Here is a 55376-nt window from a genome sequence, read left to right on the forward strand (position 1 = left end):
GGATTATCTGGAGTACTCGGCGAGGTACTACGTGCGGACGGCGCCCGGTGACGTGGTGGATCCGGCGAAGCTGACGAATTCGGAGGGTGTGCCGGACTACAACTACGACGCGGTGTACGGGTTGTCGTACGACATCGACATCGCGCAGCCGGCGGGTTCGCGGATCACGGGGCTGTCGTTCCAGGGGAAGCCGGTGGATCCGGCGGGGCAGTTCGTGCTCGCGGTGAACAACTACCGGGCGTCGGGCGGCGGGGCGTTCCCGCACGTGCCGCAGGCGAAGCAGTTGTGGGCGAACTCGGACGAGATCCGTAACACGATCATCCAGTGGGTGAAGGCGAAGGGGACGGTGGATCCGTCGCAGTTCGCTTCGGTGGACTGGCGTCTGACGCGGGCGGGTGTGCCGGTGTTCTAGTCCGTTCGCGGTGGTGTGCGGCCGGGGCCTGCCGTGGCGGGTCCCGGCCGCCTGCGCGTGGGGGTGTCGTGGGTGGCGTCGCCGGTCAGGCGGTCGCACTGCCAGAGGAGTGCCGCGCGGCCGCAGGGGTGCGGGTGTGTGCGTAGGCGGGGCGGGGGGTGTCTCGTCGTCCTGGAGCCCTTGGGGTGTGCCGCCGGCCCGGGGCCGTGGCGGCGGCCGGTGCCGTGAGGGCGGGTGCGGCGGCGCGGACGGCTCCGGGTCCGGGCAGGTCCTCGTCCGTCCTCAGGGGTGGTCGACGAGCGGGAGGAGTTCGACGGCCGGGCGGGGGCGGGTGTGTTCCCGCTGTTCGAGGCCGAAGGTGGTGAAGGCGGTCCGTTCGGGCTGGGGGTAGGGGTTCTTGCCGGTGAGGGTGTTCAGGATGGTGGCGCTGCGCCAGGCGGCGAGGCCGAGGTCGGGGGCTCCGACTCCGTGGCTGTGGCGTTCGGCGTTCTGGACGAAGATGCTGCCGGTGACGGCGGGGTCGGTGATCATCCGGTAGTGGTCGTCGATGCGGGGGCGGCCGGCCGAGTCCTTGCGCAGGTAGGGGTCGAGTCCTGCGAGGAGGCGTCCGAGGGGGCGTTCGCGGTAGCCGGTGGCGAGGACGACGGCGTCGGTGGTGATGCGGGAGCGGGCGCCCTGCTCGATGTGTTCGAGGTGGAGTTCGACTTTGGTGGTGGCGACGCGGCCGGCGGTGCGGACGCTGACTCCGGGGGTGAGGACGGTGTCGGGCCAGCCGCCGTGGAGGGTGCGGCGGTAGAGCTCTTCGTGGATGGCGGCGATGGTGTCGGCGTCGATGCCTTTGTGGAGTTGCCATTGGGCGGGGACGAGCTTGTCGCGGGCGGGTTCGGGGAGGGCGTGGAAGTAGCGGGTGTAGTCGGGGGTGAAGTGTTCGAGGCCGAGTTTGGAGTACTCCATGGGGGCGAAGGAGGGGGTGCGGGCGAGCCAGGTGAGGCGTTCGCGGCCGGCGGGGCGGGCGCGCAGCAGGTCGAGGAAGACTTCGGCTCCGGACTGGCCTGATCCGATGACGGTGACGTGGTCGGCGCCGAGGATGCGCTGCCGGTTGTCGAGGTAGTCGGCGGAGTGGATGACGGGGACGGTGGGGGCTTCGGCGAGGGTGCGCAGGGGTTCGGGGACGTAGGGGGCGGTGCCGATGCCGAGGGCGAGGTTGCGGGTGTGGGTGCGGCCGAGGGCTTCGGCTTCGCCGTCGGCGTCGAGCTGGGTGAAGTCGACTTCGAAGAGGTCGTGTTCGTGGTTCCAGCGGACGGCGTCGACCTGGTGGCCGAAGTGGAGTCCGGGGATGCGGCCGGCGACCCAGCGGCAGTAGGCGTCGTATTCGGCGCGCTGGATGTGGAACTGCTCGGCGAAGTAGAAGGGGAAGAGCCGTTCCCTGTGTTTGAGGTAGTTGAGGAAGCTCCAGGGGCTGGCCGGGTCGGCGAGGGTGACCAGATCGGCGAGGAAGGGGACTTGGAGGGTGGCTCCGTCGATGAGGAGTCCGGGGTGCCAGCGGAAGTCGTGGCGCTGGTCGTAGAAGGCGGTGGCGAGTTCGCCGGCTCCTTGGTGCGCCAGGCCGTGGGCGAGGGCCGCGAGGGACAGGTTGAAGGGGCCGATGCCGATTCCGACGAGGTCGTGGGGTGCATCGAGGTGGGCGGTCATCGGTGGGTGCTGCCTTCCAGAAGGGCGATGAGGGTGTCCAGGTCCCCCGCCGTGGTGTGGGGGTTGAGCAGGGTGGCTTTGAGCCACAGGCGGCCGTCTGCGTGGGTGCGGCCGAGGACGGCGCGGCCTTGGTGCAGGAGGGTGCGGCGCAGGGTGGCGACCTGGGTGTCATCGGCGTGGGTGGGCCGGAAGAGCACGGTGGTGAGGGTGGGGGCCGCGTGGAGTTCGAAGTCGGGGTGGGCGTCGAGGAGTGCGGCGAGGTGGTGGGCGAGTTCGCAGGTGTGGTCGATGAGGCGGGCGAGGCCGTCGCGGCCGAGTGCGCGCAGGGTGGTGGCGATCTTGATGGCGTCGGGGCGGCGGGTGGTGCGCAGGGAGCGGCCGAGGAGGTCGGGCAGGCCGGCTTCGGTGTCGTCGGTGGCGTTGAGGTAGTCGGCCTGGTGGGCGAGGGGGGCGAGCAGGGCGGTGTCGGGGACGGCGAGGATTCCGGCGGCTACGGGCTGCCAGCCGAGTTTGTGCAGGTCGACGGTGATCGAGTGGGCGCGGTCGAGTCCGGCGAGTTTGTGGCGGTGGCGGGGGCTGAGTGCCAGTGGTCCCCCGTATGCGGCGTCGATGTGGAGGTCGGCGCCGTAGCGGTCGCAGAGGTCGGCGATGTGGTGGAGGGGATCGATGAGTCCGGCGTCGGTGGTGCCGGCGGTGGCGGTGACGAGGGCGGGGCCGGGGGTGGCGGCGAGGGTTTCGGCGAGGCGGGCGGGGTCGAGGGTGCCGGTGGGGGTGGGGACGGCGACGGCGGGGGGCAGGCCGAGGAGCCAGGCGGCGCGGGGGACCGAGTGGTGGGCGTTGGCGCCGTGCAGGACGGTGAGGGCGGGTCCGTGGCGTTCGCGGGCGAGGAGGAGCGCCAGTTGGTTGGCTTCGGTGCCGCCGGTGGTGACGATGGCGTCGGCGTGGGGGGTGTCGTAGAACTCGGCGGCGAGGGCGCGGGTGAGGAGGGTTTCGATCGCGGAGGCGGCGGGGGCCTGGTCCCAGGAGTCGAGGGAGGGGTTGAGGGTGCTGGCGGCGAGGTCGGCGGCGGCCGCGACGGCGAGGGGCGGACAGTGCAGGTGGGCTGCGCAGAGGGGGTCGGCGGGGTCGGCGGCGCCGGCCGCGAGGGTGTGCACGAGGGTCCGCAGTGCCTCGTGGTCCCCGGTGCCCTGTTCGGGGAGTACGTCGCCCAGTGCGGCCTGGACGCGGGCCGCGAGCCCGTCCGGTCCGCCGGCCGGGAGCGGCCCGCCGCGCTCCCGGGCTCCGCTGTGCAGTGCTTCGAGGACCGTGTCGAGGAGGGGGCGTAGCGACTTTGCGCCGGTGGCTCCGCCGGCGAGCGGTGGTGTTCCGGGTCGGGGCGGCGCGGTCATGTCGGTGTCCTCACGGGAACGGGGGCGGCGAGGGCCGGCCCTTCGTGGGGGCGCGTGGCGGCGGGTGGTGCTCTGGTGGCAGCCGGTGCCCGACGAGTACAACGATGAGACCCGAATGGGGTAACCGCCGGGGTTTGTCGGGGTCGGATCCGGGCGGGGGTGTGGCCGGGATGGGCTGTGGCCTCGGCTGCGGATCGGGATGGGGAAGTCTTGGGATTCCCGGCTCTGGGATGCAGGTCGTGGCGGGTCTACAGTGCCGACGGCACGGGCCGCGAGTGCGCTGCTGGAGGGGGACCGATGGCTGGATCCGGGGTGTTCGCGAAGGCGGCCGGCGCGGTCGGCGGGAAGACGGTGGCGGTGGTGGGGGCCGGGGCGCTGGCCGTTACGGCGGCGGCCGGCGCGGGGGTGTGGTGGGTGTCGCGGGGGCCGGATCCGGTGGTGGTCGTCCAGCGCAGCACGTCGGTGTCGGTTCCGGCGGGCGGGCAGCAGCTGACCGTCACGGGGTGTCTGCCGCACGAGACGGCGCTGGGCGGCGGGTATGCGATCGCCGGTACGGGTTTCGCCACGAACAGCCATTTCATCGGTGGTGCCTGGCTGGCGTCGGCGTACAACCCGGGGGATGCGCCGGCCACGTTGACCTCGTACGCGCTGTGCGTGAACGCCAGGCCACAGATGCAGCCGGGGCTCGACTTCACCTGGCGGGCGCACGCCTTCCGGGACCGGAGCAACAAGATGAGGGCGGGGGACGACGGCGAGTTCCGCGATCTGACGTCCGACGGCCCTTATGCGGGGCTGAAGAACGATCCGCTGGCCACGCCCGTGTGCGGTGGGGGTTACACGATGGTGGGGACGGAGTTCCGGTCCGGCCGGATCGTGCAGGGGCGGGCGGTGGCGCCGGTGCCGTTGGACCGGATGACGCCGAAGGGGGCGGCGGCGGACTATGCGGCGGCGCACGGCGACTGGGTGGTGTCGGTGAATCCGGGCACGCAGTTGAGCACCCGTTCGTTCACACTGCGGGATTCCACTGATGCGGCGCGGCTGACGCGCATCGAGGATCCGCAGCCGCCGCAGGCGAACTTCGCGGTCGGGGTGCGGCCGGTGTGTGTGAAGGTGACGAAGGTTTCGGTGGCCACCGCGCAGGTGTCGGTGGCTGCGGGCGGCAGCGCCGACGCCACGGTGCACTGTCCGAAGGGGCGGCTGGTGCTGGGCGGCGGCTTCGTGTTCCCGGCGGCCAATGAGTCGGTGACGCGGGAGGCGATGGAGGCCCCGCAGCGTTATTTCGGGGACGGCTGGCTGTTCGCTTCGGCGGACGCGCCGGCGGCTGCGGGCGAACCGTCGGGCCGCCCGGTGCGGGAGTGGCACGTCCACGGTGTCAACCAGCAGCAGGCGGGCGGGCTTTACCACAATTCGGTCTGGATCGAGCACAGCGATGCGGAGACGTCGACGGGGAACGGCTACTTCGACTCGCACGCCCACGGCGGGGACGACCAGCAGCTGCGGCCCGCGGCGATACCGGACGGGCAGCAGATGGTCGCGGCCGTGATGTGCGGGAGCATCGACGCGGAGGCGACCTCTCCGTCGAAGGGCCCCTCGCCGACGGCGGTCGGGCGTCCGGACCTGCCGCAGCTGCCGGAGGTGCCGGGTGCGACGGCGCCCGCCGCTTCCGGTTCCCCCTCCCCCACGGGCTCCCCGTCGGACTCCCCCTCGGCCTCGCCGTCGCACGCCCCGAGCGCCTCGCCGTCCTCCCGGACCCCGAACTCGCCCGGTCCGTCGGGCACCTCCGGCCGGCCCGGCACCAGCGGCAGCCCCGTCCCGTCGACGAGTGCGCCGCAGCAGCCGCAGCCGCCGGCGGTGTCGATCCGGCAGCCGGCCGCGGGCGGCCAGCTGCGGCGCGGGTGCGAGGAGAGCTTCGCCGGTACGGCCCGGACGCGGCCGGGTGACCGGGCCCTCACCGATCCGCAGTACACCACCTGGCAGCTGAAGGGTCCGAACGGGCCGGTGGCGCTGGGGTCGGGCCCGTCGGGCACCTTCCTGGTGCCGCTGCTGCCCGACGGGACCTACTCACTGGTGTTCACCGCCACCGACCCGGGCAACGGCCTCACCGCCGCCGCCCAGGTTTCGGTCCGGATCGTCGGCTGCCTGCGCTAGGACTACCCCTGGCGGACGCGGAGGGCGCGGGCGAGGTCGTCGAGTTGGTCGACCAGCTTGCGGCGCAGGAGCGGGAGGATGTCCGGGCCCGCGAGGCAGGCGTGGCCGGCCTGGAGGTTGGCCTCGTCCACGGCGTACGCGGGGAAGGCCCAGCGCCCGATCGCCTCGCCGATGGCGGGCCCGCGGCGGGCGGCGAGGGCGACGGCCTCCGGGTAGAACCGCTCCACGTACTCCTGTACGAGATCGGCCTGTTCGGGCTGCCAGAACCCCTGGGCGGTGGCGCTGACGAGGTAGTTGGACAGGCTGTCGTCGTGGAAGAGGCGGTCCCACGCCGCGGCCTTGGCGTGCTCCGTGGGGAGCGCGGCGCGGCAGCGGGCCGCGCCTTCCTCACCGGTGGCGCTGGGGTCGGCGGCGAGCGCGGCGTCGATCTCGGTCTCCCCCACGGCGCCGAGGACGGCCAGCCGGGCGAGGATGCGCCAGCGCAGCTCGGGGTCGAGCTCGGGGCCGCCGGGGACGGAGTCGTCGGCGAGCCAGGCGGCCACGGTCTCGGGCTGGGTGGCGCTGTCGATGAGGGCCCGTACGGCGGTCAGGCGCAGCCCGGGGTCCGAGCCGTCCTCGGTGCGCCGGAGCAGGGCGCGGCCGATGGCGTTGATGGTGGCCAGCGCCGCGGTCCGGTCGGCGGGGGCGACGTAGCGCGTGGCGATCTGGGTGCGGGCGAAGGTGAGGACGCCCTCGACGATGGCCAGGTCGTGTTCCTCGGGCAGGTGTGCCTCGGCGGTCGCCAGGTAGTCGCGGGGGTCGAGTTCGCCGTCGCGGACCATGTCGCGCAGGGAGTTCCAGACGACGGCGCGGGTGAGCGGTTCGGGGATGCGGGAGAGGCCGCGCAGGACGGTTTCGACGGAGGTTTCGTCGAGGCGGACCTTGGCGTAGCTGAGGTCGCCGTCGTTGAGGACGAGGAGTGCGGGGCGGGGACCGCTCTCGGACACCACTTCGCCGGACGGCACGTCGAGGTGGAGGAGTTCGCGCAGTTCCAGGCGGCCTGCGTCGGCGGGGTCGTGGTCGTAGACGCCGACGGCGATGTGGTGGGGGCGGCTGCCGTGGCGGTCGACGGTGAGGGTCCAGCCGGGAGCGCCGTCGCTGCTCTCCTCGATGCGCGGGGTGAGGGTGTCGATGCCGGTGGTGCGCAGCCAGATCTCGGCCCAGGCGTGGACGTCGCGGTCGGTGTGGGCCGCGAGGGAGTCGACGAAGTCGGCGAGGGAGGCGTTGGCGAACTTGTGGCGGGCGAAGTGGGTGTTGATGCCTGCGAGGAAGTCCTTCTCGCCGAGCCAGGCGACGAGCTGGCGCAGGGCGGAGGCGCCCTTGGCGTAGGAGATGCCGTCGAAGTTGAGGAGGGCGGAGGCGGTGTCGGGGACGTCGTCCGGGTCGGGGGCGACGGGGTGGGTGGAGGGGCGCTGGTCGGCGTCGTAGCCCCAGGCCTTGCGGGAGACGCCGAAGTCGGTCCAGGTGTCGGTGAAGCGGGTGGCCTCGGTGAGGGTCTGGTAGCCCATGTACTCGGCGAAGGACTCGTTGAGCCAGATGTCGTCGAACCAGGCGAGGGTGACGAGGTCGCCGAACCACATGTGGGCCATCTCGTGGGCGATGACCATGGCGCGGGTCTGGCGTTCGGTGTCGGTGACGGCGGAGCGGTAGATGAACTCGTCGCGGAAGGTGACGAGGCCGGGGTTCTCCATGGCTCCGGCGTTGAACTCGGGTACGAAGGCCTGGTCGTAGGAGTCGAAGGGGTAGGGCTCGGTGAACTTCTGCGCGTAGCGGTCGAAGCAGTCCTTGGTGATGGACAGGATCTCGTCGGCGTCGGCGTCCATGTGGGGGGCGAGGGACCGGCGGCAGTGGATGCCGAAGGGCAGTCCGGCGTGCTCGGTGGTCACGCTGTGCCAGGGGCCGGCGGCGACGGCGGCGAGGTAGGTGGAGATGACGGGGGTCGGGGCGGAGCGCCAGATGCCGGCGCCGTCGGTGTCGCGGTCGCCGGTGCGGGTGGTGATGCCGTTGGCGAGGACGGTCCAGTGCGCGGGGGCGGTGACGGTGAACTCGAAGACGGCCTTGAGGTCGGGCTGGTCGAAGGCCGGGAAGACCCGCTGGACGTCGTCCATGAACATCTGGCTGTAGACGTACGTCTGGCCGTCCGCGGGGTCGGTGAAGCGGTGCAGGCCCTCGCCGGTGCGGGAGTAGCGCATGCGGGTGTCGAGGTGCAGCTCGTGGGGGCCCTCGGTGAGGCCGGTGAGGGGGAGGCGGCTGCCGTCGAGGGTGGCCGGGTCGAGGGGGTGGCCGTCGAGGGCCGCGGAGCGCAGTTGGTCCGGTTTCAGCTCCAGGAAGGTGTCTCCGGCGGTGCGGGCGCTGAACCGGATGACGGTGGTGGAGTCGAAGGTGTCGTCGTCGCCGGTGAGGTCGAGGGTGACGGCGTAGTGGTGGACGTCGAGGAGCTGGGCTCGGAGCTGCGCTTCGTTGCGCGTCAGTGCAGACATGGGGCCCATGCTGCCTGACGGCGGCGGCGGGCCCCAGGGTTCTAGTCTTCGCCCGCAGCGATCGTCTCGTGGTGGCGGATGACCTCGGCGATGATGAAGTTGAGGAGTTTCTCGGCGAAGGCCGGGTCGAGCTTGGCGTTCTCGGCGAGCTGGCGGAGCCGGGCGATCTGGCTGGCCTCGCGGCCGGGGTCGGCCGGGGGCAGCTGGTGCCGGGCCTTGAGGTGGCCGACCTGCTGGGTGCACTTGAAGCGCTCGGCGAGCATGTGGACGACGGCCGCGTCGATGTTGTCGATGCTGTCCCGCAGGCGGGCGAGTTCGGCGGCGACGTTCTCGTCGATCCCGTTGTCGATGTCGCTGTTGTTCATGGTTCCCGAGAATACGTGGCGGGCGCGGGTGGTTCCTCGGGTACTCGGTCTGTGAGACGGGTTCTGGTCACAGGAGGGGTCGCGGTGACGAGCCCGGCCGCCTTCGGGGGTGGGGCCGGCGGTGAGGGTGCCGCCGCGGGCGTTCCCGTACCGCTTCAACCCGTACGGCCGGGCCGGCGTCTTTCAGGAGGGAGCGGGATGCTCGCCCGTGGAGCGCCGGGTCGACGTATTCGTCGAGGTCGAAGGTGTGGTGACGATGACGATGCGCGGTTCGTCCTGGCCGGTGGGGCGCCGGGTGGCTTCGAGGCCGCCCTCACCGCCGCAGCCGCCCTCACCGCCGTCGCCGCGTCCTTCCGGCCGGTTCCGACCCGGCCGGAAGGACGAGGTGCGCGTGCAGGTGCGGGTGCTACAGGGTGGCCGCGGCGCTCTTGATCGCGGCGGCGAAGGTGGAGACCTCGGTGTAGACGCCGGGGTAGTCGGGCCGGGCGCAGCCTTCGCCCCAGCTGACTATGCCGACCTGGATCCAGGCGTTCGCGCTGTCGCGGCGGAACATCGGGCCGCCGGAGTCGCCCTGGCAGGTGTCGACGCCGCCCTGGTCGAAGCCGGCGCAGATCTCCTCGGCCGGGACGAGGGAGCTGCCGTACGAGGCCTGGCAGCTGGCGTCGGAGACGAAGGGGACGGTGGCCTTGCGCAGGTAGCGCTGCTGGCCGCCGCCTTCGCGGGTGGCGCCCCAGCCGGCGACGGTGAAGGTGCCGTTGTCGTACTGCTTGGTCTCGGCGATCTTGAGGGTGGGCAGGTTGATGGGCTGGGCGAGCTTGATCAGGGCCCAGTCCTTGCCGGAGCCGTTGTAGCCGGGGGCCTGGAGGACCTTGGTGGACCTGACCTTGATGGCGCTGGAGCTGTTGAGGTCGACGACTCCGGCGGTGGCGGTGATGGAGGTGTTGTTGCCGGAGCCGTTCACGCAGTGGGCGGCGGTGAGGACGATCTGCTGGGTGTAGAGGGCGCCGCCGCAGCCCATGGAGAGGCGCACCATGAAGGGGAACTCGCCCTGGGCGGCGCGGGTGCCGCCGACGACGGGCGCGGTGGAGGCTCCGGCGCTGTTGGGCTGGAGGCTGACGGCGGCGAGGGCGACCGCGCCGATCGCGAGGGTTCGTTTCATGAACCGCACAAGGGTGCTCACAGTCAACACACTGCCTTTCGTGGGGGGTTGGGCCGTGCGTGTCATCGGGTGAATGACGAGTCCATGACACATCGGATGTATGGCGGGCATCAAGAACGCGTTTTCGGACACCTTCCGGCCCTGGGGGCGGCATGACGCAGAACGGCAGGCACAGCAGCCCGGTCGAGCACGGATTTCCGCATCTGGAGACGGTCCGCGCGGCGATCACGGCGCTGTTCCGCCGGCTGTCCCCCGACGGGATCCGGGCCTACGACACGAGCTTCGCCCCCGCCGACGCGGCCTTCGGCGCCGACGAGGACCTGCACCTGGGGGCCCACCGGGTGGCTTCCGCGATGGTGCGCGCGCTGCGGCTGCCCGACGCGCGCATGGTGGTCGCCTTCCGGCCGATGCAGGACGCGGCCTCGGTGGAACTGGCCGCGGGTCCCGAGTACTTCGTCGAGGTCAGCGACCGCTTCCGCACACACCGTCGCGACCTGGCCGCCGCCCTGGCCCACGAGGTCACCCACGTCGTGCTGCACCGGCTGGGCCTGGGCTTCCCCACCACCGCGGAGAACGAGATCCTCGCCGACACCGCCGCCGCCTACCTCGGCGTCGGCTGGCTGCTGCTCGACGCCTACCGTGAGGACGCGCTCACCCACCAGAAGCTCGGCTACCTCACCCCGGAGGAGTTCGGCTACGTCCTGGCCCGGCGCGCCGGCCTGTTCGGCGAGGACCCCTCCACCTGGTTCACCAGCCCGCAGGCGTACGAGGCTTACGTGCGCGGCCGCGCCCTGGCCGAGCGGGAGCGGCGCCGGGCCCCGCTCGCGGCCGCCGGACCGCAGGCGCGGCGCCGGTACACGAAGGCACGGCGCACCGGGGCGCCCGCGGCGGACGGGTCGGCGTACCGTTTCGAGCCGGACGGCGCCGGACCGGGGCTGCGGGTGGACTTCCCCTGTCCGGTGTGCGGGCAGCGGCTGCGGGTCGCGGTGCGCGGGCCGCTGCGGGCGCGGTGCGGGCTGTGCCGCACGGTGCTGGAGTGCGACACGTAGGCGCGCTTCCGGTGATCCGCCGCTCGCCGTCCACCGCGATCCACCACAATCCGCTGCGATTCACCAAGATCCACGGAGATTCATCATCCAGCCACGAAAAGTTTCCTACCGGCCAGTAGACATGGAGTCGGATCTGGCCAACCCTGGTCGCGTACATGCCAATGCGCGACCGAGGAGCGTCCCCCCATGCGCAGCACCCGCCGCACCCGCACGACCCGCACCACGCGTGCCACCGCCGCCTGCGTGGCCGTCGCGGCCGCCGCCTTGACCCTGCTGCCCGCCACCGCGGCCGAGGCGGCCCCCGCCACCCGGACCGTCACCGCGTCCGCGCCCGGCGGGAACGCGGCGATCCTGGGCATCGACTACGCCACCTGGCAGCGCGACGTCGCCGCCGTGGTCGACGCGGCCCGCCCCGCCATCGAGCAGCGCATCGCCGCCGCGCCCGCGGGCGAGAAGCCCGCGATCGTGCTCGACATCGACAACAGCTCGCTGGAGACGGACTTCCACTGGTTCTGGACCTTCCCGACCCCCGCGATCGCCAAGGTCCGCGAGCTGACCCGGTACGCGAACGACCGCGGGGTGGCGATCTTCTTCGTCACGGCCCGCCCGGGAATCGTGTACTCCCTGACCGAGCGCAACCTCAAGGCCGTCGGCTACCCGGTCTCGGGCCTCTACGTCCGCGACCTGCCCGACCTGTTCGACGAGGTGAGCGCGTACAAGACGGGCAAGCGCGCCGAGATCGAGGCCCGCGGCTACACGATCATCGCCAACATCGGCAACAACCAGAGCGACCTGGTCGGCGGTCACGCCGAGCTCACCGTCAAGCTGCCGGACTACGGCGGCAAGCTGTCCTGACCCTCCGCCGAGCCGGTCGCGCCCGTCGCAACATGTTGGGCGGAACGCGGTTCAGCGGGTGGATGTAGCGGGTAGTCATATCCCATCGCACGAATGACGGAGCCGGGCCCGACCCCTCGCCAGGGGGCCGGGCCCGCTTCGTTCCCCGGTCCGCTACGCCGCTACGGGCTCGGGGGACACCGCGGTGCGGGGCAGCGTCAGGCACAGCGCCGCGCTGAGCAGGAATCCGGCGCTCACCCAGGGCATCGCGGTGGTCAGGGCGTGGGTCGGGCCGCCGTCGGCGAGGGCTCCGAAGAAGACGGAGCCGATGACGGCCGCGCCGAGGGCGCCGCCGAACTGCTGGGCGGTGGAGAAGATCCCGGAGGCGCCGCCCGCGATGTCGGCGGGGACGGCGGACAGCACCACGTTCACCAGCGGCACCACGAGGAAGCCGAGTCCGCCGCCGGCGACGAGCAGGCCGGGGACGAGCGGCCAGGCGCCGATGGGCTCCGCGGCACCGTGGGCCACGGCGTACCAGACCCCCGCGAAGCCGCCCGCCATCATCAGCGCGCCGGCGGCGAGGACGAGGCGGCCGAAGCGCACGGCGAGGGCGTCGGCGGCCGGGGCGGTGAGGAAGCCGCCGACGGAGAAGGCGACGGTGACCAGGCCCGCCTGCATGGGGGTGTACCCCTCGCCGCCCTGGAGCCAGATCGCGAAGACCAGGAAGAAGCCCTGCATGCCGACGGCGAAGAGGAGCTGGACGGCGAGGCCCACGGAGAAGGCGGGCAGCCGGAACGCCCGGGCGGGCAGCAGCGGTACGGTCGCCCCGCGCCGCCGGGCTTCGAGGATGCCGAGGCCGGTGACGGCGAGCACCCCGGCGGCCAGGCACAGCCAGCCCCACAGCGGCCAGCCGTTGGCCTCGCCCTGGACCAGCGGCAGCACGATGGCGATCAGGCCCCCGGCGAGGACGAGGCTGCCGAGCAGGTCGGGCCGGCCGGCGCCGCGCTCGCGGGTGGCGGGGACCAGGACCGCCCCGGCGGCGAGCGTCGCCAGCGCGACGGGCACGTTGACGAGGAACACCGAGCGCCAGCCCCAGCCGAAGAGGTCGGCGTCGGTGAGCAGGCCGCCGAGCAGCAGCCCGACGGCGGAGGCGAAGCCGGCCACGGCTCCGTACATCCCGAAGACGGCGCCTCGCTCCTTGCCCTGGAACAGGGTGCGGAAGGAGCCGAGCACCTGGGGCATCAGCAGGGCGGCCATGACCCCTTGGGCGGCGCGGGCGGCGATCAGCTGGCCGGGGCTCTGCGCGACGCCGCAGGCGAGGGAGGCGAGGCCGAAGCCCGCCGTCCCAGCCAGGAAGAGCGTCTTGCGGCCGTACCGGTCGCCGAGGTGGCCGGAGACGATCAGGGTGGCGGCGAAGCCGAGCAGGTAGGCGGAGACGAGCCACTGCAGGGCGCTCTCCGAGGCGTGCAGGTCACGGCCGATGGAGGGGATGGCGACGTTGACGATGGTGACGTCGAGCAGGTCCATGAGCGCGGCCACCATCATGACGACGGCGGCGGCCCAGCGGCGTGGATAGGGGGTCGGGGTCATGACGGCCTCCAGAACTCTTTCGTTCGGACGAACGAAAGAGTTGCACGCGGGCAGGCGTGATCGCAAGTCTTTCGTTCGAGCGAACGAAAGACTTGGTAGACTGGCTCCATGGGCGAAGAGGTGGACGCGCGACGCGCGAAGGTACTGGAGGAGCTGGGCCGCACGGGCCGGGAGACGAGCGCGGCGACGGTGGTGTTCCACGAGGCGGCGGCCGCGAAGCAGGGGCTGAGCGCGACGGAGACGAAGACGCTGGACCTGCTGCAGCGGCGCGGCCCTCTGACGGCGAAGGAACTGTCCCAGCTGTCGGGGCTGGCCCCGGCCTCGGTGACGGGCCTGGTCGACCGGCTGGAACGCAAGGGCTTCGTCCGCCGCACCGAGCACCCGACGGACAAGCGGCGCGTCCTGGTCGAGGCCCTGCCGGAGCGGCTGGACGCGATCCGGCCCGTGTTCGACGACTGGGCGCGGGAGGTCGCGGAGCTGTGCGCCGAGTTCACGACGGAGGAGCTGGAAACGGTGATCCGCTTCCTCCAGGGCTCGAACACCCGCCAACTCCGCGCGGCGGCCCGCCTCTCGGACTCCTGACGACCCGGGACGACGCCGGACGACCCCGGACGACGGCCTGGGGCCACGCCCCAGACCCTCCCCGGGCCCCGTCCCGGCCCCGGGGGCGCGCCCGGCCGCCCGGCCGTCAGCGCGAGCCGTACACCGGCTGCGCGGGCTCCGCCGCGGCGAGGAGTTTCGCCGCGGCCTCCCCCGCCTCCGCGGGAGTCCACCGCGCGCCGCGGTCCGCCGAGGGACCCGGGCGCCAGCCCTCCATCACCGTGATCCGCCCGCCCTCCGCCTCGAACACCCGCCCCGTCACCCCGGCGGAGGCGTCCGCGCCGAGCCACACCACCAGCGGCGACACGTTCTCCGGCGCCATCGCGTCGAACGCCCCGGCGGCCGGCGCCGCCATGCTCTCGGCGAAGGCCTGCTCCGTCATCCGGGTCCGCGCCGCCGGGGCGATCACGTTGACCTGGATCCCGTAGCGCCCCATCTCCGCGGCCGCGACCAGCGTGAGCCCCAGGATCCCCGCTTTGGCCGCGCTGTAGTTGCCCTGGCCGACCGAGCCCAGCAGCCCCGCCCCCGAAGAGGTGTTGACCACCCGGGCGGCCACCGGCCGGCCGGCCTTCGCCTCCGCCCGCCACCACGCGGCCGCCGACCGCAACGGCAGGAAGTGCCCCTTCAGGTGCACCCGCACGACCGCGTCCCAGTCCTCCTCGTCGAGGTTCACCAGCATCCGGTCCCGCAGGAACCCCGCATTGTTGACCAGCGTGTCGAGGCGGCCGAACGAGGACACCGCCGTCCGGACCAGCGAGGCCGCGCCCTCCGGCGTGGCGACGTCCCCGCCGTGCGCCACCGCCTCCCCGCCGAGCGCCTCGATCTCCCGGACCACCTGCGCCGCCGGGGACTGCGGCCCCGGCGCCCCGTCCAGCCCCACCCCCAGGTCGTTGACGACGACCTTCGCGCCCTCCGCCGCGAAGGCCAGCGCGTGGGCCCGTCCCAGCCCCCGCCCCGCGCCCGTCACGATCACGACCCGACCTTCGGCGATACCGGCCATCTCAGCTCCCCTTGTTGACAGTTGCCGCATCCAGAAACGCCGGGCGCTCCCCGCCCCCGTGCACGAGCAGGCTCGCCCCGCTCACGTACCCCGCCCGGCCGGAGGCCAGGAACACCGCCGCCTCCCCGACGTCCGAGGGCTGCGCCAGCCGCCCGAGCGGTACGGTCGCGCCCACCGCCGCGATCCCCTCCTCGTCCCCGTAGTGCAGGTGCGACAGCTCGGTCCGCACCATGCCCAGGACCAGCGTGTTCACCCGTACCTCGGGGGCCCATTCCACGGCCATGGAGCGGGCCAGGTTCTCCAGTCCCGCCTTCGCCGCCCCGTACGCCGCGGTCCCCGGCGAGGGCCGGGTCCCGCTGACGCTGCCGATCATCACCACCGAACCCCGCGCCTGGCGCAGCCACGGGTGGGCGGCGAGCGAGGCCGTCATCGGTGCCACCAGGTTCAGCTCGACGACCCGCGCGTGGCGCTGCGCCTCGCCCTCCCCCAGCAGCCGGTACGGGGTCCCGCCAGCGTTGTTGACCAGGCAGTCGAGCCGCCCGTACCGGTCGGCGACCCCCTCGAAGAAGTCCCCCACGGCCGCCGGATCGCGCAGGTCCAGCGGGGCGAACGACGCCGTGCGGCCGTGCGCCGAAACCGGTTCCCCGGGCGGCCGCCGCGCGCAGACGACGACCTGCGCGCCGGCCGCGAGGAACGACCGGGCGATCCCGGCGCCGACGCCCCGGGTTCCGCCCGTGACGACGACGACCCTCCCGTCCAGCTCCATGGGCTGCTACCTTCCTCACCTAACAAATGTTTGGTGGAAAGGTAGCTGATCCGCTCATGGGTGTCTCCACCTCCAGCCCCGGCAAGGGCATCGCACTCGTCACAGTCGACTTCCCACCCGTCAACGCGCTGCCCGTGCAGGGGTGGTACGACCTCGCCGACGCGCTGCGGACCGCGGGCCGCGACCCCGAGGTCCGGTGCGTCGTCCTCGCCTCCGAAGGCCGGGGCTTCAACGCCGGCGTCGACATCAAGGAGATGCAGCGCGACACCGGCCACGCCTCACTGATCGGCGCCAACCGGGGCTGCTCCGAGGCCTTCGCCGCCGTGTACGAGTGCGAGGTGCCGGTCGTCGCGGCCGTGCACGGCTTCTGCCTGGGCGGCGGCATCGGGCTCGTCGGCAACGCCGACGCGATCGTGGCGAGCGACGACGCCACCTTCGGCCTGCCCGAGCTGGACCGGGGCGCGCTCGGCGCCGCCACCCACCTGGCCCGCCTGGTCCCCCAGCACCTGATGCGCACCCTCTACTACACCTCGCGCACCGCGACCGCCGCCGAACTGCACGCGCACGGCTCGGTCTGGCAGGTCGTCCCGCGCGGGGAAGTGCGTACCGCAGCCATGGAGCTGGCCGCCGAGATCGCGAAGAAGGACGGCTACCTGCTGCGGCTGGCCAAGGCCGCCATCAACGGCATCGACCCGGTCGACGTGCGCCGCAGCTATCGCTTCGAGCAGGGCTTCACCTTCGAGGCCAACCTCAGCGGGGTCGCCGACCGCGTCCGCGACACCTTCGGGAAGGAACGGCGTCCATGACCGACAAGACAGACAAGGTGCTGACCCCGGAAGAGGTCGTCGGGCAGCTGCGCAGCGGGATGACCCTCGGCATCGGCGGCTGGGGCTCCCGGCGCAAGCCCATGGCACTGGTGCGAGCGCTGCTCCGTTCCGGGATCACCGATCTCACGGTGATCTCCTACGGGGGCCCCGACGTGGGCCTGCTGGCCGCCGCGGGCCGCATCAGCAGACTGGTCGCCCCCTTCGCCACCCTCGACTCGATCCCGCTGGAGCCCCAGTTCCGGGCCGCCCGCGAGCGCGCCGCCTTCACCCTGACCGAACTCGACGAGGCCATGTTCATGTGGGGCCTGCACGCCGCCGCCAACCGGCTCCCCTTCCTCCCCGTCCGGGCCGGCCTCGGCTCCGACGTGATGCGGGTCAACCCGGAGCTGCGGACCGTCACCTCCCCCTACGCCGACGGCGAGGAGCTCGTCGCCGTCCCCGCCCTGCGCATGGACGCCGCGCTGGTCCACATGAACCGCGCCGACCGCCTCGGCAACGCCCAGTACCTGGGCCCGGACCCGTACTTCGACGACCTGTTCTGCGAGGCCGCCGACGCCGCCTACGTCTCCTGCGAGCAGCTCGTCGAGACCGCCGAGCTCACCAAGGCCGGTCCCCCGCAGTCCCTCCTGATCAGCCGCCACTCCGTCACCGGGGTCGTCGAAACCCCGAACGGCGCGCACTTCACCTCCTGCGTCCCCGACTACGAGCGCGACGAGGCCTTCCAGAAGCTCTACGCGACCACCCCCTGGCCCGAGTTCGCCGCCCGCTTCCTCTCCGGCGGGAGCGAGCACGACTACCAGTCCGCCGTCCGGACCTGGCACGAGGAGCAGCAGTGACCACCGCGACCGTCACACGCGCCCCCCTTCTCCCGCCCACCCGCGCCGAGTACTGCGTGATCGCCTGCGCCGAGGCCTGGCGCGACAACGGCGAGGTGCTCGCCAGCCCGATGGGCCTGGTCCCCTCCTTCGGGGCCGGGCTCGCGAAGCGGACCTTCGCCCCCGACCTGCTCCTGACCGACGGCGAAGCGATGCTCGTCGGCCTCGACGGGACGGTCGAGGGCTGGCTCCCGTACCGGCGCCACCTGACCATGGTCACCGGGGGCAGGCGGCACGTGATGATGGGCGCCAGCCAGATCGACCGGTTCGGCAACCAGAACATCTCCTGCATCGGCGACTGGGCGCGGCCGGCCCGCCAGCTCCTGGGCGTGCGCGGTGCGCCCGTCAACACCCTCAACAATCCGGTGAGTTACTGGATCCCCAAGCACTCGGCCCGGGTGTTCGTGGAGCGCGTCGACATGGTCAGCGGTGTCGGTCACGACCGCGCCGAGGCTGCCGGGGTGACCCGCTACCACCGCCTCCCCCGGGTGGTCAGCGATCTGGGCGTCTTCGACTTCTCCGGGCCCGGCCGCTCCATGCGCCTGGCCTCCCTCCACCCGGGGGTCGCTGTCGAGCAGGTCCGGGCGGCCACCGGCTTCGAGCTCGCGATCACGGATGAGGTCCCGTACACGCGGGAGCCGACCGCCGAGGAGCTGCGGCTGATCCGCGAGGTCATCGACCCCGAGGGCCTGCGCGACCGCGAAGTGCGGGGCTGATCCGATGCGGACGGCGTTCACCGAGCTGGTCGGGGTCGAGCACCCGATCGTGCAGACGGGCATGGGCTGGGTCGCGGGACCGCGTCTGGTGGCGGGCGCGGCGGGCGCCGGGGCCCTCGGGATCCTGGCGTCGGCGACGATGACCCTGGACCAGCTGCGGTCGGCGGTCCGGGAGGTCAGGTCCCGTATCCCGGACGGGACTCCCTTCGGGGTCAACCTGCGCGCGGACGCCGGCGACGCGGCCGAACGCGCCCAGCTGATCATCGACGAGGGGGTCGAGGTCGCCTCCTTCGCCCTCGCACCCTCCCCGGAGCTGATCGCCCGGCTCAAGGGCGCGGGCGTGGTCGTCATCCCGAGCGTCGGCGCCCGCCGGCACGCCGAGAAGGTGGCCGCGTGGGGCGCGGACGCGGTGATCGTGCAGGGCGGTGAGGGCGGCGGGCACACCGGGGACGTGGCCACGACGGTGCTGTTGCCCCAGGTCGTCGACGCCGTGGACATCCCGGTGATCGCGGCGGGCGGTTTCAGCGACGGCCGCGGCCTGGTCGCGGCCCTGTCCTACGGGGCCGCGGGCATCGCGATGGGCACCCGTTTCCTGCTGACCTCGGACTCCACCGTCCCGGACGCCGTGAAGGCCGAGTACCTGAAGGCCACCGTCAAGGACGTCACCGTGACCACGGCCGTCGACGGTCTGCCGCACCGGATGCTGCGCACCGAGCTGGTCGACGCCCTGGAGCGGGCGGGCCGGGCCAGGGCGCTGGCCAGGGCGGTGCGGCACGCGGCGGGGTTCCGCAGGATCTCCGGTCTGAGCTGGGCGCAGATGGTGCGCGACGGCCTGGCGATGAAACACGGCAAGGACCTGTCCTGGAGCCAGGTGCTGCTCGCCGCGAACACCCCCATGCTCCTCAAGGCGTCCATGGTCGAGGGCCGTACGGACCTCGGTGTCATGGCATCGGGCCAGGTCGCGGGGGTGATCGACGATCTCCCGTCCTGTGCGGAGCTCGTCTCCCGCGTCATGGCCGAAGCACAGCAGGTAATCGCGTCACTGCACTCGCTCCGCACCCTGCCACCACCAGGGTGATCCCCCTTCTCCGTCACAGGAGTCGCATACATGAGCCGTGCCCGAATCCGCCTGGCGACCGCGGTCCTCGCCTCCGCCCTCGCCATCGGGACCTTGCCCGCATCCGCGTACGCGGCGGCGGCGCCCGGAGCCGGGGTCGGCGCCCGCCGCCACCACCTCCAGGCGGAAACGATCCGCCAGATCCCCCTCAAGGGCGCCGTCAACCTCCGCGACCTCGGCGGCTACCGCACGTACACCGGCGGCCAGGTCCGCCAGGGTCTCGTCTACCGCTCCGACGCACTGAGCAAGCTGACCGACGCCGACGTCACCACCGTCTCCGGTCTCGGCCTCACGAAGGTCGTCGATTTCCGCATCCCGATGGAGCTCCAGTACGACGGCGCCGACCGGCTGCCCGTGGGGCTCGCCGCCACCTCCCGCCCGGTCAGCGACCTCGGTCTGTACGGGACCCTCGTCGGCGCGATCGCCAGCGGTGACCCCGTCAAGCAGGAGCAGATGCTCGGCGGCGGCCGCGCCGAGGCGTACATGCGCGACATCTACCGCACGTTCGTGACCGGTCCCGAGAACCGGGCGCAGTTCGCGGCGACGGTGCGGGAGATCGCGGAGGGCGGTCAGGGACCGCTCCTGTACCACTGCACGTCCGGCAAGGACCGCACCGGCTGGATGAGCTACGTACTGCTGCGGGCGCTGGCCGTCCCCGAGGACGCCGCCGGGCGCGACTACCTGGCGTCGAACACGTTCCGCGCCGCCTACGACGCCCAGGTGCGGGCCGGTCTGAAGCAGTCCGGGCGGATGCAGAACCCGGACCTGCTGATCCCGCTCCAGGAGGTCCGCCAGGACTACCTGGACTCCGCGACGGCGCAGCTGGAGGCCGACTACGGAAGCTTCTACGGCTATCTGACGGACGGCCTCGGGCTGGACCTGCGGACGCTGGCGAAGCTCCAGAACAAGATGGTCCGCTAGCGGACAGCACGACGCCGGGCACTGCTCACGAAGCAGTGCCCGGCGTCGTCGTGCGTCTCTGCGGGTGTCAGACCGCGCGGCGGCGGCCCTGGCCGCCGGAGCCGACCCGGCTGCGCGCGGAAGCCGCGGCCGCGCCACCGGAGGCGCCGCCCCCGGTACGCCGGCCCTGGCCGGCCGAGCCGGCGCCGGCGGCGCCGCCCTGGCCGCGACGGGCCTGGCCCGACCCGGAGGCCGCGGGGGCCTGCCCGGACGCGCCGCCACCGGAGCGGCGGCCACGGCCGCCGGCCGCCGGTGCGCCACCCGTGGCGGAGCCGGTACGGGGTCCACCGGACCGGCGACGCGCACCGGAGCCGGAACCGGAGCCGCTGCGCGGCTTCGGCGCGGTCGGCTGCGGCACCTCCAGCACCACCGGGATGCCCGAGGGCTCCTTGGCGCCGGTCAGGCGGGACAGCTCCTCGTCGGAGGACTTGATCTGCGCGGTGCGCGGGGAGATCCCGGCGTCCGACATCAGGCGGGTCATGTCCCGCTTCTGGTCGGGCAGCACCAGGGTGACCACGCTGCCGGACTCGCCGGCGCGGGCGGTACGGCCGCCGCGGTGCAGGTAGTCCTTGTGGTCGGTGGGCGGGTCCACGTTGACGACGAGGTCGAGGTCGTCGATGTGGATGCCGCGCGCCGCGACGTTCGTCGCCACCAGCGCGGTGACCTCGCCCGTCTTGAACCAGTCGAGGGTCCGGTTGCGCTGCGGCTGCGAGCGTCCGCCGTGCAGGCCGGAGGCGCGGACGCCGTCCGCCAGGAGCTTCTTGACCATGCGGTCCACGGCACGCTTGGTGTCCACGAACATGATCACCCGGCCGTCGCGGGCGGCTATGCGCGTCGCCACGGCCTTCTTGTCGGTCTCGTCCATGACGTACAGGACGTGGTGCTCCATCGTCGTGACGGCGCCGGCCGACGGGTCGACGGAGTGGCCGACGGGGTCGGTCAGGAACATCTTGACGAGCTTGTCGATGTTCTTGTCCAGCGTCGCCGAGAACAGCATGGTCTGGCCGTCGGCCTCGACCTGCTTGAGCAGGGCGGTGACCTGCGGCATGAAGCCCATGTCGGTCATCTGGTCGGCCTCGTCGAGGACGGTGATGGCGACCTGCGAGAGGTCGGCGTCACCGCGGTCGATGAGGTCCTTCAGGCGGCCGGGGGTGGCGACGAGGACCTCGGCGCCGCGGCGCAGGGCGCCGGACTGCCGGTTGATCGACATGCCGCCGACGACCGTGGCGATGCGCAGGTTGACGGCCGTGGCGTACGGGGCCAGGGCGTCGGTCACCTGCTGCGCGAGCTCACGGGTCGGTACGAGGACCAGCGCGAGCGGCTGCTTGGGCTGCGCGCGGCGGCCGGCGGTGCGGGACAGCAGCGCCAGGCCGAAGGCCAGCGTCTTGCCGGAGCCGGTGCGGCCGCGGCCGAGCAGGTCACGGCCGGCCAGCGAGTTCGGCAGCGTCGCGGCCTGGATCGGGAACGGCTCGGTCACGCCCTGGGCGGCGAGGGTCTTCAGCAGCGCCTCGGGCATGTCCATGTCCTCGAACGCGGCGACCGGCGGCAGCGCCGGGGCGATCGGCTCGGGCATGGTGAATTCCTGGGGCCTGGCAACGGGCGCGGACTTCTGCCGTCCCGCGCCAGCCTTCGGACGTCCCTGAGCCGCACCTCGACCCCGGGTGGGGCGGCGGCTGGGTCGTGCGGAGCTGGAGCTGGTCATGCGAGAAAGCCCTCCTGAAACCGGCAGGTAAAACAAAGGTCGAAACAGCAGACAAGCCGGGGTCCGCACCTCACGGTGCGGACCCCGGCAAGCTGAAATACTTAGTTGGCGGGGAGGATGTTCTCCGCCTGGGGGCCCTTCTGGCCCTGCGTCACGTCGAAGGACACGCGCTGGCCCTCCTGGAGCTCACGGAAGCCGGAGGTGGCGATGTTCGAGTAGTGGGCGAAGACGTCCGGGCCGCCGCCGTCCTGCTCGATGAAGCCGAAGCCCTTTTCCGAGTTGAACCACTTCACGGTGCCAAGTGCCATTTTAAATCTCCTGAATAGGCGGCAAGGGCCCCATCCGGAGAGTCCGGCAAAACAATAAAAGCGCCTGAGGAACATTCCCGTCAGGCGCACATAAAGTTCATGGGTACCACAACTGCAACGAGCTCTAAGCTAGCACACGTCTGCCGGAGAGTGTGGCCCCGTGTGTGTGACCTGCGCCCTTCGTGGTACTCGCGCGCCATCTGCGGGGTGCGGCCGGGGCCGGTGATCCACATCGAGGACGTGGACCCGACCCGCGGCCACGCGGCGGCCGGCCCGGACGGAGCGCTTGCAGCCGCTCGATGATCGTCACGTCGGCCTGACCGCCGCCTTCGCACCCCTCGCACCGCTCGGCCCCGGGGGCCTCACCGGCTTCGCGAGCCCGCGCCACCCGTCACAGCCGCTCGATGATCGTCACGTTGGCCTGGCCGCCGCCTTCGCACATGGTCTGCAGGCCGAAGCGGCCGCCCGTGCGCTCCAGTTCGTGCAGCAGCGTCGTCATCAGCTTCACGCCGGTCGCGCCCAGCGGATGGCCGAGCGCGATCGCGCCGCCGTTGACGTTGACCCGCTCGGGGTCCGCTCCCGTCTCCTTCAGCCAGGCCAGCACCACCGGGGCGAACGCCTCGTTGATCTCCACCAGATCGATGTCGGCCAGCGTCATGCCCGTCTTCTTCAGCGCGTAGGCGGTGGCCGGGATCGGCGCCGACAGCATGCGGATCGGGTCCTCGCCCCGGACCGACAGGTGGTGGATGCGGGCCCGCGGCCGCAGGCCGTGTTCGCGTACCGCCCGCTCGGAGGCGATCAGCATCGCCGCGGCGCCGTCCGAGACCTGGGAGGAGACCGCCGCCGTGATGGTGCCGCCCTCCACGACCGGCCGCAGGCCGGCCATCTTCTCCAGCGAGGTGTCCCCGCGGGGGCCCTCGTCCACCGCCACGTCCCCGTAGGCCACCGTCTCCCGCGCGAAACGTCCCTCGTCGATCGCGCGCAGCGCCCGCTGGTGGGACCGGAGCGCGAACTCCTCCATGTCCCGGCGCGAGATGCCCCACTTCTCGGCGATCAGCTGCGCGCCGTGGAACTGGTTCACGGGTGCGTCGCCGTACCTGGCCCGCCAGCCCGCGCTCCCCGCGTACGGACCCTCGGTGAGGCCGAGCGGCTCCGCGGCCTGCCGTGAGGCGAAGGCGATCGGGATCATCGACATGTTCTGGGTGCCGCCCGCGACCACCAGGTCCTGGGTGCCGGAGAGCACGCCCTGCGCCGCGAAGTGCACCGCCTGCTGCGAGGACCCGCACTGGCGGTCGACGGTGACCCCGGGAACCTCCTCGGGCAGGCCGGCCGCGAGCCATGCCGTCCGCGCGATGTCCCCCGCCTGCGGCCCCACCGTGTCGAGGCAGCCGAACACCACGTCCTCCACGGCGGCCGGGTCGACCCCGGACCGCTCGACGAGCGCCCGCAGGACGTGCGCGCCGAGGTCCGCCGGATGGACCTCGGCCAGTCCTCCCTTGCGCCGGCCGACGGGCGTGCGGACCGCTTCGACTATGTATGCCTCGGGCATCGGAACTCCTCGGGTCGGGGTCAGGCGCGTACGGCGATCCCGTCCAGCACCATCGACAGGTACTGGCGGGCGATCTCCTCGGGGCTGTGCTGGCCGCCCGGCCGGTACCAGGACGCCGCCACCCACACCGTGTCGCGCACGAAGCGGTAGGTGAGGCGGATGTCGAGGTCGGCGCGGAAGACCTTGGCGGCGACCCCCCGCTCCAGCGTCCCGAGCCAGGCCTTCTCGAACTTCACCTGCGAGTCGGAGAGGTAGTGGAAGCGGGGCTGTGCGGAGAGGGTGCGGGATTCCTTCTGGTAGATCGCGACGGCGGCGCGGTGCCGGTCGATCTCCCGGAACGATTCGGTGACGAGGGCCTCGATGGTCTCCCTGGGGCCGAGACCGGCCGCGAGGACGGTGTCGTAGCCCTCCCACAGTTCGGTGAGGAAGGCGGAGAGGATCTCGTCGAGCATCGATTCCTTGGAATCGAAGTGGTAGTAGAGGCTGCCGGCGAGCATCCCGGCGGCGTCGGCGATCTTGCGGACGGTCGTGGCGTTGTAGCCCTGCGCGGCGAAGACCTCGGCGGCGGTGTCGAGGAGTTCGCGACGCCGTTCGGGCGTGGCCGTCACCTGCGGCTTCTTCTTGACTGTCGGCTTGGCTGTCGGCTTGTTGGTTGGCACGCGTCCATTCTCGGCCTACGGGTGCTGGCTGCTGACCGACACGGTCTCGCCGGTCATGTACGACGAGTAGCCGCTGGCCAGGAAGACGATGACGTTGGCGACCTCCCAGGGCTCGGCGTACCGGCCGAAGGCCTCCCGCGCGGTGAGTTCGGTGAGCAGGTCCTGGCTCGTGACCTTCACCAGGTGCGGGTGCATGGCCAGGCTCGGGGCGACCGCGTTGACCCGTACGCCGAACTCGGCGGCCTCCAGCGCCGCGCAGCGGGTCAGTGCCATCACCCCGGCCTTGGCGGCGGCGTAGTGGGCCTGGCCGGTCTGGGCGCGCCAGCCGACGACGGAGGCGTTGTTGACGACGACCCCGCCGGTGCCGGACGCCTTGAGCGAGCGGAGCGCGGCGCGGGTGCAGCGGAAGGTGCCGTTCAGCGTGACGTCCAGGACGCGGGACCACTGTTCGTCGGTCATGTCGACGAGGTCGCAGGTGCCGCCGAGGCCGGCGTTGTTGACGACGATGTCGAGGCTTCCGTGGGTCTGCTCTGCGAGCGCGAAGAGGGCCCCTACCTGGTCCTCGTCGGTGACGTCGCAGGGCAGGGAGGCGACGCGGCCGGCCCCGAACTCGGCGGCGAGCGCCTTCTCGGTCTCCTCCAGGCGGCGGGCGTGGAGGTCGCCGATGACGATGCGGGCGCCCTCCTCCAGGAAGCGGCGTGCGGTGGCGCCGCCGATCCCGGCGCCGGCGGCGGCGGTGATGACGGCGGTTCGGCCCTCCAGCAGGTGGTGACCCGCGGTGTACCGGGGCTCGTTCATGCGAACTCCTCGACGCTGCTCATGGCCGTACGTTAACCTACCAAACACTTGTTAGGGAAGTTGTCGCGGAGGGGGCGAGCACCTGATGGACCTGACCCAGACGGCGGAGGTGGAGGCCTTCCGGGCCGAGGCCCGGGCCTGGCTGGCCGCCCACGTGCCCGCCGGTCCCCTGCCCTCCCTGGAGACCGAGGAGGGCTTCGCCGCCCACCGGGAGTGGGAGGCGCTCCTGCACGCGGACCGCTGGTCGGTGGTGTCCTGGCCCGAGGAGTACGGGGGCCGGGGCGCGGACATCGTGAAGTGGCTGGTGTTCGAGGAGGAGTACTGGGCGGCGGGCGCGCCGGGCCGGGTCTCGCAGAACGGCATCAGTCTCCTCGCCCCCACCCTCTTCGACCACGCGACGCACGAGCAGCGGGCGCGGGTGCTGCCCTCCATGGCGAGCGGCGAGACGATCTGGGCCCAGGCCTGGTCGGAGCCTGAATCGGGCTCCGACCTGGCCTCGCTGAAGTCGCGGGCGGTACGCACCGAGGGCGGCTGGCTGCTGTCCGGGCAGAAGACCTGGTCCTCACGGGCCGCGTTCGCCGATCGCGCCTTCGGCATCTTCCGGACGGACCCGGACGCGCCGAAACCGCACCAGGGGCTCACGTACCTGATGTTCGACCTGCGGGCGCCCGGGGTGACGGTACGGCCCATAGGCCGCCTGGACGGCAAGCCGGCCTTCGCGGAGCTCTTCCTGGACCACGTCTTCGTACCGGACGGGGACGTGATCGGGGAGCCGGGGCAGGGCTGGCGGATCGCGATGTCCACCACCGGCAACGAGCGAGGGCTGACGCTGCGCTCGCCCGGCCGGTTCCTGGCCGCTGCCGACCGGCTCGTCGCCCTGTGGCGGGCGCAGGGCGATCCGTCCGACACCGCCCTGCGCGACCGGGTCGCGGACGCGGTGGTCGGGGCGCGCGCCTACGAGCTGTTCACCTGGGCGGGCGCCTCCCGCTTCGCGGCGGGCGGGACCATCGGCGCCGAGTCCAGCCTGAACAAGGTGTTCTGGTCCCAGTACGACATCGCCCTGCACGAGACGGCCCTGGACCTGCTGGGGCCGGACGCGGAGCTCGCCGGGGGCGAGTGGGCCGAACCCTGGATCTTCTCGCTCGCGGGGCCCATCTACGCGGGGACCAACGAGATCCAGCGCGACATCATCGCCGAGCGGCTGCTCGGCCTCCCGAAGGGCCGCCGCTGATGCGCTTCCTGCCGACCGACGAGCAGTCGGACTTCGCCCGTACGCTGCGCTCCCTGCTGGGCTCGGCGGACGTCCCGGCGGCGGTACGGGCCTGGGCGGGCGGAGGGCACGGGCCGGGGCGGGCGCTGTGGGCGCGGCTCGCCGGTACGGGCCTGTTCGCGCTGGCCGTGCCGGAGTCGTACGGCGACTCGGGAGGCCTGGGACCGCTGCCGCTGGAACTGGCCCTCGGCTTCGTGGAGCTCGGCCGGGCCGGGATGCCGGGGCCGGTGGTGGAGACGGCGGCCGTGTCGGTGCTCCTGTCCGAGCTGGGTGACGAGGGCCTGGCGAAACGCTTCCTCCCGGGGCTGGTCACGGGCGAGGCCTCGGCCGCGCTGACGCTGCCGGGCGGCAGTCCCTACGCCCTGGACGCGGACGCGGCCACGTACTGCTTCACCGTGTCGGCGTCGGGCGAACTGCGCCTGGCGGACGCGGCGGCGGGCGCGACGGCGGCCTCCCTGGACCCGGCCCGCAGGCTCTCGGTCCCGTCGGGCGGCGGGGAACTGCTCGCGGCGGGCCCGGCCGTCACGGCTGCCGCGCAGGCGGCGGGGCGCCGGGCCCGGCTGCTGACGGCGGCCCAGTGCCTGGGCGTCGGCGAGACCCTGCTGGACCGGACGGTGGAGTACGCGAAGCAGCGCACGCAGTTCGGGACGCCGATCGGGTCCTTCCAGGCGGTCAAGCACCGCCTGGCGGACACCCTGCTGGGTCTGGAGTTCGCCCGGCCCCTGCTCTGGGCGGCGGCGCTGACCCTGACGCCGGGCGACGTGGCGGCGGCGAAGCTCACCGCGGGCGAGGCCTCGTACGCCGCGGCGCGGACCGCTCTCCAGCTGCACGGCGCGGTCGGCTACACGCAGGAGCTGGACCTGTCCCTGTGGCTGCGCAAGGCCCGCCCGCTGCGCGACGCGTGGGGCACTCCCGCGGCGTGCCGGGCGGAGGTCCTTCGGCCGCGGGTGCGGTGGTAGGTCACCACGACGGACGAGCGGAACGGCGTGGGCGGCCTCGGGCGCGGCGAAGGCGCCCCGCAGCACTCCGGCGGCGAGCGCTCAGAAGACGGCGACCCGGAGCGTGACGACGTAGGGCTCCTCGACCGTGCCGTCCGGGAACAGGGGCTCCAGCCGTGCGCGCTCGGCGTCGACGAACGCGCGGGTGCCGTCCTCGCCGAGCAGCAGGAACGCGGAGTGGCTGGCGAGGTTGGCGAGGTGCGCCGCCAACGGGACCCGCCGGGACCACCGCACCTCGCGGGTGGTGACGTCCAGCCCCGCCGAATGCCGCGCGGGGAGCCCGCTCACCCCGAAGAAGGCCCGGAGCCGCTCGTCCTGCTCGGCGATCCAGGGGACGGACCCGTCCAGGTCGTTCCACCACAGCGCGAGCGCGCCGCCGGGACGCAGGACGCGGCGGGCCTCGGGGACGGAGCGTTCGGGGTCGGTCCAGTGCCAGGCCTGGGCATAGGTGAGCAGGTCGAACGCCCCGTCGGCCAGCGGCAGTCGGTCGCCGTCCCCGCGTACGAGCGGGATCCCGGGGTTCACCCGCCGGAACTCGGCGGCCATCCCGTCCCCGGGCTCCACGGCGACGACCTCGGCGCCGCGGGCGTGCAGCAGGGCGGTGGCGATCCCGGTCCCCGCCCCTACGTCGGCCACCCTCGCCCCGGCGAGCGGCCGCCCGGCGAGTTCCTCGACGGCGTCGAAGAGCGCGGCCGGATACCCGGGGCGGTACGCCTGGTAGAACCCGGCGGCGGCATCGAAGGACCGGGCGCGTTTCGTCATGCGGTCATTGTTTTCGATCAGGCCCTCCGGAACCAAGGTGAATACCGGTACGGGATGTGGTGGGATCTCCGGACAAGATCGTCGGATGATGCGGAACGAGGTTCGGGGACCATGCGAAGGACGATGACCGGGATGACGCTGTGCGCCGCGGTGGCGGCGCTGCTCACCGGCTGCGGAAGCGGCACTCCGAAGGCCGCCGCGGACAACGGCGAGCCCGCGGCCGCGTCCCAGAGTCCCTCCTCGTCCGCGCCGGCGGCCAAGGCCGGCGGCGCGACGCACGAGGTGACCCTGGAGGTCGGCGGCACGGGCAGGACGGCGGTCATGTACAGCGGCGTCGACAGCGGGTTCGAGCAGCAGACGCTGCCGTGGACGAAGACGGGCACCGTCGAACTCACCGCCGCGGAGCAGAAGGTGGGCTATCTCGTGAACGTCGTCCCGGGCACGGTCACGGGCCCCGACGGCAAGCTGCAGCAGGCCCCCTGCGTCATCAAGGTCGACGGCAAGCAGGTCGCGGAGAGCGACGGCGTCAAGAGCGCGAGGGGCTGCTCGTACACCATCAAGTAGGGCGGAACTCGCGCACCACTTCGATGCGGCCGACGATGTGCGCGTTGAACTCGTCGAGTTCCTCCGCCGGGACCCACAGCTCCAGGATGGTCTCGCCGCCGGCCTGCTGGACCGGGTACCGGGCCAGGAAGGCCGAGTCGACCTCGAAGCGGGTCACGAAGCCCGCCCCGTCGTGCTTGACGTTCCAGTCGCGGGCGATGCGGATCGCGTAGTCCTCGTTCAGGACCGGGTAGAAGATGGGCTGCTCGGGCAGGCGCGGCGGCCAGGCCCGCCAGTCGAGGGCGCGGACCAGGTCGAGCTCGACGGGGCCTGTGGGCCGCCAGAGGGTGGTCGTGGACATGCGGCGACCCTAGAGCCATGAGCAAGGCGTTGACCAGCGGTTTTCAGGTCCGGGAGCGGCGCAGCGAGAGCCGGCCGAGGGTGACCGTCTGGAGCAGGAGCAGAGCCCCCGTGCCGACCGCGTGCCAGGCCGGCGGGGCCGGGCGGGTGCCCACGGTCCAGGCCGGGCCGTCAGGGTCCGCCGTCACCGTCACACGGGCGCCGACCGCGAGGTCCAGGGACACCGGGCCGGGCAGGTCGCGGCCCGCCGCCGTACGCAGGCGCAGCGACGGGGAGCGGCCCGAGCCGTCCTCGACCATGGTGCGCGAGACGACCACCGCCGCCTCCTCGCGGCCCCGGTCGTGGAGGGCGTGCCGGTCCCAGGTGATCCCGCCGAGCACCGCGACGCCGACCGCGACGAGCGCGACGGCGGTGCGGGCGACGAACTCAGCGTCCGTGCCGTGCGGTACGGCGGCGCCGACGACGAACACGGCCAGCAGGACCGGGATCCAGGCGCCCTCGGGGCCCCGGAGCAGCCAGATGGCGCCGAACTCCGCCGCCAGGAGCAGGCAGTTGCGGAGCAACGCTCCCGTCACCCTCCGCACCAGTTCAGTCATGGACACATCATGCCTGGGGGTCCGGGCGGGAACCTCGCCCCCGTCGTCATCCCGCCGTCATTCCGCCGTCCACCGTGAACTCGGTGCCCGTCACGTACGAGGACGCGTCCGAGCAGAGGAAGAGGACCAGCTCCGCGACCTCCTGCGGCCGCCCCATCCGCCCCAGCGGTACGTGGGACCAGTCGCGGCCGGCCACGGCGTCGGCCACCATCGGCGTGTCGATGGCCCCCGGGTGCACGGAATTGACCCGGATCCGGTCCCCGGCCAGGTCCAGCGCCGCCGACCGGGTCAGCCCGCGCAGCCCGAACTTGGTGGATCCGTAGGCCGCGTGGCCCGGTATGCCGACCAGGCCGGCCGTCGAGGAGATGTTGACGACGGAGCCGCCCCCGCCCGCCCGCAGTACGGGCGCCACCGCTTGGATGCCGAGGAACGGCCCCAGCAGGTTGACCCGCAGCAGCGTCTCGAAGTCGTCGAGCCGCTGCCGCTCGACGTGCGCGGTGCGCCACAGGGCCGCGTTGTTGACCAGCGCCGAGATCGCGCCGAAGGCCGAGACGGCCTCGCGCACCACCCCCGCCCAGCTATCCGCGTCGGCCACGTCGTGCCGTACGAACAGCCCCTGACCGCCCAGCGAGTCGGCCACCGCCCGCCCCTCGTCCTGCGCCACGTCCGTGACCACGACCCGCGCCCCCGCCCGCGCGCACAGCAGGGCCTCGGCCGCGCCCTGGCCGCGCCCGGCGCCGGTGATGACGACGACCTTCCCGTCGAGGGAGACACCCACGGCCCAGCCCTCCAGCACGCCTATCCGATATTCCTAATAGAAATACTTCTAGCAGTCATACCAATCCGGGGGAAGGGGGCCTGCGGAGACCGGTCGTAGACTGCGCCGCATGGCAGACGAGACGGCAGAGGCGGCGGGCGGGCGGGCGCTCCCCGCGACCGGCTGGGCCGTGCTCGGCCTGCTCTCCTTCGGGGAGGAACTCTCCGGCTACGACCTGAAGAAGTGGTCGGACCGGTCGCTGGCGTTCTTCTACTGGAGCCCGTCCTTCAGTCAGATCTACGGCGAGCTCAAGCGGCTGGAGAAGGCCGGTTACGCCACTTCGCGCAGGGTCTCCCAGGAGAACGGGACCCGCGACAAGCGGGTGTACCGGATCACCGACGACGGCATGACGGCCGTGCGGGAATGGGCCCGCGAGGCCCCGGTCGACCCGCCCGTCCTCAAGCACGGGCCGATGCTGCGGATGTGGCTGGGCCACCTGCTGGAGCCGGAGCAGCTGCGCGAAGTCCTCGTAGAGCAGCAGGAGTTCGCCGAACGGATGCGCCGCCGGGCGGCGGCCGACACCGAGGACGCCAAGGACGGGCCCCGGGCCGGGGCGGGGGCCTGCCCGACGCTCACCCTCAGGTGGGCCGAGCGGTACTACGCCTCCGAGCGCGATCTGGCCGCCCGCATGCTCGACGACATCGAGGAGCTCGGCAAACGGCCGTAGGCACGCTGCCGGGCCTCCCGTAATCTCGGCCGCATGACGGGCAGTGCGATGAACCTCCGCAAGGTCGAGGAAACGGCTCCGGCACTCGTGAGCCTCTACAAGAGCGCCGGGGTCTCCCTGCGCAAGTACGGCCTGGAGGGTGGACGCGCCGCCGTCTACCTGGTGCTGGACTACTCCGGTTCGATGCGCCCGTACTACGAGGACGGCAGCGTGCAGGCCCTCGCCGACCGGGTGCTGGGCCTGTCCGCGCACCTGGACGACGACGGCCGGGTGCCGGTGGTCTTCTTCTCCACTGAGGTCGACGCGGTGGAGGAGATCACCCTCGCCGGGCACGCCGGGCGGGTCACCGAGATCGCCTCCCGACTCGGTCACATGGGCAAGACGGCTTACCACGCGGCGATGGACGCGGTGATCGACCACTACCTGGATTCGGGGTCCACGCAGCCGGCCCTGGTCGTCTTCCAGACCGACGGCGGGCCGATCAACAAGCTCGCCGCGGAGAAGTACCTGTGCAAGGCGGCCCGCCTGCCGCTGTTCTGGCAGTTCGTCGGCTTCGGCAATACGCGCAGCACGCAGTTCGACTTCCTGCGGCGCCTCGACGAACTGCCCGTCCCGTCCCGGCGCGTGGTGGACAACGCGGGCTACTTCCACGCAGGGCCGGATCCGCGTACCGTCCCCGACCCGGATCTGTACGACCGCCTGGTCGGCGATTTCCCGGCGTGGCTGGCGGCGGCGCGCGGAGCGGGCATCGTGCGCGCCTGAGCGGCGGCTGTGGGACCCGCACGCTTTGATGGACGCATGACGACGAACAACTGGGCAGCATTCGAGAAGGCGGAGCCGGAGTTCGCAGCGGCGGTCCAGGCCCGCTTCGCACAGTTCCCGCACCACGTCCTGGCCACCCTGCGCAAGGACGGCTCACCCCGGCTCGCCGGGCTGAATGTCGACATCCGCGGCGGGGAGCTGTGGCTCGGCATGATGGCGGGCTCGATGAAGGCCAGGGACCTCCAGCGCGACCCGCGGTTCGCCCTGCACACCAACCCGGGCGCGGGCGAGGAGATGCCGGACGGGGACGTACGGATCTCCGGGCGCGCGGTGGAGCAGGTGGATCCGCCCGAGCTGCACCGGTACGCGGAGGAGACCGATACCCCGCACCCCTTCCACCTCTTCCACGCCGACCTGACGGAGGTCGTCCGCATCGGCGTGGAGGGCGATGACCTGGTGGTGCGGTCGTGGACCCCGGCGCGCGGCCTGCGCACCATCCGCCGGGGCAACGACGACGAGCCGCCGCGCGAGGACCCGGCGCCGGGCGCCGGTCCGCAGGCCTAGGTGAGCGGGGAGACGGTGCCGGTCCCGATGGCGGAGGGATCGACGTCGACCCAGTTGCGGTCGATGTTGATGGTGACCCCGCCGTAGGACGCGTCGTGGTCGCCGCGGAACTGGTGGGCGCGGCGCGGGCCGTGCCACTGGGTCGTGCCGTCGGGCAGGCCCATGTCGGCATCGGTGACCGAGGCCGCGCCGTTCCAGCGGGCGACCCACAGTACGTCCGGCATGGCCTCGGGGGCCTGGTCGTGGTGGGCGCTCAGCGCCTGGGCCCCGGAGCTCGCCGAGACGTAGGCGGCCGAGCGGTAGCCCAGCTCGTGCAGCCGGACCGTCCAGGCGGTCAGGTAGGCGACGACGGGGGCGTCCCAGGTGTCGCGGTCGGTGTAGTTCTCCAGGTCGTTGTAGAGCACCGTGCCCGCTTCCAGGCCCAGCGACCCGGCCGCGGCCGCCGCCCCTTCGGCGGCGGACCGGCCCTGCTCGTCGGCCTCGGAGGGATCGGTGGACAGGCCGGTGCTGGAACTGTTCCAGGGCTGGCGGCCCACCCAGATCGGCATGAGGTGCCAGCCCGCCTCGGCCTGTCGGCGCACCCAGGCGGCCGTGAGCTGCGGCTGGGCACAGGCACGGGCGCCGCCGCCGATGTAGATGCCGACCGCGCCGAAAGGGGAATCGGCCCGCCAGGTGTCCATGGAGTTCTGGCTCGGGGCGGTGCACGCGTCGAAGCCCTCGCCGGTGAAGGGTTCCTGGGCACTGCGGGGCCCCGCGCCGCCGGTGGCCAGCGCGGGGGCGGCGGGGCGCGCGGGGGCGCCGGGGGCGGCGGATGCGCCGGCGGACAGGGCGCGGGCGCGCGACAGGACCCTGCGGACGGCGTCGGGCGCGTCCCCGTAAGAAACGGTGGCCATGACCCCGGGCCGGAGCAGGGCGTACCGCAGTTCGTTGCTGTCGGTCCGGGCCGGGGCCTCGGGCAGGGCGTCGGCGGAGTCCACGGCGACGGTGGGGATGTCGGCGCGCGGCGGGGCCGTGTCGAGAGGTTCGAGGTGCAGGGTGTCGGCGCGGCTGACGACGGCCCGGCCGGTGCATTGCGCCTGGGTGCCGGCGTGGCCGAGGTACAGGGTGGGCAGGTCGAGGCGCAGGCACGCGCCGGGCTCGCGGTCGAGGTCGACGACCCGCCAGTCGGCGGGGACGGTCAGGCGCAGCCCGTGGTAGTCGACGGTCTGCGCGTCGGCTGCGGCGGTGGCGGCCGGCAGGACGGGGATCAGCAGGGCGGCGCCGAGGAGGCCGCTGAGCAGCGTTCGGGTGGGGGCCATGATCCGGATAGTTACCAGACGGCGGGGTGCGGCCGGGCGCCTCAACTTCGCCGAGGGGAGCCGCAGATGGTCCGTACGGCCTACGGCGACGGCGTCGGCCGACCACCTCGCGCACCCGCGCCCGCAGCACGCCGGCCAGTGGCACGGGCTCGCCCCGCGGTCCGGTCGCCACGAGGGGCCGGACCGCCCCGGCCGGTACGTCGGATCCCGCCGGGATTCCGGCCTCGCGGAGCGGGGCGGCGAGGGACGGCGGGCCTCCCGGAGCGCCCCTCGGTGCGCGTCACCCGCACGAGGGAATCGGTTCGGCGCCGTCGAGGAGTGCGGTGAGCCGGGCGGTCCGCGGCGGCGCGTACCACCGGGGCGCACCGCGCCCGGTGTGCGGGGCGGTGCGCACCCCCGTGGCACACCGCCCGCCCGGCGCCTGCGCCTGCGCCCGGTGCCCGCGCCTATGCCGCCTCCCCTTGCGGCAGCATCTCCTGGAGTACGCGGTCCAGTCCGGTGGCCCGTACGCCGAGCGCCCGCTCGGTCGCGGAGGCGTCGAGGAGCAGTTCGCGGTCGTACTGGTAGGCCACTTCCGGGAGCTCGGCCACCACGGCGTCCGCGGCGACCGCCGAGTCGAGCTCGTCAGGCGTCATGGTCCTCAGCCGCGGGACCGGCGCCCCGGCGAGCTTGGCGAGGCGCCCCATCAGGTCCCTCGGGGTCAGCTCGGAGGTGGACGGCACGTGCCAGGCGCGGCCCCAGACGTCGTCCCGTCCGCCGACCGCGATCAGGGTGCGCGCGACGTCGTCCACGTAGGACCAGGCGTGCCTCGCGTCCAGTCCGACCGGGACCAGCGCCTGCGCACCGGCCAGCACGGCGGGCACGACCATCAGGGGGAAGAGGCCCACCGCGGTCGCCCCGAGGAAGTCGCCGGCCCGCACCTCGGCCACCCTTACCCGCCCGGCCCCGTGCGCGGCCAGCGCCTCCTCCCACATGGCGGCGCGCACCCGGCCCTTGTCGGAGTTGGGCTTCATGGGCAGGTCGGGCGTGAGTGCGCCGTGCGCCTCGCCGTACCCGTAGACGTTCCCCACGATCACGTAGTCGGCGCCGGTCCGCCCGGCGGCGGTGAGGAGCGAGGCGGCGATCGCCGGGAAGGCGGTCCGCCAGTCCTGGTAGGCGGGCGCGGCGGCGTTGTAGAGGGTCGTCGCGCCCCGGACCAGCCCGGTCAGCCTTTCGGTGTCCGTGACATCGGCGGCGACCCGCTCGACGAGCGGGTGCTCGGGGCCGCCGCCGCTGCGGGTGATGACACGGACCCGCTCCCCCGCGTCGGCGAGCAGGCGTGCGGTTGCGGTGCCGATCGCACCGGCGCCGGTGATGACGTGCAAAGACATGGCTGTACTCCCTTACGAGTGCGGTGAGTTGCTGCTGTGGATGGATCAACTCTCGCTCCGGGCAACGGCGTACAGTAGTGGCCGGAATGCCAAGACTCCGGAGATTCGAGCCATGACGATCATCCGCCCGCACCGCGTCGCGGTCATCGCGTTCCCTCCGGTGACCACGTTCGACCTGTCGATCCCCGACGTGGTCTTCGGCGCGACGTTCGTCGACGGACAACCTGCCTACGAGGTGACGGTGTGCACCCTCGTACCCGGCGTGGTGGAGGCGGTGAGCGGCATGGACGTCGTCGTGCCGCACGGGCTGGAGGCGATCGAGCGGGCCGACACGGTGATGGTGACGGGGACGCGCGCCCGCCTGGACGTCGACCCGCGCGTACTGGACGCCTTGCGGGCCGCCGCCGCGCGGGGTCTGCGGATCGCCTCGATCTGCACGGGCGCGTTCGTCCTCGCGCAGGCCGGGCTCCTCGACGGCCGGGGCGCGACGACCCTGTGGACGGTCTCGGAGCAGTTCCGTCGGCTCTTCCCGGAGGTCGAGGTACGGCCCGACGTGCTGTTCGTCGAGGACGACGGGGTGCTGACCTCGGCCGGGCTGTCGGCCGGGATCGACCTGTGCCTGCACATGGTGAGCCGCGACTACGGGGCGGCCGTCGCGAACGCCACGGCCCGCCTGGTGGTGGCGGCCCCGGTCCGCCCGGGCGGGCAGGCCCAGTTCATCGCGACCCCGCTCCCGCCCGAACGCGGCAGCTCACTCGCCGCGACCCGCGCGTGGGCCCTTGCCCGGCTCCACGAGCCGACCACGCTGGCCGACCTGGCCCGCCACGCCGGCACCAGCGTCCGCACCCTGACCCGCCGCTTCCGGGCCGAGACGGGCCTCAGCCCCCTGCAGTGGCTCCTGCACCAACGCCTGGACCGTGCCCGCGAGATCCTCGAAACGAGCACCCTCCCCATGGACCAGGTGGCCGCCCGGAGCGGCCTCGGCACGGCGGACTCCCTGCGCGCCCACCTCCTGCGCCGTACGGGCCTCACCCCGAGCGCCTACCGCGCGGCGGCCCGCACCATGAAGACGTCGACCTCGCCTTGACCCTCCACCACGAACCCGTGCCGCTCGTACAGCGCCTGGGCGGCGCTCCCCCGCAGCACGGCCAGCCGTACGGTCGTCCCCTGCGCGTCGGCCCGCTCCAGCACCCCGCGCAGCACGCGGGACCCGATCCCGCGCCCCTGATGCTCCGCCGCCAGACAGAAGTGCTCCAGGAGCAACCCGTCCCCGTCGGGCCGCACGGTGAAGGACCCGACCACCTGGCCGCGGGTCACGAGGACGGACGAATGCTCGGCGGAGAACGAATCCCGCAACCGCTGCCGCACGCGGTGCTCGTCGTACCGCCCGAGCCGCTCCAGGTCCGCCCGCATGACCTCGGCCCGCAACTCGGCGACCACCTCGACCTCCCCGTCCCGCGGGGCCCTGACCTCTATGTCCATGCCCGAAGCATCGCAGCCGGGCCCCCGCACGCCACAGCGCCCGCCATCCCTGGTCGGGGACATGGCGGGCGCTGTGTCGGAGTTCCGCACGTCGTTGTGCGGACCGTATGAGGGGTCCTCCCGGGGGAGGGGTACTGCGGGGTTACACCGTCAGCGAGCGGTCCGTCGGCTTGACCGGGTACGGCAGGGCGCTCGCACCCGTCAGGAAGCGGTCCACGCCGCGGGCGGCCGAGCGGCCTTCCGCGATGGCCCAGACGATGAGGGACTGGCCGCGGCCCGCGTCGCCGGCGACGAAGACGCCGTCCACGTTGGTCGCGTACGAGGCGTCGCGCTCGATGTTGCCGCGTGCGTCCAGCGCCAGGCCGAACTGCTGGACCAGACCGTTGGCCTGGTCCGTGCCCGTGAAGCCCATCGCCAGGGTGACCAGCTGCGCGGGGAGGACGCGCTCGGTGCCGGGCTTCTGGACGAGCTTGCCGTCGACGAACTCCACCTCGACGAGGTGCAGTGCCTTGACGTTGCCGTCCTCGTCGCCCTCGAAGTGGGTGGTGGAGACGGAGTAGACCCGCTCGCCGCCCTCCTCGTGCGCCGAGGTGACCTTGTACAGCATGGGGAACGTCGGCCACGGCTGGTTGGCGTTACGTTCCTCGCCGGGCTTCGGCATGATCTCCAGCTGCGTGACCGAGGCCGCGCCCTGCCGGTGGGCGGTGCCGACGCAGTCCGCGCCGGTGTCGCCGCCGCCGATCACGACCACGTGCTTGCCCTCGGCGGTGATGGGGGGCGCCATGAAGTCGCCCTCCTGCACCTTGTTCGCGAGCGGCAGGTACTCCATCGCGAAGTGGATGCCGTTCAGCTCGCGGCCCGGGACCGGGAGGTCGCGGGAGACCGTGGCGCCCGCCGCGATGACCACCGCGTCGAACCGCTTGCGCAGGTCGGTGGCCGTGATGTCGCGGCCGACCTCGACGCCGGTGCGGAACTTGGTGCCCTCCGCGCGCATCTGCTCGATGCGGCGGTTGATGTGCACCTTCTCCATCTTGAACTCGGGGATGCCGTAGCGCAGCAGGCCGCCGACGCGGTCGGCGCGCTCGTACACCACGACGGTGTGCCCGGCCCGGGTCAGCTGCTGGGCCGCGGCGAGACCCGCCGGGCCGGAGCCGATGACGGCGGCCGTCTTGCCCGAGAGGCGCTCCGGCGCCTGCGGGGTGACGTTGCCGTTGTCCCAAGCCTTGTCGATGATCGAGACTTCGACGTTCTTGATGGTGACGGCCGGCTGGTTGATGCCGAGCACGCAGGCGGATTCGCAGGGCGCGGGGCACAGCCGCCCGGTGAACTCCGGGAAGTTGTTCGTGGCGTGGAGACGCTCGGACGCGGCGGCCCAGTCCTCGCGGTACGCGTAGTCGTTCCACTCCGGGATCAGGTTCCCGAGCGGGCACCCGTTGTGGCAGAACGGGATGCCGCAGTCCATGCAGCGGCCGGCCTGCTTGCTGATGATCGGGAGCAGCGAGCCCGGGACGTAGACCTCGTTCCAGTCCTTCAGCCGGTCGGCCACGGGACGGGTACAGGCGGTCTCGCGCGGGGTGGTGAGGAAGCCCTTCGGGTCAGCCATGGGTCGCCGCCTCCATCATCTTCTCGGTGGTCTCGGACTCCGAGAGTCCGGCCAGCTCAGCGGCGTCCTTGGCGGCGAGCACTGCCTTGTACGTGGTCGGGATGATCTTGCTGAAGCGGTCCACCGCGACGGACCAGTCAGCCAGGAGCTTCGCGGCCACGGTCGAGCCGGTCTCCTCTTCGTGGCGGCGCACCACATCGTGCAGCCACTGCTTGTCCGTGTCGGACAGGTCGGTCTCGACGGCGCCGGCGTTGCCGACGTTGACGTTGTCCGGGTCGAGGTCGATGACGTACGCGACGCCGCCCGACATGCCGGCCGCGAAGTTGCGGCCCGTCTCGCCGAGGACGACCGCGTGTCCACCGGTCATGTACTCGCAGCCGTGGTCGCCCACGCCTTCCGAGACGACCAGGGCGCCGGAGTTGCGGACGCAGAAGCGCTCGCCGGTTCGGCCGCGCAGGAACATCTCGCCGCCGGTGGCCCCGTAGCCGATGGTGTTGCCGGCGATGGTCGAGTACTCGGCCAGGTGGTCGGCGGCGCGGTCCGGGCGGACCACGATCCGGCCACCGGAGAGGCCCTTGCCGACGTAGTCGTTGGCGTCGCCCTCCAGGCGGAGGGTGATGCCCTTCGGCACGAAGGCGCCGAAGGACTGGCCGGCGCTGCCGGTGAAGGTCAGGTCGATGGTGTTGTCGGGCAGGCCCGCGCCACCGAACTTCTTGGTCACCTGGTGGCCGAGCATGGTGCCGACGGTCCGGTTGATGTTGCGGATCGCGACCTGGGCGCGGACCGGCTGGGCGCTCTCGGCGGAGTCGGCGTTCAGCGCGTCGGCCGCGAGCTCGATCAGCTCGTTGTCGAGGGCCTTCTCCAGGCCGTGGTCCTGCTCGATCAGGGCGTGGCGGACCGCGCCCTCGGGCAGCTCGGGCACGTAGAAGAGCGGCTCCAGGTCGAGGCCCTGCGCCTTCCAGTGCGTGACGGCCTTGCTGGTGTCGAGGAGCTCGGCGTGGCCGACGGCCTCCTCGATCGTACGGAAGCCCAGCTCGGCGAGGAGCTCGCGCACCTCCTCCGCGATGAACTCGAAGAAGTTGACGACGAATTCGGGCTTGCCGGAGAAGCGGTCCCGCAGGACCGGGTTCTGCGTGGCGATGCCGACCGGGCAGGTGTCCAGGTGGCAGACGCGCATCATGACGCAGCCGGAGACGACGAGCGGCGCGGTCGCGAAACCGAACTCCTCGGCGCCGAGCAGCGCGGCGATGACCACGTCGCGGCCGGTCTTGAGCTGGCCGTCCGTCTGGACCACGATGCGGTCGCGCAGCCCGTTGAGCAGCAGGGTCTGCTGGGTCTCGGCGAGGCCGAGCTCCCAGGGGCCGCCCGCGTGCTTCAGCGAGGTGAGCGGGGAGGCGCCCGTACCGCCGTCGTGGCCGGAGATGAGGACGACGTCCGCGTGTGCCTTGGAGACACCCGCGGCGACCGTACCCACGCCGACCTCGGACACGAGCTTCACGTGGATGCGCGCGGCCGGGTTGGCGTTCTTGAGGTCGTGGATCAGCTGAGCCAGGTCCTCGATGGAGTAGATGTCGTGGTGCGGCGGCGGGGAGATCAGGCCGACGCCCGGGGTGGAGTGCCGGGTCTTGGCGACCCACGGGTAGACCTTGTGGCCGGGCAGCTGGCCGCCCTCGCCGGGCTTGGCGCCCTGCGCCATCTTGATCTGGATGTCGTCCGCGTTGACCAGGTACTCGCTCGTCACGCCGAAGCGGCCGGAGGCGACCTGCTTGATGGAGGAGCGCCGCGCCGGGTCGTACAGGCGGTCCGGGTCCTCGCCGCCCTCACCGGTGTTGGACTTGGCGCCCAGCTGGTTCATGGCGATGGCGAGGGTCTCGTGCGCCTCCTTGGAGATGGAGCCGTACGACATGGCGCCGGTGGAGAAGCGCTTGACGATGTCGGCGACCGACTCGACCTCGTCGATGGAGATCGACGGGCGGTCGCTCTTGAAGCCGAAGAGGCCGCGGAGCGTCATCAGGCGCTCGGACTGCTCGTTCACCCGGTCCGTGTACTGCTTGAAGATGTCGTACCGGCGGCCCCGCGTCGCGTGCTGAAGACGGAAGACGGTCTCCGGGTCGAACAGGTGCGGCTCGCCCTCGCGGCGCCACTGGTACTCGCCGCCGATCTCCAGCGCGCGGTGCGTGGCCGCGATGCCGGAGGCCGGGTACGCCTTGGCGTGGCGCGCGGCCACCTCCTTGGCGATGACGTCCAGGCCGGCGCCGCCGATCTTGGTGGCGGTGCCCTGGAAGTACGCCCCGACGAACTCCTCGTTCAGGCCGACGGCCTCGAAGACCTGGGCGCCGCGGTAGGAGGCGACGGTGGAGATGCCCATCTTGGACATGACCTTCAGGACGCCCTTGCCGAGCGCGTAGATCAGGTTCTTGATGGCCTGCTCCGGCTCCAGGCCGGAAAGGAACGTTCCCGCGCGCAGCAGGTCCTCGACGGACTCCATGGCGAGGTACGGGTTCACGGCCGCGGCGCCGTAGCCGATCAGCAGCGCGACGTGGTGGACCTCGCGGACGTCACCGGCCTCGACCAGCAGACCCACCTGGGTGCGCTGCTTGGTCGCGATGAGGTGGTGGTGCACGGCGGAGGTGAGCAGCAGCGACGGGATCGGCGCGTGCTCGGCGTCCGAGTGACGGTCCGAGAGGACGATCAGGCGGGCGCCGGCCGCGATGGCCGCGTCGGCCTCGGTACGGATCTCCGCGAGCCGCGCGGCGAGCGCCTCGGCGCCGCCCGAGACCCGGTAGAGGCCCGAGAGGGTGGCGGCCTTCATGCCCGGCATGTCGCCGTCGTGGTTGATGTGGATGAGCTTGGCCAGCTCGTCGTTGTCGATCACCGGGAAGGGCAGCGTGACGCTGCGGCAGGACGCGGCGGTCGGATCCAGCAGGTTGGACTCCGGGCCGATCGAGGACAGCAGCGAGGTGACGAGCTCCTCGCGGATGGCGTCCAGCGGCGGGTTGGTGACCTGCGCGAAGAGCTGCGTGAAGTAGTCGAAGAGCAGCCGGGGGCGCTCGGACAGGGCCGCGATCGGGGAGTCCGTACCCATGGAGCCGAGCGGCTCGCCGCCGGTACGGGCCATCGGCGCGAGGATGACGCGCAGCTCTTCCTCGGTGTAGCCGAAGGTCTGCTGGCGGCGGGTGACCGAGGCGTGGGTGTGCACGATGTGCTCACGCTCGGGCAGGTCCGACAGCTCGATCTCGCCGGTCTCCAGCCACTCCGCGTACGGGGCGGCCGCGGCCAGCTCGTTCTTGATCTCGTCGTCCTCGATGATCCGCTTCTGGGCGGTGTCGACGAGGAACATCTTGCCGGGCTGGAGGCGGCCCTTGCGGACGACCTTGGCCGGGTCGATGTCGAGCACGCCGACCTCGGAGCCGAGGACGACGAGGCCGTCGTCGGTGACCCAGTAGCGGCCGGGGCGCAGACCGTTGCGGTCGAGGACCGCGCCGACCTGGGTGCCGTCGGTGAAGGTGACGCAGGCCGGGCCGTCCCAGGGCTCCATCATCGTGGAGTGGTACTGGTAGAACGCGCGGCGGGCCGGGTCCATGGAGGTGTGGTTCTCCCACGCCTCCGGGATCATCATCAGCACGCTGTGCGGCAGCGACCGGCCGCCGAGGTGGAGCAGCTCCAGGACCTCGTCGAAGGAGGCCGAGTCGGAGGCGTCCGGGGTGCAGATCGGGAAGATCCGGTCCAGCACGCCGTCGCCGAAGACGTCCGACGACAGCTGGGACTCGCGGGCCTTCATCCAGTTGCGGTTGCCCTTGACCGTGTTGATCTCGCCGTTGTGCGCGACGAAGCGGTACGGGTGGGCGAGCGGCCAGGACGGGAAGGTGTTCGTCGAGAACCGGGAGTGGACCAGGGCGAGCGTCGAGGCGAAGCGGCGGTCGGAGAGGTCCGGGAAGAAGGGCTCCAGCTGGCCGGTGGTCAGCATGCCCTTGTAGACGATGGTGCGGGCGGAGAGCGACGGGAAGTAGACCCCGGCCTCGCGCTCGGCGCGCTTGCGCAGCACGAAGGCCTTGCGGTCCAGCTCGATGCCGGTGCTGCCATTGCTGACGAAGAGCTGCGAGAAGGCCGGCATGGTGGCGCGGGCGCCGTTGCCGAGCAGGTCCGGGCTGACCGGGACCTCGCGCCAGCCGAGGACCGTCAGGTTCTCCTCGGCGGCGATGGCTTCGATCTGCTCCACGGCAACGGCCTGTGCGGCGGCGTCGGCGGGGAGGAAGGCGATGCCGACGGCGTACGCGCCGGCCTCGGGAAGGTCGAAACCGGCCACCTCGCGCAGGAACGCGTCGGGCACCTGGGACAGGATTCCGGCGCCGTCGCCCGAGTCCGGCTCGGAGCCGGTCGCGCCGCGGTGCTCAAGGTTCCGCAATACGGTCAGCGCCTGCTCAACGAGGGTGTGGGTCGCCTCGCCGGTGAGGTTCGCCACGAAACCGACGCCACAGGCGTCCTTCTCGTTGCGCGGGTCGTACATGCCCTGCTGGGCGGGGCGACCGTCCATGGGCGACCAGGCAGTGGTGCTGAGGCCGGTCGCGGAGTGCGTGGATGCGGAACGCATCGGCTCTCCCGTCGTCGTCGTGGCATATGTGCATAGCCGAGGGACGACGTTGGCCCTCTGCGAAATTTCGTGCAGATTACATGATGACGACTATCCCGAGAAGTGGATATGCCATTCCAGCATGCGGACACTGCACGAGGCAGAAAAGTGGGGACCTTCGGGGACGTTTCAGGGTTTCACGGGAACGAAGGCCCCGACGCGAGGCGGGCATCATTGCCCGGGCGCCATGGTGTGATGCCCGGCGGACACGGGATCGAAACCGCCGGGAAACGGACTACTTATGTGGTGCACCGCATAGTGTCTCACTCCCTGCCCGGTCAGCCTATGGCTCCGCCGATCCAGGTTCCCAGGATGTACGTCACACCGGCGGCCGCGCCGCCCAGCCCGAGCTGGCGCAGCCCGCTGAACCACCAGGACCGGGCCGTGACCCGCGAGACGACCGCGCCGCAGGCGAAGAGCCCGGCCAGCGCCAGCAGCACCGCCGGCCACAGGGACGTGGCGCCGAGCAGGTACGGCAGTACGGGGAGCAGCGCGCCCAGGGCGAACGAGCCGAAGGACGAGACGGCGGCGACGAGCGGCGAGGGCAGGTCCTCGGGGTCGATCCCGAGCTCCTCGCGGGCATGTATCTCCAGCGCCTGCTCGGGGTCGCGGGACAGCTGCATGGCGACCTCGCGGGCGAGCGCGGGCTCGACGCCGCGGGAGACGTAGAGCTCGGCCAGCTCCTCCATCTCGTCGACCGGGTGCTTGCGCAACTGCTGGCGCTCCACGTCCAGTTCGGCGAGGACCAGCTCGCGCTGGGAGGCGACGGAGGTGTACTCGCCGGCCGCCATGGAGAAGGCACCGGCCGCCAGGCCTGCCAGGCCGGTGATCACGATGGTGTGCGGGGCGACGGCGCCGCCGGCCACACCGGTCATCAGGGCGAGGTTGGAGACGAGCCCGTCCATGGCACCGAAGACGGCCGGCCGCAGCCATCCGCCGTTGACGTCGCGGTGGGTGTGGTTGTCGCGGTGGGCGGTGTGCAGCGGTGCTTCGATGTCGATGATGGACATACGGATATCTCCCCATTTGTGCGAACGGGCGCCGCGAGACACCCCGCTCCCCCTGAACACCTCGAAACTACGCACGATTTCTGCCGCCCGCCAGCAAGGAAGGCCGTACTTACCTGGGGTTTTGGGGGTCGGCGACCGGGTGACGGGGGTGTTCTCGGGGTGTTTCGCGGCGAGCGACAAACCGTATGCCATGGCACAAATCCCCCAAGGGCTCAATATGAGTCCATCAAGTGGAGAGGCGCGGCATGGAGCTGATTGCATGCAATCCGCAGGTCCTCCTCGAACGGGCCAGGGGCGCTCTTCTGGGCCTCGCGGTGGGCGACGCGCTGGGCGCCCCCGCGGAGAACATGAAGCCGTCGCAGATCCGGGCGAAGTGGGGCCGCATCGAGGGTTTCGTGTCGGAGGACCCGGCGGGCACGGACGACACCGAGTACGCGATCTTCTCGGGGCTGCTGCTGGCCCGGCACGGCTCGGCGCTGACCGTCTCCCACGTGGAACGGGCCTGGCACCACTGGATCGCCGACCTGGACGAGGGCCCGTTCCGCGGCGCGGGCTTCTCGGAGCGCGGCACCCTGGAGAACCTCCGCCGGGGCCTGGCGGCACCCATCTCGGCGCAGCACCGGCACGCATGGAGCGACGGCCTGGCGATGCGGGCGGCACCCTTCGGGGTCTTCGCGGCCGGCCGCCCCGCGGAGGCCGCGCGGCTCGTCGCCATCGACGGCTGCGTCAGCCACGACGGCGAGGGCATCTACGGCGGCCAGGCGGTGGCGGCGGGCGTGGCCGTGGCCATGGCGGGCGGCAGCCCCGCGTCGGTGGTCGCCGCCGCCCTGTCGGTCATCCCCTCCGACTCATGGACGGCGCGCTCGCTGCGCCGGGCCGTCACCGCCGCCCCGCGCGGCGAACGGGCCGTGCGCTCGGCTGTGGTCATCGGCGGCTATCCGTGGACGGACCTGGCGCCCGAAGCCGTGGGCCTGGCCTTCGGCGCCTTCGCCGCGTGCCGGGGCGATTTCCCCTCCTCGGTCCTGACCGCGGTCAACATGGGCCGCGACGCGGACACCACCGCGGCCGTGGCGGGCGCCCTGGCCGGCGCGATGTCGGGCGCCCCCGCGATCCCCGCCGACTGGGCCTCGGCCATCGGGCCGGTGCGCGGCAGCTGCCTCCCCTCGATGAGGGGCTACCACGTCCTGGACATCGCGGACCTCCTCACCCCGGAAAACGAGGACCCCCGATGACCCCGCCCCCGTTCAGCCCGGACACGGCCCCCGCCCCACCGGACCCGTCCGCGCCCCGCGCCTTCGCGCCCCCCGCGGCATCCCCGCCGGGCACCACGGACACCGGGCCGGGCCCAGGTGTCCCGGACGTCTGCGCCCCGGCCGGGCCCCGCCCGCGGGCCCGTACCGACACCACGGGGCCGCCCGCGGGGGACGCGTCCGGCCCCCGCAGGATCGAGGGGCTGCTCCTCGGACTCGCCGCGGGCGACGCCGCCGGATGGCCCGCCGCCCGGCACCGCGCCAGCCGGATGCCCGAATGGACCCGCCGCCTCACCCGCGAGCTCGACACCTTCGCCGAGCAGAACGCCACCACCACCCTCCCCGTCCCCATCGCCCTCAACCAGCCGCCCGAACCCCTGCGCCTGGGCCCCTCCGACGACGCCGAGTGGGCCGCCTTCGTCGCCGAGTCCGTGCTCACCGCCGCCGGCGTGCTGCTCAGCGACCTCTCCCGGTCCAGGAGGATGCGCGCCGCCATCGACCTCGCCTGGAACGCCCTCGCCTCCGAAGTGGCCGCCGCGGCGGAACGCGCGCCCGAGGTCGAGTCCGCCGTCCTGCCCCTGCGCGCCCGGATCTCCGTCCGCGCCGGCCTCGGCAACCTCGCCACCGGCCTGCGCCCGCCCGCCACCGGCCACGACAACCCGCACTACTTCGACGACGCCGCCTGCGTCCGCGCCTGCGTCCTCGCCGTCGTCCATCCCGGCGACGCCCGCGCGGCAGCCGACCTCGCCGAGTTCGACGCCCGCTACACCCAGGACGGCGACGGCGTCCACGGCGCCCGCGCCATGGCCGCCGCCCTCGCGACCGCCCTCGCCGGCGCGGACGTCGACGCCGCCGTCGACGCCGCCCTCGCGCAGCTCCCCGGGACCACCGAGATCGGCCGCAACGCCCGGCACGCCGTCAAGCTCGCCCGTACCCAGACGGAGGGCGGCGGCGCGTTCGCCATCGTCCCCATCCTCGAACACGAGATCGTCGACCACGTCTACAGCTACGGGATCGCCGCCGCCGAGACCGTCCCCGTGGCGCTCGCCCTGGCCACCGCCGCCCGGGGCGATGCGGCCGAAGCCGTCCCGGCCGCCGCCTGCCTGTCGCGCGTCGCGGACTCCGCCCCCGCCCTCGCCGGCGCTCTCACCGGCGCCCTCGGCGGCGGCGACTCGATCCCCACCGCCTGGCGGGAGGCCTGCCGCACCCTGTCCGGCTGCGCCCTCCCCCGCCTCGCCGGTACCGATCTCGTGGAACTCGCCGCGCTCCTCGCTCGCACGGAACTCACCTCACCCAAGGGATAATTCGGACATGACGCTCACGTTGGAGGACCGGTCCTGCGGCGCTCTCGTCGGAGCCGCCGTCGGCGACGCGCTCGGCGGCCCGGTGGAGGGCTGGAGCCCGGACCAGATCCTGGAACGGCACGGCGGCCGGGTGCACGGCATCGTCGGCCCCTGGCACGAGGACTGGCGCACGGCCCGTCCGATCGCCCCGTACCACAAGGGAGATGGCCACGTCACCGATGACACCCTCATGACGCACGCCCTGGTACGGGTCTACGAGACGGTACGGGACCACCTGGACGCCTACGCGGTCGCGGACCACCTGGTGCCGGACCTGATGACCAACCCGCGGTGGATCCCGGAACTGGAGGCCGAAGCCCTCCCGCTCCAGCGGATCTTCCTCGCCGAGAAGTGGATCGTGACCAGGCTGCACTACGCGCACGCCGACCCCCGCGAGGCCGGCAACGGCAACATCGTCAACTGCGGTGCGGCGATGTACATGGCGCCGGTGGGCATCGTCAACGCGGGCAACCCGGCGGGCGCGTACGCGGAGGCCCTGGACATCGCAGGCGCGCACCAGTCCTCGTACGGGCGGGAGGCGGCGGGCGTGTTCGCGGCGGGCGTGGCGGCCGCGTGCGTCCCCGGGGCCACGGCCGCCTCGGTGGTGGACACCGCGCTGTCCCTCGCGAAGGACGGCACGCGCGAGGCCATCTCGGCGGTGCGCGAAGTCGCCTCCCGCCACCGGGACTTCGAGTCGGCGCTGGCGCCGCTGCGCACGGCGGTGGCCCCGTACGACTCGGTCGGCCCGGACTACCGCACCCCCTCGCTCGGCGCCCGCCGCCCGTCCCGCCTGCACTCCATCGAGGAGCTCCCGGTCGCCCTCGGCATGCTGCTGATCGCGGACGGGGGGTACGAGGCCTCCGTGCTCGGAGCGGTCAACTACGGCCGGGACTGCGACTCCATCGCCACGATGGCGGGCGCGATCGCCGGGGCCCTGGGCGGCGAGGCCGCGGTCCCGGCCGTCTGGGCCAAGCAGGTCGCCGAGGCCAGCCGCCTCGACCTGCACGCCCCGGCCAGGTCCCTGGCCGCCGTGGCCCGCGAGGTCTTCGCCCGCGACCGCTCGCGCCGCCGCGCCCACGAGTCGGCCTTCACCGCGATCTCGGCCCTCCGATGACCCCGCCCCCGCCCGGCGCCCCGGCCTGTCCGGGCCCGCACGGTCAGGAGCAGCGTCCGGCCGCTGCCGCCGGGACGGCAGCGCCCGCCGCGCCCGCCGCCGGAACCCCGGGCGGCCCCGGTCCGGCCCGGCCGCCCGACGGGGCACCCACGCCCGCGCCGCCGGCTCCCGCGGCACACGCGGTCCCGGCCCGGCCGTCCGCCGGGGCACCCGCACGCGATGCCGTCCGTCTCACTTGGGCGCAGCCCGAGGACCTGATCGGGCACGAGCTGCGCCAGGCGGCCGAGGACGGCCGGGACCCGGAACCCGCGCTGCGCGCCTGGCTGGCGGCGGGCGGCCACCCGGCTCCAGAACGCGCCGGGGCATCGCCCGCCCCGGCGGCGCCGGAACTGCGTGCATTGGCGTCCCGGCTGCTGGACGAGCTCGCGGCCCTCCCCTGCCCGTCGGACGCCGCCGAGCCCGGGTCCTGGGAAGCCATCCGCGCCACATGGCCCCCGGAGGCGGGGGCGGCGGGGGCGACCCGCCCGGCGTGGCCCGGGCCGGACGCCCGCCTGCGGACCCGGCTGGAGGCCGCCTGGCTGGGGCGGGCCGTCGGCTGCCTCCTCGGCAAACCCGTCGAGAAGCTGCCCCTCCACGGAATCCGGGCACTGGCCCGGGCCGCGGGCAACTGGCCGCTGAACGACTGGTTCACAGCCCGCGGCGTCCCACCGGAGGTACTGGCCGCGCACCCGTGGAACAGCCGCTCCGCCCCCACCTCCCTCGCCGAGAACATCGACGGCATGCCCGAGGACGACGACCTCAACTACCCCCTCCTCGGCCTGCTCCTGCTCCGGCGCCACGGCAAGGGCTTCACCACCAACGACGTCGCCCGGCTCTGGCTCGACGAACTGCCCGCAGGGCGGACCTTCACCGCCGAGCGCGTCGCCTACCGCAACCTCCTCCTCGGGCTGGAGCCGCCCGCCACCGCCACCCACCACAACCCCTTCCGCGAGTGGATCGGCGCCCTCATCCGCGCCGACGTGCACGGTTGGACCAACCCCGGCGACCCGGCCGCCGCCGCGGCCCAGGCCTACCGCGACGCCGCCTTGACCCACACCGGCAACGGCGTCTACGCCGCCCTCTTCGTCGCCGCCGCCACCGCGCGGGCCGCCACCGGCCGGGCCGACGTCCACACCGCGCTCCGGGCCGGGCTGGCCGTCGTACCGCCCCGCTCACGCCTCGCCGAGGCCGTCCGCTTCGGGATCGCCGCCGCCGACGAACCCGACTTCGACCGGGTCGTCGACCGCCTGCACGCCCGCTACGGCCGCTACCACTGGGTGCACGCCGTCCCCAACACCGCCCTCGTCGCCGCCGCCCTCACCCACGCCGACGGCGACTTCACCCGCTCCGTGTGCCGCGCCGTCTCCGGCGGCTGGGACACCGACTCCAACGGCGCCACCGCCGGCGCCCTCGCCGGGATCCTGACCGGGTCGCCCGACAGGATCCCGCACCGCTGGACCGCCCCGCTGGGCAACCGCCTCGCCACCACCGTCCCCGGCTTCGACGGCGTCGGCTTCGACGCCCTCGCCGACCTCACCCACCGGCTCACCACACAGGAGGCAGCACGCTCATGACGGCCATCGCCGTGCTCGGCAGTACGAACATGGACCTCGTCGCCTACGTCCCCAAAGCCCCCCGCCTCGGCGAGACCGTCACCGGCCGCGCCTTTCGCACCGTCCCCGGCGGCAAGGGCGCCAACCAGGCCGTCGCCGCCGCCCGCTGCGGCGGGGAGGTGGTGATGATCGGCGCTGTCGGGGCCGACGAGTTCGGCGTACGGCTGCGCTCCGCGCTCACCGCCGCCGGGATCGACACCGCGGGCCTGCGCACCGTCGAGGGCGCCAGCGGCACCGCCCACATCACCGTGGACGACGAGGGCGGCAACAGCATCATCGTCATCCCCGGCGCCAACTCCCACGTCACCGGCCTGGAGGCGGGGGACGACTCCCGGATCGCCGCCGCGGGCACCCTCCTCCTCCAGCTCGAACTCCCGCTGCGGGCCGTCCTCGCCGGCGCCCTCGCCGCCCGCTCGCACGGCGTCCGTACGGTCCTCACCCCGGCCCCGGCACAGCCGCTGCCGGCCGAACTGCTCGCCGCCACCGACCTCCTGGTCCCCAACGAGCACGAGGCCGCCGCCCTCACCGGCCTCACCGACCCCCGCCAGGCCGCCGAGGCCCTGCTGGAGGACGTACCCGAGGTGGTGATCACCCTCGGCGCGGCCGGAGTCCTGTACGCCGCACGCGGCCGGGAGCCGCTGACCGTGCCCGCGCCCCGGGTCCGGGCCGTGGACACGACGGCCGCCGGGGACACCTTCGTCGGCGCCCTCGCCGTGGCCCTCGGCGAGGGCCGGTCCATGCCCGAGGCGCTGCGCTGGGCCTGCGCGGCGGCCGCGCTCTCCGTCCAGCGGCCCGGCGCCCAGGACTCGATGCCGACCCGCACCGAGACCGACGCCTTCGCCGGACCACGGCCCGGAGCCCGGCCCGGAGCCGCCTCGTGACGACCGCCGGGCCCCTGGAAGGGCTCCGCGTCCTCGACCTCGCCACCCTCTTCGCCGGGCCGCTGGCCGCCACCCTGCTCGGCGACTTCGGCGCCGAGGTCGTCAAGGTCGAGCACCCCGGCCGCCCGGACCCCTCCCGCGGCCACGGCCCCGCCAAGGACGGCGTCGGCCTGTGGTGGAAGCAGCTCGGCCGCAACAAACGGACGATGACCCTCGATCTGTCCACACCCGGCGGCCGGGACACCCTGCTGCGGCTCGCCGCCACCGCCGACGTCGTCATCGAGAACTTCCGCCCCGGCACCCTGGAGAAGTGGGGCCTGGGCTGGCCCGAACTGTCCGCCGCCAGTCCCCGCCTGATCCTGGCCCGCGTCACGGCCTTCGGCCAGCGGGGCCCGTACGCCCGCCGCCCCGGCTTCGGCACCCTCGCCGAGGCGATGAGCGGCTTCGCCGCGATCACCGGGGAGCCGGACGGGCCGCCGACCCTGCCGCCCTTCGGGCTCGCGGACTCGATCGCCGCGCTGACCACCGCGTACGCCGTGATGACCGCGCTCGCGGGCCGCGACCGCACCGGGCACGGACAGGTCGTCGACCTGGCCATCATCGAGCCGATCCTGACGGTGCTGGGCCCGCACCCGCTCTGGTACGACCAGCTCGGCTACGTCCAGCCGCGCACCGGCAACCGGTCCACCAACAACGCCCCCCGCAACACCTACCGCAGCGCGGACGGCCGCTGGCTGGCGGTTTCCACCTCCGCCCAGTCCGTCGCGGAGCGCGTGATGCGGCTGGTCGGCCGGGACGAGCTGATCGCCGAGCCCTGGTTCGCGACCGGCTCCGGGCGGGCGGCCCACGCGCACGTCCTGGACGAGGCGGTCGGCGGCTGGATCGGCCGTCACAAGGCGGAGGAGGTCGTCACCGCCTTCGAGGCGGCCGAGGCGGCCGTCGCCCAGGTCTACGACGTCCGGGACGTGATGGCCGACCCCCAGTTCGCGGCCCTGGACACGGTCACGGAGGTCGAGGACCCCGAGCTCGGCCCGATCCGGATGCAGAACGTCCTCTTCCGGCTGTCCGAGACCCCCGGCGGGATCCGCTGGGCCGGCCGCCCGCACGGCGCGGACACCGACGAGGTCCTGACCGAGCTCGGCCTGACCCGGGCCGAGATCACCGCTCTGCGCACCGAGGGGGCACTGTGATCCTGACCTGGCTGTACGCACCGGGCGACCGCCCCGAGGTGGTGGCCAAGGCCTTGGGCTGCGGGGCGGACGCCGTCATCGTGGACCTGGAGGACGCGGTACCGGCATCCCGCAAGGAGTACGCCCGCGCGGCGACCGCCGAACTGCTCGCCGGCAGGCCCCCGGTCCCCGTCCACGTCCGCGTCAACGCGATCGACTCCCCCTGGGGCGGCGCCGACCTGGGCGCCCTCGCCGGGCTGCACGGCCTGGCGGGACTGCGGCTTCCCAAGGTCAACGCCCCGGAGCAGATCGTCGCCGCCGCCGTGCGCACCGGCGGGGTGAGCCTGCACGCCCTGCTCGAATCGGCGGTGGGCGTGGAACGCGCGTACGAGATCGCCCGCGCGCACCCCGCCCTGCGCGGGCTCTCCCTCGGCGAGGCGGACCTGCAGGCCGACCTGGCCGTCAGCGCGGAGACGGGCCTGGACTGGTGCCGCTCCCGGGTGGTGGTGGCGGCCCGCGCGGCCGGGCTCGCGCCCCCGGCCCAGTCGGTGTTCCCCGACATCCGGGACCTGGAGGCGCTGGCCGTCTCCTGCGCGCGCGGCCGCTCGCTCGGCTTCCTGGGCCGGGCGGCGATCCACCCCCGTCAGCTGCCGGTGATCGAGCGGGCCTACCTCCCCGGGCCCGAGGAGGTCACGGCCGCACAGGAGGTGCTGAGCGCCGCGCGGGCCACCCCGGGGGCGCTGGCCCTGCCCGACGGCCGGTTCGTGGACCCGGCCGTCGTGGCGGCGGCCCACCGCACCCTGGCCCTGTCGCGTCGGATGGCTACGCGTTGAGCGCCGACCAGAGCCACTGGCCGCCGACCCGGACGTAGAGCCGCTTGTTCACGGAGTCCACCGCCATGGTTCCGTCCAGCGGCTGGCGGGTGAAGGAGGCGTCGGTGACCGGCCCGGGCACCAGCCGCAGGGGCGGGTTCGGCGCGTTCTTGACCGGGATCGTGCCGGTCGCCTGGGCGCCGAGGGTGCCGTAGCTGTTCTCCACGCGGAAGTCGCCGGTGGACGACTGCTCGTAGTAGATGTGGGTGCCGGTGGGCGCGGTGCCGTAGAGCCCGACGACGTTGCGCAGCACGGCGGTGGAACCGGGACCGGAGTAGAGCGCCACGCCCGCGTTGACGGTGGCCTTGTCCCGGTTGGCGATGACCACGTTCTCCAGCGCGCTGGAGCTCGCCGCCCAGCTGATGATGTTGCGCGCGGTGGCCGGGGTGCCGGCCGCGAAGTCGCCGGCGTAGCAGTAGATGTTGGTGGCGTAGACGTGCTTGCAGCCCGCGTCGGTCTTCAGGTGCGGGCCGCCCTGCATCCGGGAGGTCTCGAACTTGCAGTCCGTGAGGTAGACGCCGTTGGGGTTGTTGGTGGTGACCGCGCCCTGGCCGATCCACAGTGCGCCGGTGCCGAAGGCCTCCAGGCGGCAGCCGGTGAAGTGGATCTGGTTGATGTTGTCCTTGCTGTGGCCCCAGGCGCCCTCGGTGGCGGAGGAGGCGTTGCGCAGCCAGACGTTGGGCTGGGTGGTGCTGCCGGTGGCGCCGGTGCAGTCCTCGATGACCAGGTTGTAGAAGCGGGAGTCCCAGAACTCCACGGCGTCGATGCACATGTCGTTGTTCGATGACATGAACACGTCGCGGAAGTAGGAGTTGTTGTTGTAGTAGAGCTCCAGCAGCAGGCCGCTCTTGCGGTTGCCGTTGAACCCGAGGTTCTCGACGGAGCAGTATCGGCGGTGGGTGGCGCCGGTGGAGTAGGCCGCTCCGGTGCCGGACATCCGCAGGAGGATGCCGTCGCCGCCCTTGATCAGCGTGGACGCCTTTGCCCCGGCGCCCGCGAGGCGGATGCCGTCGGCCCTGACGGCCAGGGCCGGCGCCCCGGCCGCGGGCTTGACCAGGTACTTCCCGACGGGGAAGTACACGGTGCCGCCGCCGGCCGCGGCTGCCGCGTCGAGGGCGCGCTGGACGGCTGCGGTGTCGTCGGTGGAGCCGTCGCCGACCGCGCCGTGGCCCTTCACGTCGAACCAGTCGGGCGTTCCCGCGGCCGCGGCCGCCGCGGCGGCCGTCCCGCCGCCGGACATCACCGCGGCCCCGGCAATCCCTGCCACGGCCCCCGTCAGCAGTGCCCGGCGGGCGGTCCTCGGCTGTTCGGTCATGGTCTCCCCCTCATGATCAACGGACATCGAGGATGATCATGTCAGGCGGCTCCGACAACGAGAGAGGGGTGCCGCGCGGTACGCGGCACCCCCCTCCAGCGACCCTTCGGGTCAGTGCTTCCCGGCCCCCGGGGCCTCGCCCTCGGCCCGCTCGGCGTCAGCCGACGGCGCCGCCTGGGCCGGCGCGTCCTTCGTCAGGACGGTCGCCTTCGCCTCGGCGGTCTCCGGCTTCGCCAGCTCGCCGGAGGCAGCCGCGGCCTCGCCGTCCTTCGGATCCGCCCCGGCAGGGGCGCCGGTGTCCTTGCCCTCGGCGCCGGAGGCATCGGAGCCGGTGTCCGGTTCGACGACCTCCTCGCGGCCCGGCCGCAGCTTCGACGACAGCACCAGGTAGACCACGGCGAGCACGAAGACGACGATCGAGGTCCACACGTTCAGCCGGACGCCCAGGATGTGGTGCGCCTCGTCGACCCGCATGTACTCGATCCAGCCGCGGCCCACGCAGTACGCGGCCACGTACAGGGCGAACGCCCGGCCGTGTCCGAGCTTGAAGCGGCGGTCGGCCCAGATCACCAGCAGGGCGACGCCGACGCACCACAGCGACTCGTACAGGAAGGTCGGGTGGTAGGTGCCCGCGACCCGGTTCGGGCCCTCGCCGATCTCCACCGCCCACGGCAGGTCGGTGGCCCTGCCGTACAGCTCCTGGTTGAACCAGTTGCCCCAGCGGCCGCAGGCCTGGGCCAGCGCGATACCGGGGGCCAGGGCGTCCGCCCAGGCCGGCAGCGGGATGCCGCGCAGCCGGCAGCCGATCCAGGCTCCGACCGCGCCCAGCGCGATCGCACCCCAGATGCCGAGGCCGCCCTCCCAGATCTTGAAGGCGTCGACCCAGTTGCGGCCCTCGCCGAAGTAGAGCTGGTAGTCGGTGATCACGTGGTAGAGGCGGCCGCCGACAAGGCCGAACGGCACCGCCCACACGGCGATGTCCGCGACCGTGCCCGGCTTGCCGCCGCGCGCGATCCACCGCTTGTTGCCGAGCCAGACAGCGACGAAGACGCCGATGATGATGCAGAACGCGTAGCCGCGGAGCGGGATCGGTCCGAGATGGATCACGCCGGTCGACGGACTGGGGATGTAAGCAATGTCCATGGCAGACCCGACGCTACCTTGCCGGACGGGCACCACCGCAACCCGCCCGGCAAGCCGAAACCAAATCCACACCTGGCCCTGGCGTCCCTCAGCGCTCCCCGGCCCCTGACGAGGCACTCTTCGACGGCGTCCTCGAAGGCGTCCTCGACGACGCCTTCGACCCCGTCCCGGAGCCGCCGGCCGGGGACGCCGACGGTGAGGAGGCACCCTTGGCCTTGGCCTCCACCTGCTCCTTCAGCTTCTGCGGGGTAACCGGATTGGCCTGGTCGGCGAAGATGTCCTTGCCGTCCAGCAGCACGCTCGGGGTGCCCCGGAACTTTCCGGCGGCGAAGGCCTCGTGCGATTTGGCCACCCACGAGTTGTGCGTGCCGTCCTCGACGCACTTGCGGAAGGCCGGGGTGTCCAGCCCGTCCACCTTGCCGGCCAGCTCCAGCAGCTTGGCGTTCTTCCCGTAGGCGTCGTCGACCTCCTGCGGCTGGTTCTGGAAGAGGACGTCGTGGAATTCCGCGAACTTACCGGCGTCCTGCGCGCAGGCCGCCGCGTTCGCCGCCTTCAGCGACCCGCTGCCGCCCATGTTGCCGTCGATGAGCGTGACCAGGTGGTAGTCGACCTTGAGGAGCCCCGCGGCCTCCAGCTCGTGGACGGTGGCCCGGTAGTTGTCCTCGAAGGACTTGCAGGCGGGGCAGCGGAAGTCCTCCCACACGGTCAGGGTGGACTTGGCCTCGTCCTTGCCCGTACGGATGGCCAGCGCGTCCTTGCCGGTGGCCCCGGAGGGGGCGACCACCGGTCCCGCCTTGCCCGCGCCGCCGTCCTTGCCGCTGTTGGCCGCGATCAGGCCGACGACGGCGGCCAGACCGAGCACGCCGACCACC

At 72.9% G+C, this 55376-nt stretch carries 50 protein-coding genes (2 of these 50 only partly in view); 24 read left to right on the forward strand and 26 right to left on the reverse strand.

Features of this window, described 5'->3' with window-relative positions:
• Positions 1-412, forward strand: the final stretch of a protein-coding gene (locus ACFYOB_RS04730) for a bifunctional metallophosphatase/5'-nucleotidase (protein WP_388555556.1). Its footprint begins 1373 nt before the window's first position; only the last 412 of its 1785 coding nucleotides appear in the window; its start codon lies off the left edge, out of view; it ends in the stop codon at positions 410-412.
• 282 nt (positions 413-694) lie between these two features.
• On the opposite strand, the gene ACFYOB_RS04735 is transcribed toward ACFYOB_RS04730, so the two are convergent.
• Positions 695-2104 (reverse strand): lysine N(6)-hydroxylase/L-ornithine N(5)-oxygenase family protein, encoded by a 1410-nt coding sequence (locus ACFYOB_RS04735; protein ID WP_388554503.1) that lies wholly within the window; start codon positions 2102-2104, stop codon positions 695-697.
• Positions 2101-3492: a pyridoxal phosphate-dependent decarboxylase family protein gene (locus ACFYOB_RS04740; protein ID WP_388554506.1), complete on the reverse strand. Its 1392-nt coding sequence runs from the start codon at positions 3490-3492 to the stop codon at positions 2101-2103. Before ACFYOB_RS04740 ends, ACFYOB_RS04735 begins: the two co-directional genes overlap by 4 nt.
• 297 nt (positions 3493-3789) lie before the next feature.
• On the opposite strand from ACFYOB_RS04740, the gene ACFYOB_RS04745 reads away from it, so the two are divergent.
• Positions 3790-5640 (forward strand): hypothetical protein, encoded by a 1851-nt coding sequence (locus ACFYOB_RS04745; protein ID WP_388554510.1) that lies wholly within the window; start codon positions 3790-3792, stop codon positions 5638-5640.
• A gap of 2 nt (positions 5641-5642) precedes the next feature.
• Here the strand turns inward: ACFYOB_RS04745 and pepN are convergent, their stop codons facing one another.
• The 3 genes from pepN to ACFYOB_RS04760 form a co-directional block, all read right to left on the reverse strand.
• Positions 5643-8159 (reverse strand): aminopeptidase N, encoded by a 2517-nt coding sequence (pepN, locus tag ACFYOB_RS04750; RefSeq protein ID WP_388554513.1) that lies wholly within the window; start codon positions 8157-8159, stop codon positions 5643-5645.
• A gap of 41 nt (positions 8160-8200) precedes the next feature.
• Positions 8201-8524 (reverse strand): chorismate mutase, encoded by a 324-nt coding sequence (locus ACFYOB_RS04755; protein ID WP_388554516.1) that lies wholly within the window; start codon positions 8522-8524, stop codon positions 8201-8203.
• 406 nt (positions 8525-8930) lie between these two features.
• Positions 8931-9683, reverse strand: coding sequence for a S1 family peptidase (locus ACFYOB_RS04760; protein WP_388554518.1), 753 nt, complete (start codon positions 9681-9683; stop codon positions 8931-8933).
• A gap of 152 nt (positions 9684-9835) precedes the next feature.
• Between ACFYOB_RS04760 and ACFYOB_RS04765 the strand changes: the two genes are divergently transcribed.
• Positions 9836-10732, forward strand: a complete 897-nt coding sequence (locus ACFYOB_RS04765; RefSeq protein ID WP_388554521.1) for a hypothetical protein — start codon at positions 9836-9838, stop codon at positions 10730-10732.
• Between the two features lie 186 nt (positions 10733-10918).
• A complete protein-coding gene (locus tag ACFYOB_RS04770; protein WP_388554524.1) occupies positions 10919-11587 on the forward strand; it encodes an HAD family acid phosphatase in 669 nt (222 codons plus the stop codon).
• A 153-nt stretch (positions 11588-11740) separates the two neighbouring features.
• Here the strand turns inward: ACFYOB_RS04770 and ACFYOB_RS04775 are convergent, their stop codons facing one another.
• Complete coding sequence (locus ACFYOB_RS04775) at positions 11741-13156, reverse strand: MFS transporter (protein ID WP_388554527.1); 1416 nt, start codon at positions 13154-13156, stop codon at positions 11741-11743.
• A gap of 108 nt (positions 13157-13264) precedes the next feature.
• Here ACFYOB_RS04775 and ACFYOB_RS04780 point away from each other — a divergent pair, with 108 nt between their 5' ends.
• A complete protein-coding gene (locus tag ACFYOB_RS04780; RefSeq protein ID WP_388554530.1) occupies positions 13265-13738 on the forward strand; it encodes a MarR family winged helix-turn-helix transcriptional regulator in 474 nt (157 codons plus the stop codon).
• A gap of 106 nt (positions 13739-13844) precedes the next feature.
• On the opposite strand, the gene ACFYOB_RS04785 is transcribed toward ACFYOB_RS04780, so the two are convergent.
• The gene (locus ACFYOB_RS04785; RefSeq protein ID WP_388554533.1) at positions 13845-14756 is read right to left on the reverse strand and encodes an SDR family oxidoreductase; all 912 of its coding nucleotides are present in this window, start codon (positions 14754-14756) and stop codon (positions 13845-13847) included.
• 1 nt (position 14757) lies between these two features.
• A complete protein-coding gene (locus tag ACFYOB_RS04790; RefSeq protein ID WP_388554536.1) occupies positions 14758-15522 on the reverse strand; it encodes an SDR family oxidoreductase in 765 nt (254 codons plus the stop codon).
• A gap of 56 nt (positions 15523-15578) precedes the next feature.
• Between ACFYOB_RS04790 and ACFYOB_RS04795 the strand changes: the two genes are divergently transcribed.
• Genes ACFYOB_RS04795 through ACFYOB_RS04815 form a run of 5 tightly spaced genes read left to right on the forward strand, consistent with a single transcriptional unit; the run spans position 15579 to position 19978 of the window.
• Positions 15579-16328 (forward strand): enoyl-CoA hydratase family protein, encoded by a 750-nt coding sequence (locus ACFYOB_RS04795; protein ID WP_388554539.1) that lies wholly within the window; start codon positions 15579-15581, stop codon positions 16326-16328.
• Positions 16325-17185, forward strand: a complete 861-nt coding sequence (locus ACFYOB_RS04800) for a CoA transferase subunit A (RefSeq protein WP_388554542.1) — start codon at positions 16325-16327, stop codon at positions 17183-17185. Before ACFYOB_RS04795 ends, ACFYOB_RS04800 begins: the two co-directional genes overlap by 4 nt.
• On the forward strand, positions 17182-17940 hold the full coding sequence (locus ACFYOB_RS04805) for a CoA-transferase subunit beta (RefSeq protein WP_388554545.1): 759 nt from the start codon (positions 17182-17184) through the stop codon (positions 17938-17940). The genes ACFYOB_RS04800 and ACFYOB_RS04805 overlap by 4 nt, the downstream gene beginning before the upstream one ends.
• A 4-nt stretch (positions 17941-17944) precedes the next feature.
• Positions 17945-19018 (forward strand): NAD(P)H-dependent flavin oxidoreductase, encoded by a 1074-nt coding sequence (locus ACFYOB_RS04810; protein WP_388554548.1) that lies wholly within the window; start codon positions 17945-17947, stop codon positions 19016-19018.
• Between the two features lie 30 nt (positions 19019-19048).
• Positions 19049-19978, forward strand: a complete 930-nt coding sequence (locus tag ACFYOB_RS04815) for a tyrosine-protein phosphatase (protein WP_388554551.1) — start codon at positions 19049-19051, stop codon at positions 19976-19978.
• A 67-nt stretch (positions 19979-20045) separates the two neighbouring features.
• Here the strand turns inward: ACFYOB_RS04815 and ACFYOB_RS04820 are convergent, their stop codons facing one another.
• From ACFYOB_RS04820 to ACFYOB_RS04840, 5 genes are all read right to left on the reverse strand, one after another.
• The gene (locus ACFYOB_RS04820; protein ID WP_388554553.1) at positions 20046-21719 is read right to left on the reverse strand and encodes a DEAD/DEAH box helicase; all 1674 of its coding nucleotides are present in this window, start codon (positions 21717-21719) and stop codon (positions 20046-20048) included.
• 101 nt (positions 21720-21820) lie between these two features.
• The gene (locus ACFYOB_RS04825) at positions 21821-22027 is read right to left on the reverse strand and encodes a cold-shock protein (protein WP_328925160.1); all 207 of its coding nucleotides are present in this window, start codon (positions 22025-22027) and stop codon (positions 21821-21823) included.
• Positions 22028-22418: 391 nt separating this feature from the next.
• On the reverse strand, positions 22419-23576 hold the full coding sequence (locus tag ACFYOB_RS04830) for an acetyl-CoA C-acetyltransferase (RefSeq protein ID WP_388554556.1): 1158 nt from the start codon (positions 23574-23576) through the stop codon (positions 22419-22421).
• A gap of 20 nt (positions 23577-23596) precedes the next feature.
• On the reverse strand, positions 23597-24235 hold the full coding sequence (locus ACFYOB_RS04835) for a TetR/AcrR family transcriptional regulator (protein ID WP_388554558.1): 639 nt from the start codon (positions 24233-24235) through the stop codon (positions 23597-23599).
• A gap of 15 nt (positions 24236-24250) precedes the next feature.
• The gene (locus ACFYOB_RS04840; protein ID WP_388554560.1) at positions 24251-25033 is read right to left on the reverse strand and encodes an SDR family oxidoreductase; all 783 of its coding nucleotides are present in this window, start codon (positions 25031-25033) and stop codon (positions 24251-24253) included.
• An 85-nt stretch (positions 25034-25118) separates the two neighbouring features.
• On the opposite strand from ACFYOB_RS04840, the gene ACFYOB_RS04845 reads away from it, so the two are divergent.
• Both ACFYOB_RS04845 and ACFYOB_RS04850 read left to right on the forward strand, forming a co-directional pair.
• On the forward strand, positions 25119-26264 hold the full coding sequence (locus tag ACFYOB_RS04845; protein ID WP_388554562.1) for an acyl-CoA dehydrogenase family protein: 1146 nt from the start codon (positions 25119-25121) through the stop codon (positions 26262-26264).
• Positions 26264-27262, forward strand: coding sequence for an acyl-CoA dehydrogenase family protein (locus ACFYOB_RS04850; protein ID WP_388554564.1), 999 nt, complete (start codon positions 26264-26266; stop codon positions 27260-27262). The genes ACFYOB_RS04845 and ACFYOB_RS04850 overlap by 1 nt, the downstream gene beginning before the upstream one ends.
• A gap of 81 nt (positions 27263-27343) precedes the next feature.
• On the opposite strand, the gene ACFYOB_RS04855 is transcribed toward ACFYOB_RS04850, so the two are convergent.
• Positions 27344-28063, reverse strand: coding sequence for a class I SAM-dependent methyltransferase (locus tag ACFYOB_RS04855; protein ID WP_388554566.1), 720 nt, complete (start codon positions 28061-28063; stop codon positions 27344-27346).
• Between the two features lie 123 nt (positions 28064-28186).
• Between ACFYOB_RS04855 and ACFYOB_RS04860 the strand changes: the two genes are divergently transcribed.
• Entirely contained in the window at positions 28187-28627 is a 441-nt protein-coding gene (locus ACFYOB_RS04860; RefSeq protein ID WP_388554568.1) for a hypothetical protein, read from the forward strand.
• Here ACFYOB_RS04860 and ACFYOB_RS04865 read toward each other — a convergent pair.
• Genes ACFYOB_RS04865 through ACFYOB_RS04875 form a run of 3 tightly spaced genes read right to left on the reverse strand, consistent with a single transcriptional unit; the run spans position 28620 to position 30358 of the window.
• Positions 28620-28967: a hypothetical protein gene (locus ACFYOB_RS04865; protein WP_388554570.1), complete on the reverse strand. Its 348-nt coding sequence runs from the start codon at positions 28965-28967 to the stop codon at positions 28620-28622. The genes ACFYOB_RS04860 and ACFYOB_RS04865 overlap by 8 nt on opposite strands.
• 43 nt (positions 28968-29010) lie before the next feature.
• Positions 29011-29562, reverse strand: a complete 552-nt coding sequence (locus tag ACFYOB_RS04870) for a hypothetical protein (RefSeq protein ID WP_388554572.1) — start codon at positions 29560-29562, stop codon at positions 29011-29013.
• 46 nt (positions 29563-29608) lie between these two features.
• Complete coding sequence (locus tag ACFYOB_RS04875; RefSeq protein WP_388554574.1) at positions 29609-30358, reverse strand: SDR family NAD(P)-dependent oxidoreductase; 750 nt, start codon at positions 30356-30358, stop codon at positions 29609-29611.
• Between the two features lie 91 nt (positions 30359-30449).
• Between ACFYOB_RS04875 and ACFYOB_RS04880 the strand changes: the two genes are divergently transcribed.
• From ACFYOB_RS04880 to ACFYOB_RS04890, 3 genes are read left to right on the forward strand one after another with little or no spacing between them, the layout of a single operon-like run.
• Complete coding sequence (locus ACFYOB_RS04880) at positions 30450-31046, forward strand: PadR family transcriptional regulator (RefSeq protein WP_388554576.1); 597 nt, start codon at positions 30450-30452, stop codon at positions 31044-31046.
• Positions 31047-31079: 33 nt separating this feature from the next.
• On the forward strand, positions 31080-31808 hold the full coding sequence (locus ACFYOB_RS04885) for a VWA domain-containing protein (protein WP_388554578.1): 729 nt from the start codon (positions 31080-31082) through the stop codon (positions 31806-31808).
• 36 nt (positions 31809-31844) lie between these two features.
• On the forward strand, positions 31845-32372 hold the full coding sequence (locus tag ACFYOB_RS04890) for a pyridoxamine 5'-phosphate oxidase family protein (RefSeq protein WP_388554580.1): 528 nt from the start codon (positions 31845-31847) through the stop codon (positions 32370-32372).
• Here the strand turns inward: ACFYOB_RS04890 and ACFYOB_RS04895 are convergent.
• Complete coding sequence (locus ACFYOB_RS04895) at positions 32369-33670, reverse strand: DUF1906 domain-containing protein (RefSeq protein WP_388554583.1); 1302 nt, start codon at positions 33668-33670, stop codon at positions 32369-32371. The genes ACFYOB_RS04890 and ACFYOB_RS04895 overlap by 4 nt on opposite strands.
• A gap of 446 nt (positions 33671-34116) precedes the next feature.
• Positions 34117-35040 carry an NAD-dependent epimerase/dehydratase family protein gene (locus tag ACFYOB_RS04900; protein ID WP_388554585.1) on the reverse strand — a complete coding sequence of 308 codons (924 nt, stop codon included), beginning with the start codon at positions 35038-35040 and terminating at the stop codon, positions 34117-34119.
• Between the two features lie 112 nt (positions 35041-35152).
• Here ACFYOB_RS04900 and ACFYOB_RS04905 point away from each other — a divergent pair, with 112 nt between their 5' ends.
• The gene (locus ACFYOB_RS04905; RefSeq protein ID WP_388554588.1) at positions 35153-36127 is read left to right on the forward strand and encodes a GlxA family transcriptional regulator; all 975 of its coding nucleotides are present in this window, start codon (positions 35153-35155) and stop codon (positions 36125-36127) included.
• Here ACFYOB_RS04905 and ACFYOB_RS04910 read toward each other — a convergent pair.
• From ACFYOB_RS04910 to ACFYOB_RS04925, 4 genes are all read right to left on the reverse strand, one after another.
• Entirely contained in the window at positions 36082-36522 is a 441-nt protein-coding gene (locus ACFYOB_RS04910) for a GNAT family N-acetyltransferase (protein ID WP_388554591.1), read from the reverse strand. The genes ACFYOB_RS04905 and ACFYOB_RS04910 overlap by 46 nt on opposite strands.
• Positions 36523-36664: 142 nt before the next feature.
• Complete coding sequence (locus tag ACFYOB_RS04915) at positions 36665-38125, reverse strand: glutamate synthase subunit beta (protein ID WP_388554594.1); 1461 nt, start codon at positions 38123-38125, stop codon at positions 36665-36667.
• The gene (gene gltB / locus ACFYOB_RS04920) at positions 38118-42716 is read right to left on the reverse strand and encodes a glutamate synthase large subunit (protein ID WP_388554597.1); all 4599 of its coding nucleotides are present in this window, start codon (positions 42714-42716) and stop codon (positions 38118-38120) included. The genes ACFYOB_RS04915 and gltB overlap by 8 nt, the downstream gene beginning before the upstream one ends.
• 317 nt (positions 42717-43033) lie before the next feature.
• Entirely contained in the window at positions 43034-43765 is a 732-nt protein-coding gene (locus ACFYOB_RS04925) for a VIT1/CCC1 transporter family protein (protein ID WP_388554600.1), read from the reverse strand.
• A 245-nt stretch (positions 43766-44010) separates the two neighbouring features.
• Between ACFYOB_RS04925 and ACFYOB_RS04930 the strand changes: the two genes are divergently transcribed.
• Genes ACFYOB_RS04930 through ACFYOB_RS04960 form a run of 7 tightly spaced genes read left to right on the forward strand, consistent with a single transcriptional unit; the run spans position 44011 to position 52007 of the window.
• On the forward strand, positions 44011-44997 hold the full coding sequence (locus tag ACFYOB_RS04930) for an ADP-ribosylglycohydrolase family protein (protein WP_388554603.1): 987 nt from the start codon (positions 44011-44013) through the stop codon (positions 44995-44997).
• On the forward strand, positions 44994-46319 hold the full coding sequence (locus tag ACFYOB_RS04935) for an ADP-ribosylglycohydrolase family protein (protein WP_388554606.1): 1326 nt from the start codon (positions 44994-44996) through the stop codon (positions 46317-46319). The genes ACFYOB_RS04930 and ACFYOB_RS04935 overlap by 4 nt, the downstream gene beginning before the upstream one ends.
• A 7-nt stretch (positions 46320-46326) precedes the next feature.
• Entirely contained in the window at positions 46327-47472 is a 1146-nt protein-coding gene (locus ACFYOB_RS04940) for an ADP-ribosylglycohydrolase family protein (protein ID WP_388554608.1), read from the forward strand.
• Entirely contained in the window at positions 47469-49085 is a 1617-nt protein-coding gene (locus tag ACFYOB_RS04945; protein ID WP_388554610.1) for an ADP-ribosylglycohydrolase family protein, read from the forward strand. The genes ACFYOB_RS04940 and ACFYOB_RS04945 overlap by 4 nt, the downstream gene beginning before the upstream one ends.
• Entirely contained in the window at positions 49082-50005 is a 924-nt protein-coding gene (gene rbsK, locus ACFYOB_RS04950) for a ribokinase (RefSeq protein ID WP_388554613.1), read from the forward strand. Before ACFYOB_RS04945 ends, rbsK begins: the two co-directional genes overlap by 4 nt.
• A complete protein-coding gene (locus ACFYOB_RS04955; RefSeq protein WP_388554615.1) occupies positions 50002-51195 on the forward strand; it encodes a CaiB/BaiF CoA transferase family protein in 1194 nt (397 codons plus the stop codon). Before rbsK ends, ACFYOB_RS04955 begins: the two co-directional genes overlap by 4 nt.
• Positions 51192-52007 (forward strand): HpcH/HpaI aldolase/citrate lyase family protein, encoded by an 816-nt coding sequence (locus ACFYOB_RS04960; RefSeq protein WP_388554618.1) that lies wholly within the window; start codon positions 51192-51194, stop codon positions 52005-52007. Before ACFYOB_RS04955 ends, ACFYOB_RS04960 begins: the two co-directional genes overlap by 4 nt.
• Here the strand turns inward: ACFYOB_RS04960 and ACFYOB_RS04965 are convergent.
• From ACFYOB_RS04965 to ACFYOB_RS04975, 3 genes are all read right to left on the reverse strand, one after another.
• Positions 51997-53361 (reverse strand): glycosyl hydrolase family 28-related protein, encoded by a 1365-nt coding sequence (locus tag ACFYOB_RS04965; RefSeq protein WP_388554620.1) that lies wholly within the window; start codon positions 53359-53361, stop codon positions 51997-51999. The genes ACFYOB_RS04960 and ACFYOB_RS04965 overlap by 11 nt on opposite strands.
• Before the next feature lie 111 nt (positions 53362-53472).
• On the reverse strand, positions 53473-54504 hold the full coding sequence (gene lgt / locus ACFYOB_RS04970) for a prolipoprotein diacylglyceryl transferase (RefSeq protein WP_388554623.1): 1032 nt from the start codon (positions 54502-54504) through the stop codon (positions 53473-53475).
• Positions 54505-54592: 88 nt separating this feature from the next.
• Positions 54593-55376: the 3' portion of a DsbA family protein gene (locus ACFYOB_RS04975; protein WP_388554626.1), read on the reverse strand. It continues 128 nt past the right edge of the window; only the last 784 of its 912 coding nucleotides appear in the window; the start codon falls outside the window, past its right edge; the stop codon is at positions 54593-54595.

Source organism: Streptomyces sp. NPDC006463 (genome assembly GCF_042870715.1).
Lineage (GTDB): Bacteria > Actinomycetota > Actinomycetes > Streptomycetales > Streptomycetaceae > Streptomyces.

Excerpts from the sequence above, each read along its gene's own strand:
- ACFYOB_RS04760 (WP_388554518.1), bottom strand. The coding sequence starts at position 9,683 with ATGAAACGAACCCTCGCGATCGGCGCGGTCGCCCTCGCCGCCGTCAGC.
- ACFYOB_RS04770 (WP_388554524.1), top strand. The coding sequence starts at position 10,919 with ATGCGCAGCACCCGCCGCACCCGCACGACCCGCACCACGCGTGCCACC.
- ACFYOB_RS04965 (WP_388554620.1), bottom strand. The coding sequence starts at position 53,361 with ATGACCGAACAGCCGAGGACCGCCCGCCGGGCACTGCTGACGGGGGCC.
- lgt (WP_388554623.1), bottom strand. The coding sequence starts at position 54,504 with ATGGACATTGCTTACATCCCCAGTCCGTCGACCGGCGTGATCCATCTC.
- ACFYOB_RS04930 (WP_388554603.1), top strand. The coding sequence starts at position 44,011 with ATGGAGCTGATTGCATGCAATCCGCAGGTCCTCCTCGAACGGGCCAGG.
- ACFYOB_RS04780 (WP_388554530.1), top strand. The coding sequence starts at position 13,265 with ATGGGCGAAGAGGTGGACGCGCGACGCGCGAAGGTACTGGAGGAGCTG.
- ACFYOB_RS04765 (WP_388554521.1), top strand. The coding sequence starts at position 9,836 with ATGACGCAGAACGGCAGGCACAGCAGCCCGGTCGAGCACGGATTTCCG.
- ACFYOB_RS04755 (WP_388554516.1), bottom strand. The coding sequence starts at position 8,524 with ATGAACAACAGCGACATCGACAACGGGATCGACGAGAACGTCGCCGCC.
- ACFYOB_RS04915 (WP_388554594.1), bottom strand. The coding sequence starts at position 38,125 with ATGGCTGACCCGAAGGGCTTCCTCACCACCCCGCGCGAGACCGCCTGT.
- ACFYOB_RS04815 (WP_388554551.1), top strand. The coding sequence starts at position 19,049 with ATGAGCCGTGCCCGAATCCGCCTGGCGACCGCGGTCCTCGCCTCCGCC.
- ACFYOB_RS04820 (WP_388554553.1), bottom strand. The coding sequence starts at position 21,719 with ATGACCAGCTCCAGCTCCGCACGACCCAGCCGCCGCCCCACCCGGGGT.
- pepN (WP_388554513.1), bottom strand. The coding sequence starts at position 8,159 with ATGTCTGCACTGACGCGCAACGAAGCGCAGCTCCGAGCCCAGCTCCTC.
- ACFYOB_RS04890 (WP_388554580.1), top strand. The coding sequence starts at position 31,845 with ATGACGACGAACAACTGGGCAGCATTCGAGAAGGCGGAGCCGGAGTTC.
- ACFYOB_RS04740 (WP_388554506.1), bottom strand. The coding sequence starts at position 3,492 with ATGACCGCGCCGCCCCGACCCGGAACACCACCGCTCGCCGGCGGAGCC.
- ACFYOB_RS04785 (WP_388554533.1), bottom strand. The coding sequence starts at position 14,756 with ATGGCCGGTATCGCCGAAGGTCGGGTCGTGATCGTGACGGGCGCGGGG.
- ACFYOB_RS04880 (WP_388554576.1), top strand. The coding sequence starts at position 30,450 with ATGGCAGACGAGACGGCAGAGGCGGCGGGCGGGCGGGCGCTCCCCGCG.
- ACFYOB_RS04795 (WP_388554539.1), top strand. The coding sequence starts at position 15,579 with ATGGGTGTCTCCACCTCCAGCCCCGGCAAGGGCATCGCACTCGTCACA.
- ACFYOB_RS04745 (WP_388554510.1), top strand. The coding sequence starts at position 3,790 with ATGGCTGGATCCGGGGTGTTCGCGAAGGCGGCCGGCGCGGTCGGCGGG.
- ACFYOB_RS04800 (WP_388554542.1), top strand. The coding sequence starts at position 16,325 with ATGACCGACAAGACAGACAAGGTGCTGACCCCGGAAGAGGTCGTCGGG.
- ACFYOB_RS04860 (WP_388554568.1), top strand. The coding sequence starts at position 28,187 with ATGACCGGGATGACGCTGTGCGCCGCGGTGGCGGCGCTGCTCACCGGC.
- rbsK (WP_388554613.1), top strand. The coding sequence starts at position 49,082 with ATGACGGCCATCGCCGTGCTCGGCAGTACGAACATGGACCTCGTCGCC.
- ACFYOB_RS04895 (WP_388554583.1), bottom strand. The coding sequence starts at position 33,670 with ATGGCCCCCACCCGAACGCTGCTCAGCGGCCTCCTCGGCGCCGCCCTG.
- ACFYOB_RS04945 (WP_388554610.1), top strand. The coding sequence starts at position 47,469 with ATGACCCCGCCCCCGCCCGGCGCCCCGGCCTGTCCGGGCCCGCACGGT.
- ACFYOB_RS04870 (WP_388554572.1), bottom strand. The coding sequence starts at position 29,562 with ATGACTGAACTGGTGCGGAGGGTGACGGGAGCGTTGCTCCGCAACTGC.
- ACFYOB_RS04940 (WP_388554608.1), top strand. The coding sequence starts at position 46,327 with ATGACGCTCACGTTGGAGGACCGGTCCTGCGGCGCTCTCGTCGGAGCC.
- ACFYOB_RS04840 (WP_388554560.1), bottom strand. The coding sequence starts at position 25,033 with ATGAACGAGCCCCGGTACACCGCGGGTCACCACCTGCTGGAGGGCCGA.
- ACFYOB_RS04845 (WP_388554562.1), top strand. The coding sequence starts at position 25,119 with ATGGACCTGACCCAGACGGCGGAGGTGGAGGCCTTCCGGGCCGAGGCC.
- ACFYOB_RS04810 (WP_388554548.1), top strand. The coding sequence starts at position 17,945 with ATGCGGACGGCGTTCACCGAGCTGGTCGGGGTCGAGCACCCGATCGTG.
- ACFYOB_RS04935 (WP_388554606.1), top strand. The coding sequence starts at position 44,994 with ATGACCCCGCCCCCGTTCAGCCCGGACACGGCCCCCGCCCCACCGGAC.
- ACFYOB_RS04735 (WP_388554503.1), bottom strand. The coding sequence starts at position 2,104 with ATGACCGCCCACCTCGATGCACCCCACGACCTCGTCGGAATCGGCATC.
- ACFYOB_RS04900 (WP_388554585.1), bottom strand. The coding sequence starts at position 35,040 with ATGTCTTTGCACGTCATCACCGGCGCCGGTGCGATCGGCACCGCAACC.
- ACFYOB_RS04905 (WP_388554588.1), top strand. The coding sequence starts at position 35,153 with ATGACGATCATCCGCCCGCACCGCGTCGCGGTCATCGCGTTCCCTCCG.
- ACFYOB_RS04790 (WP_388554536.1), bottom strand. The coding sequence starts at position 15,522 with ATGGAGCTGGACGGGAGGGTCGTCGTCGTCACGGGCGGAACCCGGGGC.
- ACFYOB_RS04825 (WP_328925160.1), bottom strand. The coding sequence starts at position 22,027 with ATGGCACTTGGCACCGTGAAGTGGTTCAACTCGGAAAAGGGCTTCGGC.
- gltB (WP_388554597.1), bottom strand. The coding sequence starts at position 42,716 with ATGCGTTCCGCATCCACGCACTCCGCGACCGGCCTCAGCACCACTGCC.
- ACFYOB_RS04910 (WP_388554591.1), bottom strand. The coding sequence starts at position 36,522 with ATGGACATAGAGGTCAGGGCCCCGCGGGACGGGGAGGTCGAGGTGGTC.
- ACFYOB_RS04830 (WP_388554556.1), bottom strand. The coding sequence starts at position 23,576 with ATGCCCGAGGCATACATAGTCGAAGCGGTCCGCACGCCCGTCGGCCGG.
- ACFYOB_RS04855 (WP_388554566.1), bottom strand. The coding sequence starts at position 28,063 with ATGACGAAACGCGCCCGGTCCTTCGATGCCGCCGCCGGGTTCTACCAG.
- ACFYOB_RS04865 (WP_388554570.1), bottom strand. The coding sequence starts at position 28,967 with ATGTCCACGACCACCCTCTGGCGGCCCACAGGCCCCGTCGAGCTCGAC.
- ACFYOB_RS04925 (WP_388554600.1), bottom strand. The coding sequence starts at position 43,765 with ATGTCCATCATCGACATCGAAGCACCGCTGCACACCGCCCACCGCGAC.
- ACFYOB_RS04775 (WP_388554527.1), bottom strand. The coding sequence starts at position 13,156 with ATGACCCCGACCCCCTATCCACGCCGCTGGGCCGCCGCCGTCGTCATG.
- ACFYOB_RS04850 (WP_388554564.1), top strand. The coding sequence starts at position 26,264 with ATGCGCTTCCTGCCGACCGACGAGCAGTCGGACTTCGCCCGTACGCTG.
- ACFYOB_RS04885 (WP_388554578.1), top strand. The coding sequence starts at position 31,080 with ATGACGGGCAGTGCGATGAACCTCCGCAAGGTCGAGGAAACGGCTCCG.